This window comes from Pseudomonas khavaziana, from assembly GCF_019145205.1.
Classification (GTDB): Bacteria; Pseudomonadota; Gammaproteobacteria; order Pseudomonadales; family Pseudomonadaceae; genus Aquipseudomonas; species Aquipseudomonas khavaziana.
This window is the reverse complement of the sequence record NZ_JAHSTT010000002.1, coordinates 169,252-226,922: the sequence shown is the minus strand read 5'-3', so window position 1 is coordinate 226,922 and position 57,671 is coordinate 169,252. Positions and strand designations below refer to the sequence as shown.

The window sequence follows — 57,671 nt, the reverse complement described above, 5'->3', positions numbered from 1 at the left end:
CGTTGACTTGCTTCTCCACCAGCCCGCCCATCGCCAGGAGGTGGCTGCGCACTTCCTCAAGCTCGGCGTTGAACTGCGCGGAGATGTGATGGGTAAGGCCTTCTTTGCTAATCATGTTGGCGTCCTTGGAGCGTCCGGTAAGGTGCGGAGAACCGCAGCGTCAGTGCAATGAGAAGAACCACGGCATCCTAGCCGTAGCGACCGGTGATGTAGTCTTCGGTCTGTTTCTTCGCCGGATTGGTGAACAGGGTATCGGTATCGCCGAACTCCACCAGCTTGCCCATGTACATGAACGCGGTGTAGTCGGACACCCGCGCTGCCTGTTGCATGTTGTGGGTCACGATAACGATGGTGAACTTGGACTTGAGCTCGTAGATCAGCTCTTCGACTTTCAGGGTCGAGATCGGGTCGAGGGCCGAACACGGTTCGTCGAGCAGCAGCACTTCCGGCTCCACGGCGATGGTACGGGCGATCACCAGGCGTTGCTGCTGGCCACCGGACAGGCCGAGAGCCGATTCGTGCAGGCGGTCCTTGACCTCGTCCCACAGGGCTGCCCCCTTGAGGGCCCATTCAACCGCTTCGTCGAGGATGCGCTTCTTGTTGATGCCCTGGATGCGCAGGCCGTAGACCACGTTTTCGTAGATGGTCTTGGGGAACGGGTTGGGCTTCTGGAACACCATGCCCACGCGGCGCCGCAGCTCAGCCACGTCTTCGCCCTTGCGATAGATGTTGGTGCCGTAGAGGTTGATGGCGCCTTCTACGCGACAACCGTCGACCAGGTCATTCATGCGGTTGAAGGTGCGCAGCAGCGTGGACTTGCCGCAACCGGAGGGGCCGATAAAGGCGGTCACGCGCTGCTTGGGGATGTTCATGCTGACGTCGAACAGCGCCTGCTTGTCGCCGTAGTAGAGGCTCAGGCCCGGTACTTCGATGGCCACGGTTTCCTGGGCCAGGCTCAGGCTCTGCTTGTCGCGACCCAGGGCAGACATGTTGATGCCGTGAGAATGGTTTTCGTGTTGCATGGGATGCTCCCTGTGCTACCAATTTGTTGTGTGGGAGGGGGCTTGCCCCCGATAGCAGTGCATCAGGAACATGTGTGCTGGCTGGCACACCGCAATCGGGTGCAAGCCCCCTCCCACATTGAATGTGTTAGCTGTCCAGCGCCTTGTATTTTTCGCGCAGGTGGTTACGGATCCACACCGCCGACAGGTTGAGCGTGGCGATCACCAGCACCAGCAGCAACGCGGTGGCGTACACCAGCGGCCGTGCGGCTTCGACGTTGGGGCTCTGGAAGCCGACGTCATAGATATGGAAGCCCAGGTGCATGATCTTCTGATCCAGGTGCAAGTACGGGTAGTTGCCGTCCAATGGCAGCGACGGCGCCAGTTTCACCACCCCCACCAGCATCAGCGGCGCCACTTCACCGGCGGCGCGGGCCACGGCGAGGATCATGCCGGTCATCATCGCCGGGCTGGCCATCGGCAGCACGATCTTCCACAGCGTTTCCGCCTTGGTCGCGCCCAATGCCAGGGAGCCCTCGCGCACGGTGCGAGGAATGCGCGCCAGGCCCTCTTCGGTGGCCACGATCACCACCGGCACCGCCAGCAGCGCCAGGGTCAGCGAGGCCCACAGCAAGCCCGGGGTGCCGAAGGTCGGCGCCGGCAAGGCTTCGGCGAAGAACAGGCGGTCAACCGAACCACCCAATACATAGACGAAGAAGCCCAGGCCGAACACGCCGTAGACGATAGCCGGTACGCCAGCCAGGTTGTTCACGGCGATACGGATGATCCGCGTCAGGGTGTTCTGCTTGGCATATTCACGCAGGTACACGGCCGCCAGCACGCCGAACGGGGTCACGATCATCGCCATGATCAGGGTCATCATCACGGTGCCGAAGATGGCCGGAAAAATCCCGCCTTCGGTGTTGGCTTCCCGTGGGTCGTCGCTGAGGAATTCCCAGACTTTGCTGAAGTAGAAGCCGATCTTGGTCAGTGTGCCCATGGCGTTCGGCTGGTAGGCGTGCACCACTTTGCCGATGCCGATTTCCACTTCCTTGCCGTTACCGTCGCGGGCGGTCAGGGCATCGCGGTTGAACTGGGCGTGCAGGTCAGCCAGGCGCGCCTCGATGTCCTGGTAGCGGGCATTCAGTTCGGCGCGGTCGGCATCCATATCGGCCTGGGCGGCGGCGTCGAGCTTGCCTTCCAGTTCCAGTTTGCGACCGTGCAGGCGGATGCGCTCGAGCCCGGCGTTGATCGCGCCGATATCGGATTTTTCCAGGGTCTTGAGCTGGGCCGCCAGCTGATTGACGCGCGCGACCCGGGCTTGCAGCTCCGGCCACGCGGCTTCGCCTTCGGCGATGACCTTGCCATCCTGCTTGACGTTGACCAGGGTGCCGTAGAAGTTGCCCCACTCACGCCGCTCGATGGCCATGAGGTTGGTCGGCTTGGTCTGATCCTTCAACCACTCGCCGACAATCCAGGTGAAGTCGTTGCCGTTCAGGTCGCGGTTGCCGACCTTGATCAGCTCGCGGGTCATGAACTCAGGGCCTTCGTCCGGCACCGGCAGGCCAGCGCTTTTCAGGCGCTCACGCGGCACTTCTTCTTTCTGTACCACTTCGCCGATGACGATGTGGTTGGCCTGGCCCGGCACGTTGTAGTTGGCCTGGATCAGGTCGGCCGGCCAGAAGTGACCCAAGCCACGCACCGCAATCACAGCCAGCAGACCAATGGTCATGATGACCGCGATGGACACCGCGCCACCGCTGATCCAGACGCCGGGAGCGCCGCTCTTGAACCATCCATTCAGGGAGTTCTGTTTCACAGACTTCTACCTTTCTTAAAGCGACGAGTATTTCTTGCGCAGACGCTGACGAATCAGCTCCGCGAGGGTGTTCATGATGAAGGTGAACAACAGCAGCACCAGTGCCGAGAGGAACAACACGCGGTAGTGACTGCCGCCGACTTCCGACTCGGGCATTTCCACCGCGACGTTGGCCGCCAGCGTGCGCAGGCCCTCGAACAGGTTCATCTCCATCACCGGGGTGTTGCCGGTGGCCATCAGCACGATCATGGTCTCGCCGACAGCACGGCCCATGCCGATCATCAGTGCCGAGAAGATGCCCGGGCTGGCGGTGAGGATGACCACGCGGGTCATGGTCTGCCAGGGCGTGGCGCCCAGGGCCAGGGAGCCCAGGGTCAGGCCGCGTGGCACGCTGAACACGGCGTCTTCGGCGATGGAGTAGATGTTCGGGATCACCGCAAAGCCCATGGCGAGGCCGACCACCAGGGCGTTGCGCTGGTCGTAGGTGATGCCCAGGTCGTGGGAGATCCACATGCGCATGTCGCCGCCGAAGAACCAGGTTTCCAGGTACGGGCTCATGTACAGCGAGAGCCAGCCCACGAACAGGATCACCGGGATCAGGATCGCGCTTTCCCAGCCGTCCGGCACCCGCAGGCGGATCGACTCAGGCAGGCGGCTAAAGACGAAGCCAGCAACCAGGATGCCAATCGGCAGCAGCATCAGCAGGCTGAAAATCCCCGGCAGATGCCCTTCCACATACGGCGCCAGGAACAGGCCGGCGAAGAAGCCAAGGATCACCGTCGGCATCGCTTCCATCAGCTCGATCACCGGCTTGACCTTGCGGCGCAGGCTCGGGGCCATGAAGTACGCGGTGTAGATCGCGGCGGCAACCGCCAGTGGCGCCGCCAGCAGCATGGCGTAGAACGCAGCCTTCAAGGTCCCGAAAGTCAGCGGCGCCAGGCTCATCTTGGGTTCGAAGTCGGTGTTGGCGGCGGTGGACTGCCAGACGTATTTAGGCTCGTCGTAGTTTTCGTACCAGACCTTGCTCCACAACGCGCTCCACGAGACTTCCGGGTGCGGGTTGTCGAGCAGCAAGGGTTGCAGCTTGCCACCGGCCTCGACGATCACACGGTTGGCCCTAGGCGACATGCCGAACAGACCCTGGCCGTCGACCACCGGATCGACCAGCAGAGTGCGATGGGCGGTGCTGTGGAACACGCCAAACTGGCCAGACGCGTCGAGGGCGGTGAAGCCTTTGCGTCGCTCTTCGGCACTGATTTCGACGATGGGCGCAGTGCCCATCTGGAAGGTACGGATCTGCTTGAGGCGTTGCTCGCCATCCGGGTCGCGGGCCATGAACCACTGGGCCAGGCCACCTTTGGAATCGCCCATGATCAGAGAAATGCCGCCCACCAGCTGGGTGCTGGCGGTGATTTCAGCATCGCCGTTTTCCAATAACTTGTAGCGACCATTGAGGCTCTTGTCGCGCAGGCTGAACACGTCGGCCAGGGCGCGACCGTTGATCACATACAGCCACTGCTGGCGCGGGTCGATGAAAATCGCCTTCACCGGTTCAGTCATCTGTGGCAGCTCGACACGCTTCTGCTCACTGGTGACTTCACCGGTCATCATGTTTTCTTCACGGCTCAGGGTCAGCACGTTCAGGTGCGAACCGGCTGAACCTGCAACCACCAGCGAGGTGTCGGTGGCGTTGAGGGCGACGTGTTCCAGTGGGCGACCGGCGTCATCCAGCACGATCGGCGTCTCGCCGTAGGGGTATTCGATCGCCGGGCTGATGGTTTTCTTGCCGTCCGGGTACGACACTTTATAGGTGTGGCGAAACACCAGGGTCTGGCCATTGGATAAGCCGAGGATCACCAACGGGCTGCCTGGCTGGTCTTCACCAATGGAGGCCACGCTGGTACCGGCTGGAAGCGGCAGGTCGACACGCTTGAGTTCAGCGCCGCTGTCCACTTCAAAGAACAACGCCTGGCCCTTGTCGGAAACCCGCATGGCAACTTGGTTCTGCTCTTCTAGAGAGATCATCAACGGCTTGCCAGCGTCTTGCATCCAGGCGGGCGTCAGCGCGTCTTCCTTGGTCAGCGAAGCGCCCTGGAACAGCGGCGCGACGACGTAGGCGAGGAAGAAGAAGATCAGGGTAATGGCCGCCAGCACGGCAAGGCCGCCGATCAGCACATACCAGCGGGTAAAACGATCCTTGAGCGCGCGGATGCGGCGCTTGCGTTGCAGCTCAGGCGTATTGAAATCAATGCGCTTGGGGGGAGAAGTTGTCGTCATGGTGGAATTGGCCAGATCATTCATGCGCACACCCTAGCGATCCTGTATGACAGAAAGATGACAGTGCAGTGACGCAACAAATCCGCCGCGAAGCAAAGCTGGCAGCGGATTGAAATTAGGAGGTTCTGTAGGAGCGAGCTTGCTCGCGAAGATCGTCAGCGATAACGCGCCGTTTCTGAATAAACGCGGTGCCCTATCGCCTTTCGCGAGCAAGCTCGCTCCTACAGAAAGGCCGGTCTTACCCGGCCCAGCTACTTAGTTGCCTTCTTTCAGACCCAGGTCAGCCAGTGCCTTGGCGGCCACTTTGGCTGGCAGTGGGATGTAGCCGTCTTTCACCACAACTTCCTGGCCCTGCTTGGACAGCACCAGTTTCACGAACTCGGCTTCCAGCGGGGCCAGAGGCTTGTTCGGGGCTTTGTTGACGTAAACATAGAGGAAGCGCGACAGCGGGTACTTGCCGTTCAGGGCGTTTTCTTCGCTGTCTTCGATGAACTCAGTGGTGCCTTTCTTGGCCAGAGGCACGGTCTTCACGCTGGCGGTCTTGTAGCCGATGCCCGAGTAACCGATGCCGTTCAGCGAAGAGCTGATCGACTGCACGACCGAAGCCGAGCCAGGTTGTTCGTTCACGTTAGGCTTGTAGTCGCCTTTGCACAGGGCTTCTTCCTTGAAGTAGCCGTAGGTGCCGGATACCGAGTTACGACCGAACAGCTGCACTGGTTTGTTGGCCAGGTCGCCGGTCACACCCAGGTCGCCCCAGGTTTTAACGTCGGCTTTGGCACCGCACAGGCGAGTCGAAGAGAAGATCGCGTCGACTTGTTCCATGGTCAGGTGCTGGATCGGGTTGTCCTTGTGCACGAATACCGCCAGGGCGTCCACGGCAACCGGGATAGCGGTGGGCTTGTAGCCGTACTTCTGCTCGAAGGCCGCCAGCTCCGTGTCCTTCATCTTGCGGCTCATCGGGCCCAGGTTGGAGGTGCCTTCGGTCAGCGCAGGTGGCGCGGTGGCGGAGCCGGCAGCTTGAATCTGGATGTTGACGTTCGGGTATTCCTTCTTGTAACCCTCGGCCCACAGGGTCATCAGGTTGGCCAGGGTATCGGAACCGACGCTGGACAGGTTGCCCGACACACCAGTGGTCTTGACGTAAGCCGGAATTGCCGGATCAACACCAGCGGCCACCGCGTTGGCGGTCGCAACGCCAGCAGCGACAAAAGTCATTGCCGCCATCAAACGTTTCAGTTTCATGCCTTGCTCCTAGCAGATAGGGATAATTGGATCGGGGCCAAGTATCGGGAGGCCGTGTGAACACTCTATGTCTTAAATATGACAATTAGATGAAAGGCCACTATCGGAGCAATGACACAACCGGATCGTTCCCACGCGGAGCGTGGGAACGATCAATCTTAGCGGGAACGCCTCCACAGATACCCACCCACCAGCATCCCCATCAAACACAGAGCAGCAACGTAGTAAGCCGGCCCCATGGGGCTCTCCTTCATCAGCAGCGATACCGCCAATGGCGTCAGGCCACCGAACACGGCATAGGCGACGTTGTAGGAGAACGACAGGCCACTGAAACGCACCACTGGCGGGAACGCCTTGACCATCACGTAGGGCACCACACCGATGGTGCCGACAAACAGGCCGGTCAAGGCGTAGAGCGGGAACAGCCAGTCAGGGTGGGCCATCAGGCTGTGGTAGAGCGTCCAGGAGGTTGCCAGCAGCAGCGCGCAACCGGTGACCAATACGCGGCCGGCGCCAAAACGGTCGGCCAGGGCACCCGAGGCGATGCAACCCAGGCTCAGAGTGACGATGGCCAGGCTGTTGGCTTGCAGCGCAACCGTAGGGCTGAAGTGATACACGGTTTGCAACACGGTCGGGGTCATGAGGATGACCACTACGACGCCGGCCGACAACAGCCAGGTCAGCAGCATCGATAACACAATGGCACCGCGATGATCGCGCAGCACTGCACGCAACGGCAGCTCGGCAGCCAGGGTCTTGCGTTGCTGCATCTCGGCGAAAATAGGTGTTTCATGCAGCCAGCGGCGCAGGTACACCGACAGCAGGCCGAATACGCCGCCGAGCAGGAACGGGATCCGCCAGGCGTAATCGGAGACCTGCTCCGGGGTATAGGCCGTATTGATGGCGGTGGCCACCAGCGAGCCGAGCAAGATGCCGGCGGTGAGGCCGCTGGTCAGGGTGCCGCAGGCGTAGCCGATGTGGCGCGGCGGCACGTGCTCGGAGACGAACACCCAGGCGCCCGGTACCTCGCCACCAATCGCCGCGCCCTGGATGACGCGCATCAGCAGCAGCAGGAGCGGCGCCCACAGGCCAATCTGCGCGTAAGTCGGTAGCAGGCCCATGATCAGGGTCGGCACGGCCATCATGAAGATGCTCAGGGTGAACATCTTCTTGCGCCCCAGCAGGTCACCGAAGTGCGCCATGATGATGCCGCCCAAGGGACGCGCCAGGTAGCCGGCGGCGAAGATGCCGAAGGTCTGCATCATGCGCAGCCATTCGGGCATGTCGACGGGGAAGAACAGTTTTCCGACCACGGTGGCGAAAAACACGAAGATGATGAAGTCGTAGAACTCCAGCGCCCCGCCCAAGGCAGACAGCGACAGGGTTTTGTAGTCGTTGCGGGTCAGCGGGCGCGAGGGTTGCGCACTGCTTGCGGGCACGGAAGACATGGCAAGGTTTCTCTTATAGTAGTCAGGACGGCAAGCCCGGGACTTGCGGCAGGCTTGGCAAGATAGCAAATCGCTTCAAAAAGCACAGCGTCGAGCCTTTAACAGTTCAGTGGCAGGCAATCTTATCGACGCAGGCCAGCGCTCAACTCGGCCAGGAGCACAGTTGCCGGAAAAAGCCCCGATACAGCGTCTATTTACCGACCAAATGAGCCTTGGGAGGTCGTCGCGGCGCCAGCGTCTCGATATACTCGGCCCTTGCAAGCGCAGAACCGCGGTCTTGAGGGCTGCTGTGCCAAACGCCGTTGGGGCCGCCCAGCCGGTTTGGCAGAGTTTCCCTTTAGCACGCCTTACGAGAAACGCGTCGAACGCGTATGTTTGTGCTGAAACGTTTTTCCAATAGTCGGCTATCCACTTTGCACCACTTATAAGAAGCGTCACGGGTCAGAGGCACCCCCGGCATGATCGAACTCGAACAAGAAGATCCTATCCCGCAAGGCGATCTCGCCCTGCAAATCACTGCACTCCCGCGTGAAACCAACGGTTTTGGCGATATCTTCGGCGGCTGGCTGGTCGCGCAGATGGACCTGGCCGGCACAGCAATGGCCAGCAAGGTTGCCGGTGGGCGAGTGGCGACTGTGGCTATTGACCGCATGGCCTTCCTGGTACCGGTGGCGGTGGGCGCGCAGCTTTCCTTCTATACCCAGGCCCTGGAAATTGGCCGCAGCTCGATCCAGATGATGGTCGAGGTGTGGAGCGATGACCCGCTGTCCAGCGAATGGCGCAAGGTGACCGAGGCGGTATTTGTGTTCGTCGCCATCGATGGCAGCGGTCGCACGCGGTCGGTACCGTCACGGGCGCGTTAAACATCGCCGGGTTTTGACGGTCAATTGCCCCATTGCCTGCCATTGAGAGAGCTTTGTTATGCCTACGCCCCACGTTGAAACGGTGAAAGTCGACGAGCTGGACTGCTGGCGCATTCGCCACAACGGCGCCGAACTGATGGTGGCCCGGCAGGGTGCGCATATTTTCAGTTATCAGCGTCAGGGCGAGCAGCCGCTGATCTGGCCGAACCCAGAAGCGGTGTTCCAACCGGGCAAAGGCATTCGTACCGGCGTGCCGGTGTGCTGGCCGTGGTTTGGTGTGTTCGACCGTAACCCGCAAAGCGTCAAGGCCATGCGCAAGGGCGAGCAACCTGCCGGTGCCCACGGTTTTGTGCGCACCGCGCTTTGGGAATTGGCCGAGACTGCAATTGAAGGTGAAGCCCTGCGCATCGAGCTGGAGCTGCCGGTGCCTGCGGGCGGCTTTCCCGACTGGCCTCATCAGGTCAACTTGAAGTTAAGACTGCTGTTGGACGATCGACTGCATATTCAACTGACCAGCCACAATCTAGGCACCGACACCGTGACCCTAAGCCAGGCACTGCACACCTACTTCGCCGTGAGCGATGTGCGCAACGTGCAGGTCGAAGGCCTGGATGGCTTGGCGTATATCGATACCGCCGACGGCTGGACCGAGAAGCAGCAAGCCGGCCTGCTGCAGTTCACCGCCGAGACGGATCGCATCTACCTGAATACGCCGACGCAGTTGAGCATTGTCGATCAAGACTGGCAGCGCCGCGTCCAACTCACCAGCCAGGGCTCAAACTCAACGGTGGTCTGGAACCCGTGGACCGAACGAGCCAAGGCGCTTGATGACATGGCCGATGACGGCTGGCAGGGCATGTTGTGCATCGAAACGGCAAATGTGCTGGATGACGTGGTGAGCCTGGCGCCCGGTGAAAGCCACACTCTGGGTGTAAGCATCACCAGTATCACCTTGTAAACCCAATCAAATGTGGGAGGGGGCTTGCTCCCGATAGCTTTGGTTCAGTCAATATCTTAAGTGACTGAAGCACCGCTATCGGGAGCAAGCCCCCTCCCACATTGGTTATGTGTAGGGTTTTAGAGATCGGATTCCTTCACTACCCGCACTTTCCCCGCCTCCAACGCATAAGCTGCATCGGCCAAGTCATTGTTGACCTTCTCCACCTTCAACGTGCCCGTCACCCAGAGCGGCGTGTAGATATCATCCAACTTCAACCCCTTGGGATATCGAACCAGCACCAGTTGGTTAGGCGGCGGTGGCGGCACATGGATGCAGGCGCCCGGATACGGCACCAGGAAGAACAGCGTGCTGCGACCCTTGGCATCGGTTTCCAGCGGCACTGGATAGCCGCCAATGCGGATGTTCTTGCCGTTCATGGCCGCCACGGTCTTGGTGGAATACATCACCGCGGGCAAGCCTTTGCTCTGCTTCAACCCACCTTTGTCGGTGAACGTGCCTTGGGCTTCGGGGGAATTGTGGTCGATCTCGGGCATGGCCTCGAGGGCTTTCTGGTCCGAAAGCGGCATCAGCTCAAGCCAGTCAGTTTCCGGCAGTTCGCCAGCATGGGTCAGGCCAGGGGCCAGCAGCAGAAGGGTCAATAGAAGACGGCGCATGGAGAGGCTCGGCAAATACAAGTGCCGAGCATTCTAGCCCTCTGCGCCTGCGCAGCGCAGAGGACTTTGTCGGCTGATTACTTCTTTTTGATCAGGCCGTAGATCACCAGCAACACGATGGCACCCACCAGTGCGCCGATGAAGCCCGCACCCTGGCCTGCCTGGTAGATCCCCAGTGCCTGGCCGCCGTAGGTCGCGGCCAGGGAGCCGGCGATACCCAGCAGGATGGTCATGATCCAGCCCATGCTGTCGTCGCCAGGCTTGAGGAAACGCGCCAGCAGGCCAACGATCAAGCCGATAAAGATGGTTCCAATGATACCCATGGCATTTCCCTCTGATTGAATATGAGTCATGACAAAGCCTAGTCAGGCTTTGTCATCCTGCAATCAGAGAGACGACGGTGATCAATGGTTCCCGTCGTCTGCTGGGTTATTGCTCGGCGATCAACGCTTCGACCTTGAGGATCTGCGCTTGCAGGGTCGCACGGTCCTTGCAACGCAGGTTGGCATGACCGACCTTGCGTCCGGCCTTGAACGCCTTGCCGTAGTGGTGCAGGTGGCAGTCGTCGATGGCGATTACCCGTTCAACCGGCGGTACCACGCCAATGAAATTGAGCATGGCGCTTTCGCCGACCTTGGCCGTAGAGCCCAACGGCAAGCCCGCTACCGCCCGCAGGTGGTTTTCGAACTGGCTGCACTCGGCGCCTTCGGTGGTCCAATGCCCGGAGTTATGCACGCGGGGCGCGATCTCGTTGGCCTTGAGGCCGCCGTCGACCTCAAAGAACTCGAACGCCATCACACCGACGTAATCCAGCTGCTTGAGCACACGACTGGAATAGTCCTCGGCGAGGGCCTGCAACGGGTGATCGGTGCTGGCCACGGACACCTTGAGAATGCCGTTGACGTGGGTGTTGTGCACCAAGGGGTAGAAACGGATCTCGCCATCGCGGGCTCGCACGGCAATCAGCGAGACTTCGCCGGTGAACGGCACGAAGCCTTCCAGCAGGCAAGGAACGCTGCCCAGTTCGGCGAAAGTGCCGACCACGTCGGCTTCGCTGCGCAGGACTTTCTGGCCCTTGCCGTCGTAACCCAAAGTGCGGGTTTTCAACACGGCCGGCAGGCCGATGCTGGCGACAGCGGCGTCCAGGTCCGCCTGGGACTGGATGTCGGCGAAGGCCGGGGTCGGGATGCCCAGGTCCTTGAACATACTCTTCTCGAACCAGCGGTCGCGAGCGATGCGCAAGGCTTCGGCGCTCGGGTAAACCGGTACAAATTGCGACAGGAAGGCCACGGTTTCGGCCGGGACGCTTTCGAACTCGAAGGTCACCAGGTCGACTTCATCGGCCAGTTGTCGCAGATGGTCCGGGTCGCTGTAGTCAGCACGCAGGTGTTCACCCAGGGCGGCGGCGCAGGCGTCCGGCGCCGGATCCAGAAAAGCGAAATTCATTCCAAGCGGAGTGCCCGCCAGGGCCAGCATGCGGCCCAGTTGGCCGCCACCGATTACACCGATTTTCATCGTCATCAACCTCAGGCGATACGTGGGTCTGGATTGTCCAGCACGCTGTCTGTCTGCTCGGCACGGAATTTTTTCAGCACCGCGTGAAACTGCGGGTGCTTGGCGCCCAGGATGCTGGCGGACAGCAACGCGGCGTTGATCGCGCCGGCCTTGCCGATCGCCAGGGTCGCCACCGGGATACCGGCTGGCATCTGCACGATGGACAACAGGGAGTCCACGCCCGAGAGCATCGCCGACTGCACCGGCACGCCAAGCACCGGCAGGTGGGTCTTGGCTGCACACATGCCTGGCAGGTGTGCCGCGCCACCGGCACCGGCGATGATCACCTCGATGCCACGGGATTCTGCTTCATCGGCATACTGGAACAGCAGATCCGGTGTGCGGTGGGCAGAGACCACCTTCACTTCATACGGAATGCCGAGTTTTTCCAGCATATCGGCGGTGTGGCTAAGGGTGGACCAATCGGACTTGGAGCCCATGATCACGCCAACCAATGCACTCATCGTCGTGCCTCTTCTCTCTGGGCGCCTGCAGGCGCGTCAAAAAACAACAAGCCACGCGGGAGACCGGCGTGGCTTGTTGTACGAATTAGTTTCGGGCCAGAACTGCCTACGCTCAATCAGGCTGCGTTAAAAACAAACTCGGAATGCTCATTGGCTAAAGCCAACTCCGCTTTCTCGCTTGTTTTTGCCTTGCCTGATCTTCGCTCGGCGAGTTCTGACCTCGAAACGCGGCCGGTTGGACCGGCCGAAGGCCGCGCAGTATACCGTAATAATCCAGATAAACAGCCCCTGGAATGACCATCTGTCTAGCCGCCCAAACCGGCGGTTTTATTGACTCTTGAGTCAGTCCCCTACACCGCAAAACCCTGTGGGAGGGGGCTTGCTCCCGATAGCGGTGTTTCAGTGTCCTAATCAGCGCCTGACACACCGCTATCGGGAGCAAGCCCCCTCCCACATTGGATCTGTGTCAGGCTCAGGTACTTTGCGCCGCGCCTCCTTCCAGCTTGCGCCACAACAAACGCACATTCGCCTTGCGCACCAGCGCGCAGCGATACAGGCGGATTTCCAGCGGCACATGCCACTGCGGCCCGCCGCATACCACCAATTCGCCTCGGGCCAGTTCGGCACGCACGCTTAACTGCGGCACCCAGGCGATACCCAAGCCTTCAAGGGCCATGCTCTTGAGGCTGTCGGCCATGGCGGTTTCATAGATGGTAGTGAAGCGCAGGGCGCGCTGGCGCAGCAGCAAATTCACCGAGCGGCCAAGGAACGCCCCGGCGCTGTAGGCCAGCAACGGCACACTGCCCTCGCCTTCGAGGTCGAACAGCGGCTTGCCGTCGGCATCGGCGGCGCACACCGGGAGCATTTCGGTGTTGCCCAAGTGCAGCGACGGGAATATCTCGGCGTCCATCTGCATGGCGGCATCCGGGTCGTAAAACGCCAGCATCAGGTCGCAACCGCCTTCGCGCAGAGCATGCACGGCATCACCGACGTTGGTGGCGACCAGTCGCGTGGCGATGTTCAGGCCCTCGTTGCGCAGCTGTGCGATCCAACGTGGGAAGAACCCCAGTGCCAGCGAGTGCGCGGCCGCCACCTGCATGACTTCGCCCTGCCCGCCTTCCAGGTGATGCAAATGGCGTAATACTTCGCCCAGCTGTTCGACCACCGTGCGCGCAGTCACCAGAAACAGCTGCCCCGCCGCCGTCAATTCCACGGGCGTGCGTGAGCGGTTGACCAGGGTCAGGCCCAACGCGGCCTCAAGGCTACGGATACGGCGACTGAACGCCGGCTGGGTGACAAAGCGCCGTTCCGCAGCCTGGGAAAAACTGCGGGTGGCCGCCAGGGCGCTGAAGTCTTCCAGCCATTTGCTCTCAAGGTTCATCACTTCCTCCCAAGGGTATGCACCATTTTGGCACACACGCCCGCCATCATAGCTGGGTCACATCCACATTATGCCGTTTGTGCATAGGCCAGTGTTTAACAGCATTGGCCCAAAAAGTTCTACAAGCCTAGCATTCGCAGCGTTCCGGCCAGTTCCGGGTCCATATCGAGATGATTTCCGTCATGTCCTCTGCTGCATCTTTCCGTACAGAAAAAGACCTGCTTGGCGTACTCGAAGTACCGGCTCAAGCGTATTACGGCATCCAGACCCTGCGAGCGGTGAATAATTTCCGCCTCTCGGGCGTTCCGATTTCGCATTACCCGAAATTGGTGGTCGGCCTGGCGATGGTCAAGCAAGCAGCGGCGGACGCCAACCGCGAACTGGGTCAGCTCAGCGACGCCAAGCACGCTGCCATCAGCGAAGCCTGTGCCCGCCTGATCCGCGGCGACTTCCACGAAGAATTCGTGGTGGACATGATTCAAGGCGGCGCCGGCACTTCAACCAACATGAATGCCAACGAAGTCATCGCCAACATCGCGTTGGAGGCCATGGGTCACCAGAAGGGTGAATACCAGTACCTGCACCCCAACAACGACGTGAACATGGCGCAGTCGACCAACGACGCCTACCCGACTGCGATCCGCCTGGGTCTGCTGTTGGGCCATGACGCTCTGCTGGCCAGCCTCGATAGCCTGATCCAGGCGTTCGCCGCCAAAGGTGCCGAGTTCAGCCACGTGCTGAAAATGGGTCGCACCCAATTGCAAGACGCCGTGCCGATGACCCTCGGCCAGGAATTCCGCGCCTTCGCCACCACCCTGGGTGAAGACCTGGCGCGCCTGAAAACCCTGGCGCCGGAGCTGCTCACCGAAGTGAACCTGGGCGGCACCGCCATCGGTACCGGCATCAACGCCGACCCGCGCTACCAGGCCCTCGCCGTACAACGCCTGGCGACCATCAGCGGCCAGCCGCTGGTACCGGCGGCCGACTTGATCGAAGCCACCTCCGACATGGGCGCTTTCGTACTGTTCTCCGGCATGCTCAAGCGTACTGCCGTGAAGCTGTCGAAGATCTGCAACGACCTGCGCCTGCTGTCCAGTGGCCCACGTACCGGCATCAACGAGATCAACCTGCCGGCGCGCCAGCCAGGCAGCTCGATCATGCCCGGCAAGGTCAACCCGGTGATCCCGGAAGCGGTCAACCAAGTGGCGTTCCAAGTTATCGGCAACGACCTGGCCCTGACCATGGCAGCCGAAGGCGGACAACTGCAACTGAACGTGATGGAGCCGCTGATCGCCTTCAAGATCTTCGATTCGATCCGCCTGCTGCAACGCGCCATGGACATGCTGCGCGAGCATTGCATCGTCGGCATCACCGCCAACGAAGCCCGCTGCCGCGAACTGGTGGAGCACTCCATCGGCCTGGTCACCGCGCTGAACCCCTACATCGGCTATGAAAACGCCACCCGCATCGCGCGTATCGCCCTTGAAAGCGGCCGCGGCGTGCTGGAACTGGTGCGTGAAGAAGGCTTGCTCGACGACGCCATGCTCGACGACATCCTGCGCCCCGAAAACATGATTGCCCCACGCCTGGTCCCGTTGAAGGCCTAAGCGTTTGTTGCACCGCTCACCAGGTTGAGGGACTAGACACCTCTCACCTTTTGAGGGCCTGAAGGCTCGTTCTTCAGGCCCTTTTTTTTTGCTTGTAGGAGCGAGCTTGCTCGCGAAAAACGTAAGGAGACCGCAACCATCCAGACAGCCAACTTCATCGTTAACGACCTTCGCGAGCAAGCTCGCTCCTACAAACCTTTAATCAGCCCGTGCAGACGGATCAGTCTCGCCTAGGTATAGTGCCGCCCCTCTCGCGTCTGCGGCCATCGGTAACGAGGCCCGGGTACCACGCGAAACCGCATGAATAACAACACCCGCAAAAGGATGGGGATCGAAGCGTCGTGCACTGCCTGGTGCCGAGCGATGCATCGGACCGTCCTGCGTTTGCCATCAGAAAAATCAGCGAGGAACACTCCATGCTCGAAGTCATCAACGACTTCCTCTCAGGGAAAGTACTGATCGTGCTCATAGTCGGGCTCGGCGGTTATTTCACGATCCGCTCGCGTTTCGTTCAACTGCGTCACTTTTTCCATATGTTCTCGGTGTTTAAAGACAGCCTGAAGAGCAGTGCCGGCCAACTCAGCTCGTTCCAGGCGCTGATGCTCAGCCTGGCGGGCCGCGTGGGTGCCGGTAACATTGCAGGCGTCGGTATTGCCGTGACCCTGGGTGGCCCGGGCGCCGTGTTCTGGATGTGGGTCACCGCACTGGTGGGCATGTCCTCGAGCTTCATCGAGTGCTCCCTTGGCCAGCTGTACAAACGCACCGACGCCGAAGGCACCTACCGTGGCGGCCCGGCGTATTACATCCAGCATGGCCTGCACAAACGCTGGCTGGGCATGGTCATGGCGTTCCTGCTGCTGGTGACCTTCGGTTTTGCCTTCAACGGCCTGCAAGCCCACGCTGTGACCCACTCGCTGAACAACGCCTTCGGCCTGGATACCACTTACACCGGCCTCGCGCTGGCGGTGTTGCTGGGCCTGGTGTTCATTGGCGGGATCAAGCGTATCGCCTCGATCGCCGACCTGCTGGTGCCGGTCAAGACCCTGGTCTACATCGCCGTGACCCTGTACGTGATCGTGCTGCAATTCGACCACGTACCCGCCATGCTCGCGACCATCGTCAAGAGCGCCTTCGGCCTCGACCAAGCCTTCGGTGGCCTGGTCGGCAGCGCAATCATCATGGGTGTGAAACGCGGCGTATTCGCCAACGAAGCCGGCTTGGGCAGTGCGCCTAACGTAGCGGCAGTCGCTTCGGTAGAACACCCGATTGCCCAAGGTGTGGTGCAAGCGTTCAGCGTGTTCCTCGACACGTTCATCATCTGCACCTGCACCGCGTTGCTGATCCTGCTCTCCGGTTTCTACACCCCGGGCTTTGAAGGCGACGGCATTGCCCTGACCCAGAACTCCCTGGCGGCGGTGGTCGGCGACTGGGGCCGCATGTTTATCTCGGTGGCCCTGGCGTTGTTCGTGTTCACCTCGATCATGTACAACTACTACCTGGGCGAGAGCAACCTGCGCTTCCTGGTCGGCAATAACCGCAAGGTGCTGATGGGCTACCGCGCATTGGTATTGGTGCTGATCTTCTGGGGTTCCATCGAGAACCTGAGCACCGTGTTCGCCTTCGCCGACATCACCATGACCATGCTGGCGTTCGTCAACCTGTTCGCCCTGGCGTTCCTGTTCAAGATCGCCATGCGTATCCTGAACGACTACGACAACCAGCGTGCAGCAGGCATCAAGACCCCGGTGTTCGACTCCAGCCAGTTCCCTGACCTGGACCTGGACCGCAAGGCCTGGCCGGCCAACCCGGTAAAACCGGAGCCTGCCGTGCAAACCACTGCTGAATCAATCGCCCCTGCGCAACGCTAAGCGTAGATAGATGACACGCCGCCCGGCCTTGGGCATGCTCTGGGCCCGGCGGCGTTTTTCGTTCAGGAGATTCTTCAATGCATTCAGCTAACAACGTGATGGTGCTCTACACCGGTGGCACCATCGGCATGCAGGCCAGCGCCAACGGCCTGGCCCCGGCATCGGGTTTTGAAGCGCGCATGCGCGAGCAGCTTGCCAATCAATCGATACCCGCCTGGCGCTTTCGCGAGATGTCACCGCTGATCGATAGCGCCAACATGACCCCGGCCTATTGGCAGCGTCTGCGCAGCGCCGTGGTTGAAGCGGTGGACGAGGGCTGCGATGCCGTACTGATCCTGCACGGCACCGACACCCTGGCCTACAGCGCGGCAGCCATGAGTTTCCAACTGCTGGGCCTGCCCGCACCGGTGCTGTTTACCGGTTCGATGCTGCCCGCCGGCGTGCCGGACAGCGATGCCTGGGAAAACGTCAGCGGCGCCTTGACCGCGTTGGGCGAAGGCTTGGCATCCGGCGTGCAGCTGTATTTCCACGGCCAACTGCTACCGCCGACCCGTTGCGCCAAGGTGCGCAGCTTCGGCCGTCATCCATTTGCAGCCTTGCAGCGCATGGGCAACCAGCCCCGTGCCGAATCACTGCCGGCCACGCTGGATTATCGCCAGCCCAAGACCATGGCAGATATCGGCGTATTACCGCTGGTGCCTGGCATGCGCGCCGCGCTGGTGGACAGCCTGGTCGACAGCGGCATACAGGCGCTGATCCTGGAGTGCTATGGCAGCGGCACCGGGCCCAGCGACAACCCCGAGTTCCTCGCCAGCCTCAAGCGCGCACAGGCCCGGGATGTGGTGGTGGTCGCCATTACCCAGTGCCATGAAGGCGGTGTGGAACTGGATGTCTACGAAGCCGGTAGCCGCTTGCGCGATGCCGGAGTGCTGTCGGGTGCTGGCATGACCCGTGAAGCGGCGTTCGGCAAGCTCCACGCCCTGCTCGGTGCTGGCCTGGCCTGTGAAGAGATCCGCCGTCTGGTGGAGCTGGACCTGGGAACCGAGGCCCTCCCTAGATAACTACCCCCTGCCCTGTCTTGCGCCTTTCTAGCATGGAAACCCCGGGACTGACCCTCCGGTTGCTCCCATCCATCGGCAAGACAGGGATGTACCATGACCACTTCAAGCGCCACCGCGCAGGCTGCCAAACCCGAAGACCTACCTCTTAAACTGATCACCCAGCTGTGTGCCGGTCCCTCGATCACCGAGGTGGCCGGCCAACTGCTGCGCGAATCCCTGGAAGAACAATACCCCGACCTGCACATCAATCCGGACACCACCCTGCTGGGTACGCCGGTGTGGGAGCTGGTCGACGACAAGATCATCTCCAGCCCCCCGCACTATCAAACTCTCAGTACCCTGCTGGCCAGGCAGGCAGTGCTCAAGACACCGACCTTGTGCATCGAAGGCGAGCATTTTCTCACCCCCCTGCCACTCACCGAACCGGCGGTGCATTTGCCGGTGCGCATCGTCGAAATCGCTAACGTCATCAATGTCCTGGCGCCTGTGGTGTTCGAAGCGCTCAAGGAACAGCTGGTGAATTACTGGAACATCAGCAACGGCAATGGTCCGCACTGGCACGAGCTATCCAACACATTGCGCAACACCTGGAATGTACAGCAGGTGGACGGCTGGACCGACGATGACTGTGCGCTGGCCCGCCGTTTGTACCACTCGCCCGACCCGGCGAGCCGCAGCTCTGACGGCAAGTTCCAGGTCTGCCTGGTCGACGTCGATCTGGTCAGCGATGGCAAGCCCAGCCACACCCCGCAAGTATTTATTGCCGTACTGTTGGGGCAGTCCGAGGGACAAGACGTCATCCTTTGCCAGTCTTTCGACGGCTACAAAAAATTCACCACCCAGGACCAATTGGGCGAGTACCTGACGACGCTGGTGTATCAGCCAATTACCTATGAGCGCTTGCAGTGGCGCCTGTATGAACCCGTCGGCAACTTTTTCGAGCAGCTGGCCTTCTCCCTGATCACCCTGCAAATCGACGCCTTCACCACCGTCGGCATCGACACATCGGCCACATCGAAGAAACCACCCTTGAGTGTACTGACGGGAACAACCGGGCAGGTCAGCCCGAAGGGCCCGGAACTTGACTGGTATCGACAAGTGCTGCCGGGCTGGCTCGCCCAGGCCTCTGAATCAGATCGGGGCTTTTATTCGCGACACCTCAAGGACCTGGCCGCGCTGCACAGCCAGAACGAGGGCAAGACCTACCAGGACGACATTCCCGCCATCCAACAGTACGCCCGTGACACGCTCAAGGGGCAGATCATCAAGGAGCACCCCGAGGCTGCTCACATGGCACTCGACACCCTGACCATCCAGGTGCAAAGCCAGGTGGTGTGGGGCACATTTGCGGTACCTGGGCAGATCGAAACCAGCACCTTCAGCCTGGTTGAACTGGCCCTGCAAAACCTGATCGCGTTGCCGGTGGGTAATCAAAGCCTGCGCATGCAGACGCGCAAGGCCCTGCCTCAGTGGCTGACCGTCGACTATGTAAAATCCCTTATCACCAAAGTCGATATCGGCAGTGCCTACCCGGCGCTGATACGCAGCAAGTTGATCGATGACTCCGCAGAGTCGGCGCGGCGCAAAACCCTGTACACCCAGCACTTGCGCATCCAGCTGCCGCTACTGGCCCTGCAGCACAAGATACGCCAGGAAGGTGGAATCGATGAGCGTGGCTATCGCTATGTGGCGGCCGCCCTGCAGGCAGAAACCGCCGACCGTTATGTCGATGGGCAAGCCATCGTCATCCGCCCCCTGGCCTTGGTACCCAAGCGCCGGCAGAGCAACGAGCAGGATGTGGTGAGCAACATGTACATCATCGGCCCGCAAAATCCCGAAACCGGACCCTGCCTGTTATATCGCCCGCTGTTTGAAGCCGTGCTGTTGCAATACCCGTCACCGGCGAACCTGCTGTATGCCATCGCACAATCCCCGACTCTGCGCGACTCGGTGGTCGCCTGGCTGCCCGACGCCGTGCGTACCGACTACTCCAACTATGTATTTCCAGGTGACTTGCCGTCACCCTGGGCGGTGGCCGACTTCCTCGTGGAACCGGACAAGCTATGGACTTACAGCGGCCCCATGAGCCTGGGCCAGCAAACCCTCAACGGTGACCTGTTCACCAGCCTGTTTGATGCCAACGCCAAGGCACTGGTGGAGCTGGCGGACCGCCAATCGGTGTCCAACGCGGAAAACCGCTGGGCCACGCTCAAGCAGGCCGGTTGGTTGCTCTTCAATGCGGCGTTGCCCTTCATGGGCCGTGTTGCGAATACCGGTGCCTGGATCTGGCAGATCCTCGACCAGGTGCAAACCTTCGTCGAGGCCCGCAAACACGGTGAACAACAGGCACAATGGTCGGCGCTCACCGATGTACTGCTTAACCTGGGCATGGCTGTCACCTTGCATGTGGCCACCGGCGCCCGCCCTGGTTCCGGTGCTGCCAAGGTCGAGGCTGAAACACCCAGCGTCGGCGCTGAAACCTCGATCAGCGTGGAACAGCTCTCCACCCGCACCAAGGAGCAGCCGCCTGCCGATCATGACCTGCCACTCAACACCCAAGGCGCAATCACACGCACAACCAGCAGCCTGGCGACGGTACTGGACAGTTTCAAAATAGAAAAACCCACGGGCCTGGCAAGCGCCATCAGCGATGAAGGCCCATACCAACATCTTTACCGGCTTGAACAGCATTACTACGCGCCGGTGGGCACCCGCTGGTTCGAGGTCAAACTGGTCGGTGATGAAACCTTGGTCATTGTCGATCCCAAGCAGACCAGCCGCACGGGCCTGCCGCTTATTCACAACGCCCGGGGCGAGTGGTTTATCGACGCCCGTCTGCGCCTGGCTGGCGGCGGGCGCAAAGGCAAGCAGAAAAAGGCAGCAGACAAAGCAAAGGCCGAATCCGAGAAGCTGATTACCAGGCTGAAGACTTTCGAGCAAACCAAGAAAGCGGCACAACGGGACCTGCAACAGGCGTTCCAGGCGATGCAGGATGCCTCTGGCAGCTCAACCCAGTCCAAACGCCAGGCCTACATGAACAAACTCGACAGCCACAGCCTGGAATACGAAGAGGTACGCCAACACTTGATGACCTTGAACGTCTTCACCCAAGTTCCTGATTTCCAGCAAAAAGCCCTCGGTTATGTGAAGGCGCAACTGGACCTCAACGAGGCAGGCATCCGGGAGCTGCAAATCCGTTTCACCCCGCAACTCAAAACGGTGCTGGACCAGATCGAAACCCCCTCGACGTCGGCCCAGGCCAACCGCATCACTGACGCGCAGCTGATGACAGACCTGTGCGGTGACATGATCAAGCGCCTGGATTACACCCAGACGCGCTTCACCGAATTACGCGAACTGGCCCGGGCGGGCACACAGCTGATTCGAGCAGCCAAAGCCAAACTGCCGCTCTATACCAGCGATCATCTGCGGGCCCTGCAAGTGACGCTGGCGCGAAACCTGTGCCTGGAGCCGCAATCAATCACCACCGAGCCTGACGCCTGGAGCCTGATCGGCAAGATTGTCGACACAGCAGATATTGCGGTGGAGACCTTGCAGGACGCCCTGAAAGAGCGCAGCAAATCACGCCTGGACGAGCGCATTGAAACCCTGGCGAGCCTGGTGGAGCAGTTCCAGCTGATTGACGAACGCCTGCAGGATTTCTCCGATGACTACCCCGAACAAGCCCTCGATACGCCCATTGAAAACCTGCGGACGATGCTGAGCACATTTGCCAATCGAGCCAAGGCCGCACTGGCGCCCCTGCACTTTGAACAAGCGGATGCCCGCATCCGGCCGACACCGCCGCCGACACCGCCAAGGCCGATGAAAAAATTTATCCATACCCGCTTCAACGGCACGTTAATCGGCGAGCCACGCCTGACTGCGGTAGGGCTTGAGACTGACCTTGTCGACATCAAGTCGCCGTTGACCCATAAACTCATCGCCACTTTTCACGAAAAAACCCCGGGTGTCTGGGTCGAGCACCTATCGCCTGGCACTCCCCCGCCCGTATCTGCAGCCCCAACGATCGAAGCCAGCGTTGCCCATGGCCAGTCGCTGATCGACCAACTACCGGCGTTCCAGGCCCGAGCCACGGCGCAAATCGGCAAGCCGTCCCGCACCCCCATCGGCATCGAACATATGTTTCATCAACATGCGCAGCTGCTGGAACTGGCCGCAAAGGCTATCGAAGAAGCGCTGACCCAGGTCAACGCCACGGAAAGCGAGCAGCCCGCCGCCGCCGCATTGGGCAAAAAACTCAATGATGCCGCGCAAGCCCTTTACCAGCAGGCCAACGAGCAGGTGCAGACAATGATCAAGCAACGGACACCCACGTTCTCAAGGGTTGAATGGCTTACCAGCCGCAACTTGGTCACCATCAAGAAACCAGCCAAACGACGCCGTCTCAAAAGCGCTACCAAGGATTATCTGGACGAATACACCCTGACCGATGAGTCCACGCAAACCGTGCTTTGGTATGCCCACTTCCATTACTCGACCTCCGATGCCCCGCTCGACCGCTTTCTCTCCGCTCGCTTGAAGACCCCGCAAGAGCAAGCGCAAGGCAAGGCGGCCGATGACGTTCAAGGGCTCAACGCACAGCAACAAGTCGATTTCTATCGCAGCACCATTAACCTGGCCCAGGCCAAGCGCGTTTTCTTCCCACCCGAGCGCAATTGATCGACCACGGCACATAACTTGCTCCAGCCTGTTAAACCCAGGCTGGAACCCACCATGCTGCATTCACACCTGACTACCCTCAATGCGGTCTCGCGGGTGCTGGACACCTTCAAGGCCGAAGGCGTGAGCTATGACATTCTGCTGGCCGGCAGCGGTATTTGCGAAGCCGACCTGGCACGCGCCGACACTCATATCACCACCCACCAGGAAATGCGCGTGTGTGCCAATGCCGTTGCCTTGCGCCAGGACGTGGGCCTGGAATTGGGGCAGCGCATGCACGTGTCGTCCTACGGCTTGCTCGGTTATGCCTTGCTCACCAGTGCCACCTTCGGTGACGCCTTGCAACTGGCCCTGCGCTACCCGGCGCTATTGGGAACACTTTTTGAGCTGAGCCTGGAGCCGGACGGCCAACGCATCTGGTTGACCGCTGGCGGTTACCGCGAGGACCCAGCCCTGACCCAATTCAACGTGGAGTTTTGCCTGGTTTCGCTGAAGGTCATCTGCGCCGATCTACTCGGCCAGCCCCTGCCGTTGCTGGGCGCCCGCTTTGCCTACCCCAGCCCCGTTTACCAGGCACGATATGCCGAGCATTTCGCCTGCTCGTTGCAGTTTTCCGCTCAGGCCAACGCCTTTGCATTCGACCGGCGCTGGCTCGAACAACCCCTACCGCTGGCCGATGTCATTACCCATCGCGCCATGGCCGAGCGTTGCCGCAAACAGAATACCGAGTTCACCGGGCGCCAGGCCTGGCTGGGCCGGGTTCGCCATCTGCTCGGTGCACAGTTGGACGCCGCGCCTGGGGTTGATGGGTTGGCGGCGCAAATGAACTGTTCCTCGCGCACCTTGCGCCGCCACCTGCATGAGCTCGGTTGCAGCTATCAGGAGCTGTTGGACGAACTGCGCTTCGAACGCGCCAAGCAGCTGCTTGGCGCCGATGAACTGCCGATCCACCGGATTGCCGAGCAACTGGGCTTCAGTGAAACCGCGAGTTTCCGACATGCCTTCGTGCGCTGGAGCGGCGTGGCGCCCAGTCAATTCAGGCCGTAACCGGGGGCGAATAACGGACATAAACATTGGCCCTATTCATCCCCTTTTGGCCGCTCCTGCCGTTCTCCACCGCCCCGCTCGCCGCAACACTGCAAGCATTGCACCCAGCCTGCGGAGAACAACACAATGCTGACGATCTACTCGGACGATCACCATCTGCACCACGGCCGTTGTGAACTGATGGATGGGCAGCTGATGCCCTGTTTCGAAATGCCCTCGCGAGCCGACCACGTACTGCAACGGGTCAAGGACCGCGAACTGGGCCCGGTGCAGGCGCCGCAGGACTTCGGCCTGGCGCCGCTGCAACGCATTCACAGCCGCGAGTACCTGGATTTTTTCAAAGGCGCCTGGCAACGCTGGACCGAGTTCGGCCAGGACGGTGACCTGTTGCCCTACACCTGGCCTGCGCGCACCTTGCGCCGGGTATTACCCACCAGCCTGCACGGCCAGTTGGGTTATTACAGTTTCGACGGCGGCGCGCCGATTACTGCCGGCACCTGGCAAGCCGCGTACAGCGCCGCCCAGGTTGCGCTCACTGCACAAGAGGCGATCCAGCAAGGTGCGCGTTCGGCCTTTGCCCTGTGTCGGCCACCGGGCCATCACGCTGCCAGCGACTTGATGGGCGGCTATTGCTACCTCAACAATGCGGCCATTGCCACCCAGGCGTTTCTCGACCAGGGCCATACGAAGGTCGCGATCCTCGATGTGGATTACCACCACGGCAACGGCACCCAATCGATTTTCTACACCCGCAGCGACGTGCTGTTCGCCTCGATCCATGGGCACCCGGAGGCGGAATTCCCGTTCTTCCTCGGCTATGCCGACGAGCTGGGGGAAGGCGCCGGGGTTGGCTTGAACTTCAACTATCCGCTGCCGGCGGGTTCAGGCTGGGAGCGCTGGAGCCAGGCGCTGGAACAAGCCTGCCAGGAGATCGAACGCTACGGCGCCGATGTGATCGTGGTGTCCCTGGGCGTGGACACCTTCAAGGACGACCCCATTTCACAATTCAAGCTCGACAGCCCGGACTACCTGGCCATGGGCGCCCGCATTGCGCGCCTGGACAAACCCACGCTGTTCGTCATGGAAGGCGGCTACGCCGTAGAAGAGATCGGCATCAATGCCGTCAATGTGCTCGAAGGTTTTGAGGAGTGTGTGCAATGAACCTGTTCAAGGTATTCGCCCTTTGTATTGCCGTACTCGGCGGCGCGGTCCACGCCGAAGAAAAAACCCTGAAGGTCTACAACTGGTTCGACTACATCACCCCAAAGGCACTTGAAGACTTCAAGGCGCAGAACCCACAGATCAAGCTGGTGTACGACATCTTCGATACCAACGAGGCGCTGGAAGCCAAGCTGCTCACCGGCAACTCCGGATATGACGTGGTAGTGCCGTCCAATGTGTTTTTGGCCAAGCAGATTGAAGCCGGCGTGTTCCAGCCCCTGGACCGCAACCAACTGCCCAACTGGAAGCATTTGGACCCCAAGCTGATGAAGCTGATCGAGGCCAACGACCCTGGAAACAAGTTTGCCGTGCCCTACATGTACGGCACTATCCTTATCGGCTTCAATCCGGCCAAGGTCAAGGCAGCATTGGGTGACAGCGCGCCAGTGGACAGCTGGGACCTGATCTTCAACGAAGCCAACCTCAGCCAGCTCAAGCAGTGCGGCGTGGCCTTGCTGGACTCGCCCTCGGAGATCCTGCCCCTGGCGCTGCAACACCTGGGCCTGGACCCCAACAGCAACAATCCCAAGGACTACGCCAAGGCCGAAGCGCTGATGATGAAGATCCGCCCCTTCATCACTTACTTCCACTCATCCAAATACATGGCCGATATCGCCAACGGCGACATCTGTGTGGCCGTCGGTTATTCCGGCAGTTTTTCCCAGGCCGCCAACCGCGCCAAAGAAGCTAAAAACGGAGTGACCGTGGACATGCGCCTGCCCAAGGAAGGCGCACCGATCTGGTTCGACATGCTTGCCGTTCCCAAGGGCGCCCAGAACCCCGAGGACGCCTACACCTTCATCAACTACCTGCTGCAGCCGGACGTCATTGCGCCGATCAGTGATTTTGTCGGCTACCCCAACCCCAATAAGGACGCCACCGAACAGGTCGCCCCGGCAATCCGTAACAATCCCAATCTGTACCCTACCGAAGCAGCCATGGCCACGCTCTACACCCTCAAGCCCCTGGGCCGGGAGGCCGAGCGCGCCCGGACGCGGGCCTGGACCAAGATCAAGTCCGGTACCTGACCGCCTGTGGGGCGAGCGTGCTCGCCCCCTTTACTTATCTACCGTTCTCGTCGCGCCCTAAATGATTACCTTGCGCCTTCCAAGGTCCGTTGCAGCCCGCTCGGGCCAACGCTTGCCAAGGAGCTGCAGATGCCCGACAACACCCTCGCCACGGACACTTCGCAAACCAACCGACCGCCCACAGTCGATGAATTGCTCATCCAGCTGACCACCGGCCCCACCAGTCGAGAAGTCGCGGCCAGCACCTTGCGCACCGCCCTGCGCGAGCAGTATCCGAAGCTGGATATCGACCCGGACCTGGCCATGGTCTGCCATCCGCGTTGGCGAGTCATCGATGATCTGATCGTCTCGTCCAGAGGTACAGCCGAGTCCCTGACCTCCGTCTTGGCACATCAGGCCATATCGCCCAGGCCGGTGGCCTATATCGACGGCGAGCATTACCTCTCGCTGCAACCCGATGCCTGGGAGGCCGTGCACCTGCCGGTGAAGATCCATGCGGTCGGCCGCTTGATCAACGAGCTGGCGCCTTTGCTGTTTACCGCCTTTCAGGAACAACAGCTCGATTACTGGAACCAGTCCAGCAACAGTAACGGCCCGCGGTGGCAAGTGCTCGCCAACTCGCTGCGCAAAGTGTGGAACGTGGATGTGGATACTGTAGAAGGCTGGGACGCAGACGACTGCGCCATGGCCAGAACGCTGTACCACTTTGCGCAGAAAGAAACCCGCAGTGCCAAGGACCCGTACAAGAGCCGTGCTTGCCTGATCGATATAGACTTGCTGCACGATGGTCAGGTTCGTCATATCGGTGTGTTGGACAAGACGCTATTGATCGGCGAGCACGAGAAAAAAACCAAGATCCTCGCCTACTCCCTGGTCGACGGCTACGAGAAATTCGCCTCACTGGAGCAGTTCGGCGCAAGCCTTCCGTCCAAATTGAGCCAGGTGCCCCACGGCACGATATTGCAATGGCGCCTGATTGAGCCGGCCGACAACTTTTTCGATAGCCTGGCCTGCGCCTTGATCTCCATGCAAATCGAGGCCATCGGCATGCTCGATGAACCCGAGGGCCGGGCCGCCTTCGGCCAACCCGGCGTACCTTCGACCATAACCCGTGCCCTGCCCGCCCTCGAAGACCTGAGCGGACAGTCCTTGTCACGCGTTCACCAAATCCACCAGCAAATGCCCGACTGGCTGGCCAATGCCAGTGATGCTGATGCAGCCGCCTACGGCCGTTACCTCATTGACTTGGCCCAGGTGCATACCTCCAATCACGGTCGCTTGTTCCAAGACGGTATTGCGCCGATACGCGACTATGCCCGCGCGCAATTGCAAAGCCGGTTCAATGCCGACAAACAGAGCACCAGGCCGAACCCGGACAAGGTTGAAGTCATCATCCAGAGCCCGGTCATCTGGGGCACCTTTGCCGTGCCTGGACAGATCGACATCACCCGCCGCAACCTGATCGACCTGGCCCTGGAAAATCTCACCGGGCTGCCCACCGGCGAGACCAGCGTGGCGTATAACGGCGGTCCTGCACCTGAATGGCTGACGTACAGCTACCTCAAGGACATGATTACCCAACTGGATATCGGCGAGCACTATCCGGCGCTGATCAAGCGCACGCTGCTCGAAGACCCGGAGCAATCCCAGGCACGGCAACAGCTCTACGCCAGCCACCTGCGTGTGCAGTTGCCGATGCTGGCCCTGCAATGGAAAATCCAGGGGCGCTATGGCCTGGATGAGCTTGGTTACCGCTACGTTGCCGCCGTCATGCAACCTGACGCCCATGACCGCCAGTTCGACGGGCAGGAAATCGTCATCCGTCAGTTGGCCTTTATTCCCACCTTGCGCCCCGGGCACGAGCAGGACAGGGTGACCAACATGTTCGTGATCGAGCCCCGGTCCGCCGACAAGGGCCCGTGTGTACTGTACCGCCCGCTGCTTGAGCCGATGTTGCGCCAATTCCCCTCGCGGCAAAACCTGCTGTATGCGATCAAACATGACCGGCATCTGCGCGAATCGGTGCTGGCCTGGTTGCCCGAAGCATCGCGTTTCAACTACGCACAGTACGTGTTTCCCGGTGCCGTACCGTCGCCCTGGACACTTGCCCGCGTGCTGGTCGAGCCCGCCACCGTGGTCTACATGAGCGGCTCCATTACCCTGAGCGACGAAGTGCTGGGCAATGACGTAATGGGCTCGCTCTTCAAGGCCAACGCCAATGCCATGGTGGAACTGGCGACTCGTCAATCGGTGTCCAACGTACAGAAACGCTGGGCGACCTTTCGCAGTGCCGGCTGGCAGATCTTCAATGCGACCTTGCCGTTCCTTGGCCCTACGGTGGGAATCGCGGCATGGATGTGGCAGATCATGGATGACCTGGAAGAGGTCGAGCAGGCAGTCAATGCCGCAGACAAAGCCACGCCCTGGACCGCACTGGTGGACCTGTGGCTCAACCTGGGAATGGCCCTGGCGCTGCATGTGGCCCTGCGTCATCCGTCCGCCCCGGCGACAGACGAAACGCTCAAGCCCAAGGTGCCCGAGGAGCCGCTGTCGAACACCAACATAGAGCCACCGGCGCGGCCTGCGCCCTCTATCACCGCGGTGCAGCTGCCGGACTTGCCCAGCACTGAACTGTTCGCCTCGCACCAGGGCTCCCTGCACGTCAGCGGCGCACTCAGCCGCACCCCCACGAGCCTGCGCACGTGGCTGGAGAGTTTCAATGTCGAGCCGCCCGCCGAATTGGGCGAGCAGAACAAGCAAGCCGGTACCCACCACCATCTGTATCCCGCCGCCAACAAATGGTTCGTGCCAGTTGGCGAGCGCTGGTTCGAGGTCAAGGTAGACGCCAACGACAACGTGGTTGTCATCGACCCGGTCATCCCAGACCGTACCGGCCCATTGCTGATCAGTAACAGGGCTGGGCAGTGGTTTGTCGATCCCCGCCTGCGCCTGCGTGGCGGCGGGTTTCGCAACCGCCTGCGCACGGCCAGGCAGCAGAAACCGCCGCGCATTGAAGAACTGCGCAGAAGTATTGACCGTTTCCAAATCACCGACCGGGAACGACAACAACAGATGTCCGATACCCTCGCTGCCATCGGCACACAGCCTGGGCCCTCCACTGACTTACGCCGTGAAAACTTCATCAGGGATGTGAATCAACGCCTGCTGGAGTACGAAGAGCCCATTCGCCAACTCAGGTCCCTGGGCCATATCGACGATGTGCCTGAATACCAGAGCATGATGATTGGCTTCCTGAAAAACCAGTTGGCGCTGACGCGAGCCGCCATTAGTGAACAATTGCCCGCTTACCGCGATGCCTTGCTGGGCTCCCTCGATGCGCTCGAATTACCCGCCTCGCTGGAGAGGCGAACCGCCGAGACTATTGCGACCCAGACGCTGGAAATGATCATGCGCCTGGAATACGTGGCCGGCCGCTTCAAGGAACTGGAAAACCTAGGTCTCGATGGTGCAGAAGCCATCCAATCGACAATGCGCGCCTTACCCAATATCACGCTCCCCGACCTGAAGGCGCTGCACATCACCCTGATGCGCTATCTGTGTGTCAAAGCCGGTAACAGCGCGGTGTTGACCCGTGTCCGCGCACAGCTGAGCGATATCATCGACGCCGCCGACCTGCACGTGCAGAGCGTAATTGACATCCTCGGCGAGCTCGAAGGCAGCAGCCTGAATGAACGCATCGAAACGCTCTACAGCTTGGCCGAGCAATTCGACATCGTTGACCATCGCCTGCTGGACCTGCACGCCGATTATCCAGAGCAACTGCAACGCGACCCCGTGGAAGTGCTGCGCCAGCGCATCGAAGAATTTCATCAGCGCGCCTTGCACGAACTGGCGCAGCTGTTGCGTCAGCGTAAAGCCCTTGAGCCAAAGCCGGGGCCGTCGAAACCGCCCGAGCCGCCTCGACGCAAAATTATCAAGACCCGCTTCAAGGGCATCGTGGTAGGCGAGCCAAGGGAGAGCGAAGCCACGCTGGTGGATGTGAAGGCAACGCTGACTGGCAAGGTGATTGCCACCTTCCACGAAAAAACCCCAGGGGTCTGGGTCGAGCACAAACAGATTCCCTCTACCCCGTCAGAGCCACGGCCGGCCGACCTGGGGATAAGCCTCAACGCCGGGCAGCAATTGCTGGATGATGAACCGGCCACCACCCGCCGCCTGTTGGCTCACTCGCGTAAACCCGGGCGTATCCCGGTGGAGATCGAAGAGATGTTCCACCAGCAAGCGGCCCAGCTGGAGCGTGCCGTGCTGACAGTGGAATCCGCTCTGACTCGGCTCAACCTCACCGAAAGCGACCGGCCTTCGGCGGCCACCCTCAACCGCCAGCTCAATGACCGCGCCAAACATCTCTATGAACTGGGTACCCAGACGCGAGTCACTCTGACCAAGCAACAACCTCCCACGGCAGCCCGTGTAAAGTGGTTGCATGATCAAGGGCTGGTAAAGATCCTCAAGACGACCAATCGCCGTCCGTTGAAGGGCCCAGGCAAGAACTACCTGGATGAATACGAAATCCGCGATAGCCAAAGCAATGCCGCCCTGTGGTATGCACACTTTCACTACGCATCGCCCCAGGCCGAGGTCGAACATTTTACCGCCGGGCACCTCAAGACCAGCGACCAGCGCAGGCTCGGCGGCAGATTGCAGCGCACGGGCAGCAGCGACAAGGACCAGATCGAGATTTACCGCAGTGAAATCAGTCCGCAACTGGCCCAGTCACTGTTTTTTGAACATTGATCTCAGCCCTGCCATGCCACTCGCAATCGCGCCAGCGCTTGTGTGATCGCCGCCTCCGGCACAGCGGCGAATCCCAGTACCAACCCGGCGCGCTGGTCGAGGGGGGTGATCGAATCTGCCAGCCAATAGTTGCTCAGGCCATTGACCTCGACCCCAGCGGCCAACGCCTGGGCCAGCAATTGCTGCTCACGGGCCACGCTGTCCAGCCTCACGGTGAGGTGCAACCCTGCCGCCACGTTGGGCAGCGGGCCTAGGCCAGGCAGATCGCCCGGCCAGCCGGCGAGCAAGGTGTTGCGGCGGCTCAGGGCCGCCCGGCGCATGCGTCGGATATGCCGTTGGAAATGCCCGGCGGCCATGAACTCGGCCATCACCGCCTGGGTGCTGACCTCCGAATGACGCATGTCCACGGCGCGACGTTGGGCGAAGGCGTCCACCAACGCCGCAGGCAATACCAGGTAACCCAGGCGCAGGGCCGGGAACGCCACCTTGCCGAAGGTGCCGACGTACAGCACGCGCCCGCTACGATCCAGGGCTGCCAGTGGCGACAGCGGCGCACCGCTGTAGCGGTACTCACCGTCGTAATCATCCTCAACCACCCAACCACCCGTGCGCTGCGCCCAGGCCAGCAGTTCCAGGCGACGCGCCAGGCTCATCACCACACCCAGCGGGTACTGGTGGGAAGGCGTGACATACGCCACCCGGCAATCGCCCAGGGCATTGAGCGCCTGGCAGTCGATGCCCTCGCCGTCCACTGCCACGCCGTGCAGACGCCCACCGGCCAAGGCGAACGCGTGGCCCGCTGCGCGATAGCCCGGGTTTTCAACAGCAACGCTGTCCCCCGGCTCCACCAGCAGCTGTGCACAAAGGCTGATCGCCTGCTGAGCGCCACTGGTGATCACTATTTGTTCAGCGCTGCATTGCAAACCCCGCGAGCTGCGCAAGTACGCGGCGATCAACCCGCGCAGACGACCATCACCGGCCGGGTCGCCGTAGCACAGTTGTTGCAGGTCTGGTTTGCGCCAGAACCCCGCGTTCAGCTTGGCCCACACCTCGAACGGAAACAGATCGAAGGCCGGCACTCCCACACGAAATGCCCGGGGTGGGCCTGAGGGCGGCTGGGGCAGGTGGTGATTTTTTACCCGGTTCAAACCTGCGCTGTGGATAACTTCATCGTCCAAATGCCCGGGCAAATTCGTCCATTTTGTGGATAAGGCTGGGGATAAGCCTATTGGTAACCCTGTGGATACTTTTGTGGATAGTTTTTTGGACATAGGTAGCTGAGCGACGTAAGTACCATCTCCGACTCGACTCTCGATAAAGCCCTCGGCATACAGCTGGTCATAGGCACGTATTACGCTGTTGCGCGAAATCGACAACGCCGCGGCCAAGTCGCGGGTGGCGGGTAATCGTGTGCCGCTTACCAGTCGCTCATCCAGCACCCGCTGGCGCAAGGCTTCATAGAGTTGGCGTGTCAGGCCCAGGCGGCGATCCAGCTCGATGCCGGCGGGGTTGAATGACAGTGGCGGTGTGGTGAGCGACATATTGGACCTATGAAATGGGTGCTAGATGGCTCTTACAACGAACCATTAGCCTGCCTAGGATGCAGGCATTCGCCAAGGAAAATTTCCATGTACACACCTCGCGCCTTTGCCCTCGACGATTTGCCTGAAATCCACCAGTTGATCCAGCACACCCGCCTGGCGCAATTGGTGACCTTTGGTGAGCAAGGCCTGCAAGCCAGCCACCTACCGCTGCTGCTCAACCCCGATGAAGGCCCCCATGGCACCCTCTACGGGCACTTGGCCAAGGCCAATCCCCAGTGCAAAGACCTGCAGGACGGCAGCGAAGCGTTGGTGATCTTTGCCGGCGCCGACGCCTACATCAGCCCATCGTTCTATCCGGCCAAGGCCGAGCACGGCAAGGTGGTGCCAACCTGGAATTACATCGCCGTGCATGCCTACGGCAAACCCGAAGCGTTTACCGACGCCGAGCGCTTGTTGGCCGTGGTGACTGCGCTGACTGATCGCCATGAAGGCAAGCGTGCGCAGCCGTGGAAAGTCAGCGACGCCCCTGTCAACTACATCGACACCATGCTCAAGGCCATTGTTGGCTTTGCCCTGCCGATCGAACGTTTGGTAGGCAAGCGCAAACTCGGCCAGAACCGCAGCCAGGCTGACATCAACGGCATTCGCGAGGGCTTGGCCACCAGCCTAGACGTGCGCGACCAGACCCTCGCCCGCTTTATGCCCCAAGGAGTTTCAGAATGAGCCCGATCGACATCCGCCCGGTCACCGCCACTGATCAGTCCGCCTGGCTGGCGCTGTGGCAAGCGTATTTGCAGTTCTACAACACTGAACTGCCGGAAGCCGTCAGCCTCAGCACCTGGCAGCGCTTGATCGACGCCGGCGAGCCGACCCACTCGGCCCTGGCCTGGCAAGACGGCAAGGCCGTGGGCATGGTCAACTTCATCTACCATCGCTCGAACTGGAGCATCGAGAACTCCTGTTACCTGCAGGATTTGCTGGTAGTTCCGTCACAACGCGGCAGCGGCGTGGGCCGCAAGCTGATCGAATTCGTCTATGCCACCGCCAAGGCCGATGGTTGCTGCAAGGTGCATTGGCTGACCCACGAGACCAACAGCACCGCGATTCAACTCTACCAACGCATCGCCGAACGCCCAGGTTTCATTCAATTTCGCCAAGGTCTTTAAGGAGCACAGCATGTCCACTTCCCTCGCCGACTGGAAAGGCGTCCCGGCCCCCACGGTTGAACTGCTCGAAGGGCGCTTTATCCGCCTGGAAAAACTCGACCCGGCGCGCCACGGCGATGACCTGTTCAATGCCCTGCAAGGCCCCGGCGCCGACCCCAAGCTATGGGACTATTTGCCCTACGGCCCCTTCCCTGAGCGCAACGCGTTCGATGCCTGGCTGAATAATCACGCGGCCCATAACGACCCGTATTTTTTCAGCGTGATTGACCGCGCGACTGGCCAGGTCCAAGGCATCCTCAGCCTGATGTCGATTGTGCCCGAGCAGGGCCGCATCGAGATCGGCCATGTCACTTTCGGTGCTCCGATGCAACGCTCGCCCAAAAGCACCGAGGCGGTGTACCTGTTGGCCAAGTACGCCTTCGAGCAGGGCAATCGCCGCCTGGAATGGAAGTGCAACAACGCCAACGCCCGCTCCAAGTATGCGGCCGAGCGCTTGGGCTTCAGCTTTGAAGGCGTGTTCCGCCAGCACACGGTGGTCAAGGGCAGGAACCGGGATACCGCGTGGTATTCGATCATCGATTCGGAATGGCCGAAGGTAGGTGCAGGGTTTGAGGCATGGCTGTCGGAGGCGAACCAGAGCGGCTCGGGCCAGCTGAAAACCCTGGCCGAATGCCGGACCTAGGCCTCAAAACCAATACAAAACCTAATGTGAGAAGGGGCTTGCCCCCTCCCACACTTTGAAGTGGGTAAATCAGTTGGTCAGGCGCTGCGCCAGCACCGCAATATGCTCCGGCCCGATGCCGCAGCAACCGCCCAAATGGCTGGCGCCACGCGCCTTCCAGTCAGCCGCCCAGTGCAGGTAACCTGGCGGGTCGAGGTCATCGCGCAATGGGTCCAGACCGTCGTTGGCCGTGGCTTCCTTGGGTTGCGGCGGGAAGGCGTTGGCGTAGGCGCCGATCTGAATCGCTGCACCCGTTCGCTCGAAGGTTTCACGCGCCGCATCGATCGCTGCGCCGATCACTTCCGGCTGACTGCAATTGAACAGCAACACCTGCACGCCCAACTGCGCGGCGGCCTCGGCCGCCTCGGTCACTGGCTCGCCGGAGCGCAGGCGTGGTACGTCGTCGGTGTCTTCGTCTTTCAAGGTAAACGACAGCCAGAACGGCTTGCCATCCTGCGGCAAGCCGGCATGAATCGCGCGTGCCTCAACGATTGAGCTCTGGGTTTCCGCCAGCCACAGGTCGACGTGAGGCGCCAGGCCTTGCACCAGTGGTGTCAACAACTCACTGACCCGTTCGGCCTGGAACAAGTCGGGGCGATAAGAGCCAAACAGCGGTGGCAATGAACCGGCGACCTGTACCGCTTTGCCGGATGCCTGCACCGCCCGTCGTGCCAACTCACCGGCCAGTGCGGCCAGCGCCTGGCCTTCTTGCGCGAACCGCTCTTGGCCGATATGAAAAGGCACCACCGCATAGCTATTGCTGGTAATCACGTTGGCGCCGCTGTCGATATAGGCCGCATGCACGGCCTCCACCGCTTGCGGCGCTTCGCTCAAGGCCAGGGCCGACCATTCCGGCTGGCGGAACGGCGCGCCACGGCGTTGCAGTTCACGGCCCATGCCGCCATCGAGAATTACTGTGTTAGCTGCGCCCATATGCTTTTTACTCATATGCTTATGAAAATAACTCACTATGAGAGTCGTTCTTATAACTATTTAATGCGTACCATTCGGTTAATAACAACCACTTTTTTATTCAGGTGCGCGATTTTGAAATTCAGACTGCTGCAGGCCCTGGGCCTGACGATGTTGGCCGCTTCCACCCAAGCCTTTGGCGGCGTCACCCTGGACCGTATCGAGCAGAAAAAAGAGTTGGTCGGCGTGCTGATGGAAAGTTACCCGCCGTTTTCATTTCTCAATGAGCAGAACCAGCTCGACGGTTTTGACGTGGACGTGGCCAAGGCCGTGGCGCAAAAACTGGGGGTGAAGCTGCGCCTGGAAACGCCGTCGTGGGACGTGATCGCCGCCGGCCGCTGGAGCGGGCGCTATGACATTTGCATCTGCTCCATGACCCCGAGCAAGGCGCGTGCCGAGGTGTTCGACTTCCCGGTGCAATACTATGCCTCGCCCGCCGTGATCGTGGTCAACGCCAAGGATGATCGTATTCACGAAGCCAAAGACCTGAGTGGCAAGAAAGTCGGCCTCACCAGTGCCTCCAGCTACGAAAGTTATCTGAACAAGAATCTGGTGATCGAGGGCGCCGAAGATACCCAGGTGCAGTACCCATTCGAGGATGTGCAGATCGCCCCGTACGACACCGACAACGTGGCGTTCCAGGACCTCGGCCTGGGTGCTGGCGTACGCCTGGATGCGATCCTTACCAACCTGGTGACCGCGCAGCCGCGCCTGACGCAAGATAAACGCTTCAAGCTCGCCGGCACGCCGTTGTATTCGGAGCCCAACTCGGTAGCCATCGAGAAAGGCGACGCGCAATGGGACAGCAAAGTGCGTGAGGTCTTCGCCGAGCTTAAACAGGACGGCACCTTGAGCAAGTTGTCGCAAAAATGGATCGGCGCCGATATCAGCCAATGAGCTTTCGTATACGGCTTTACCTGACCTGGGCGGTACTGTTTGCACTGTTTGCCAGTTTCTTCCTGAGCTTTGACCTGAAGTTCTCGATCATCCTCGACAAGCTGCCCAACCTTGTCGGCCTGCACCTGGCGCCCAACGGCTTTCTGCAAGGTGCGGCGCTGACACTGTTCCTGTGCCTGTGTGCCATAGTTGCGTCATCGATGCTGGGCTTTATTACGGCGCTGGGGCGTCTGTCGAAAAGCGCAGTAGCGTTTGGCATTGCCAGTTTTTACGCCTCGTTCTTTCGTGGTACGCCGCTGCTGATCCAGATCCTGCTGATTTATTTGGGCCTGCCGCAGCTGGGCCTGGTGCCAGGCGCCATCGCCGCCGGAATCATCGCGTTGTCGCTGAACTATGGCGCCTACCTGAGTGAAATTTTCCGCGCCGGCATCCTCGGCGTTCCCCACGGTCAACGCGAAGCCGCGCTGGCCTTGGGCATGCGCGACAGGGCGATCTTCTGGCACGTCACCTTGCCCCAGGCGATGCGAACCATCATCCCGCCAGCCACCAACCAGTTCATCTCGATGCTCAAGGATTCGTCGTTGATTTCGGTGATGGGGGTATGGGAGGTGATGTTCCTGGCGCAGTCCTATGGTCGCTCCAGCTACCGCTACATCGAGATGCTCACCACGGCGGCGATCATTTACTGGGTAATGTCACTGGCCCTGGAGCTGATCCAGTCGCGCATGGAGCGGCATTTCGGCAAGGGCTATGTGCGCCGCGGTTGAAGCTCAGGACCTGTGGCGCCGCGCCTGGCCACGCTCAGTGATTTCACCGCCTGCTAATGCTCTCGAGCCCATGAGTTTTTAATCGCATCTCACCGAAGACAACTCCCGCAAGCCAGCGGTCACTGGCCTGACATTTATCGTCCCGCGCCCCCGCTAAATTCCCGGCCTCATTCATCAGAGGTTGGGAATTCATGCCCTTTACACTCCAAAGAATCGCGATAGTCATCAGCCTTGCGGCAGCCGCCAGTTTTCAACCGGTGCACGCGCGCGGCGATATCGAATACCGGTCGCCCTACGACGCCGCTCCCGCTCAGTGGGAGTTCATGTCCGGGTTCGGGGCGCCGCCCATTCCTCCGCCTTTCGACGGTTTCCTTACGCAGCAGGCCACCTCGCACAATGGTCTACAGGTCGCCAAGGTGCTGGAACCGGCCTTGATTGGTCTGGTTGAATCCGGCCAAATGAGCGCCGAAGAGCTCAAGGACATGCAGCAAAAACTCGACCAACTGAGCAAGCAGCCCGGAGGCATCGGCGCGGCTCTTGAGCAATTGGCCGGTAGCCAAAACGCTAACCTGGCCGCCGCGACCCAGCGCAGCACACAACACCTGAGCAGCCAATTGCTCTCCACCTTGCGTACACTGCCTACTGACGACGCAGGCCACTTCTGGGTACAGGGCCTGGGTAATGGCGGCAGCCTTGATTCACAACACGGCAGTGCTGGCTTGAAACACGATACCCAAGGCCTGTTGCTGGGCGCCGACTGGGCAATCGACCCTGCCTGGCGGGTGGGTGTCATGGGCGCTAAGACCTCCAGTCGCTTCGATGCCAAGCGTTTTGCCTCCGATTTGGACAGCTGGCACCTGGGCGGCTATGCCGTGCGCCAGGATGGCCCATTGGCCCTGCGCCTTGGCGCGATCTACAGCAACCATGCCGGGCAGAACAAACGCAGCGTCAGCCTCTTGAATGCCACGGAGTCGCTCAAAGGTAGCTACAACGCCAGCAGTCAAACGCTGTTCTCTGAATTGGGCTATCAACTGGGCAGTGACGACTCCAGTGTCGAACCTTTCGTTGGCCTCGGTTACCAGCGCTACCAACGCGAACGCTTCAAAGAAAGCGGCGGCCTGACCGCGTTGAATGTCGGCCCACAGACCCAGCGAAACCTGAACAGCACCCTCGGCCTGCGCGTGGCGACGGTGTATCGGTTCGACAACAAGATGAGCCTCACGCCCCACCTGAGCACCAGCTGGAAACACCTCTATGGCGACGTCGACAGCCAGGTCCGCCAATCCTCGCGCCATGCGCCAACCATGATCGATGCATTCACTATCACGGGCACCGCCCTGGACCGCGACAGCCTGGACCTGCAAGCAGGCCTGGATCTCGCCTTCTCGACCCAACAGAGTGTCGGCCTGACCTATACCAGCCAAAGCGGCAACCACGGTCGCGACCAGGGTCTGATGGGTCAGTGGAAGATGAGCTTCTAGCGCTGCCGAACGCTCAATAGCGGGCAAAAAAAAGGGGAGCACCTGCCCCCCCGAGGATTAAACGTTAGTCTCGAAGGCTGTACTCAGCCTTCGATCTCGATCAGGATTTCGCCAGGGTTGACCCGGTCGCCCTTGGCCACATGAACGGCGGTCACCTTGCCGGCAATCGCTGCCTGCACTTCGGTTTCCATCTTCATGGCTTCGGTAATCAGCACGGCCTGGCCGGCCTTGACCACATCGCCTTGCTTGACCAGCACGTCGACGATATTGCCCGGCATCGCCGTGCTCACATGGCCCGGTTCGGTGGCGTGCTTGCGTTTGCTGCCGCCGCTGCTGACAAACTCGTTGAGCGGTTCGAACACCACTTCTTCCGGCATGCCGTCGATGGACAGGTAGAAGTGACGCTTGCCTTCGGCCTTCACCCCCACGCCGGTGATGTCGACGCGGTAGCTTTCGCCATGCACGTCGATGACGAATTCGGTCGGCACGCCTTCGCCACCGGCACGGGCCACACCGCCGGCTTCCGGAATCGGCAGCAGCACTTCCGGTGCCAGGGTGCCCGCGTCGCGCTCTTCAAGGAATTTACGCCCAATGTCCGGGAACATGGCATAGGTCAGCACGTCTTCTTCGGACTTGGCCAACGCACCGATTTCGCCGCGCAGCTTGGTCATTTCCGGCTTGAGCAAATCGGCCGGACGCACGTCGATCACTTCTTCGCTGCCGATGGCCTGGCGACGCAGTTTCTCGTTCACGGTGCCAGGCGCCTTGCCATAGCCGCCTTGCAAATAGAGCTTCACTTCGTTGGTGATGGTCTTGTAGCGCTCGCCGGCCAGCACGTTGAAGAACGCTTGGGTGCCGACGATCTGCGAGGTCGGGGTGACCAGTGGGGGGAAGCCCAGGTCTTCACGCACACGGGGGATTTCGGCCAGCACTTCACTCATGCGATTGAGGGCGCCCTGCTCTTTCAACTGATTGGCCAGGTTGGAAATCATCCCGCCCGGCACCTGGTTGACTTGCACGCGAGTGTCGACCGCGGTGAATTCGCTTTCGAACTGATGGTACTTCTTGCGCACGGCGTAGAAATACAGGCCGATCTCCTGCAGCAGCTCCAGATCCAGACCGGTGTCGAATTCGCTGCCTTTAAGCGCGGCGACCATCGACTCGGTACCCGGGTGGCTGGTGCCCCAGGCGAAGCTGGAGATGGCGGTGTCGATATGATCGGCACCGTTTTCGATGGCCTTGAGCTGGCACATCGCGGCCAAACCGGCGGTGTCGTGGGAATGGATAAAAATCGGCAGGTTCTGCTCGGCTTTCAGCGCCTTGACCAGCTCGCCGGTGGCATACGGGGTCAGCAGGCCGGCCATGTCCTTGATCGCGATCGAGTCGCAACCCATGGATTCCAACTGCTTGGCCTGGGCCACAAAGGCCTCGACGGTGTGCACCGGGCTGGTGGTGTAGGCGATGGTGCCCTGGGCATGTTTGCCAGCGGCCTTGACGGCTTCGATAGCCACACGCAGGTTACGCACGTCGTTCATGGCGTCGAAGATACGGAACACGTCGATACCATTAACCGCCGCCTTGGCCACGAACGCCCTCACCACGTCATCGCTGTAGTGACGGTAGCCCAGCAGGTTCTGGCCGCGCAGCAGCATTTGCAGGCGCGTGTTGGGCAACGCGGCGCGCAGTTTGCGCAAGCGCTCCCACGGGTCTTCCTTGAGAAAGCGCACGCAGGCGTCGAAGGTCGCACCGCCCCAGACTTCCAGGGACCAGTAGCCGACTTTGTCGAGCTTGTCGCAGATCGGCAGCATGTCGTCAGTGCGCATGCGGGTTGCGAGCAACGATTGATGGGCGTCGCGCAGGATAGTGTCGGTTACGAAAATCTTCTTGCTCATTGTTATATTCCTCACAGGCCTGCGTGGGCGGCGATGGCGGCGGCGATGGCCAGGGCCAGCTCTTCGGGTTTGCGCTTGATCGAGTAGTTGGTCAGCTCAGGGTGGCTTTCCACGAAACTGGTATTGAACTGGCCGCTGCGGAATTCCGGGTTGCGCAGGATTTCCTGGTAGTAGGCGGCGGTGGTCTTCACGCCTTGCAGGCGCATGTCATCCAGGGCACGCAGGCCGCGGTCCATGGCTTCTTCCCAGGTCAACGCCCACACCACCAGTTTCAGGCACATGGAGTCGTAGAACGGCGGGATGGTGTAGCCGGTGTAGATCGCCGTGTCGGTGCGTACGCCGGGGCCGCCGGGTGCGTAGTAACGGGTGATCTTGCCGAAGCTTGGGAGGAAGTTGTTCTTCGGGTCTTCGGCGTTGATACGGAACTGCAACGCGAAACCACGGTGCTGGATATCTTCCTGTTTCACCGACAGCGGCAGTCCCGAGGCTATACGGATTTGCTCACGCACGATGTCGATCCCGGTGATTTCTTCGGTGATGGTGTGTTCCACCTGCACCCGGGTGTTCATCTCCATGAAGTACACCTCGCCCTCGGCGAGCAGGAACTCCACGGTGCCGGCGTTCTCGTAGCCAACGGCCTTGGCGGCACGCACCGACAGGTCGCCGATATAGGCGCGCTGTTCGGGGGTCAGCTGGGGGCTTGGAGCAATTTCGATGAGTTTCTGGTTGCGACGCTGGATCGAGCAATCACGCTCGAACAAATGCACCACGTTGCCAAAGCTGTCACCGAGGATCTGCGCCTCGATGTGCTTGGGATTGACGATGCATTTTTCCAAAAACACTTCCGCCGAACCGAACGCCTTGGTGGCTTCGGAAATAACGCGGGGGAAGGCTTGTTCAAGTTCTTCGCGACTGTTGCAACGACGAATACCGCGCCCGCCACCACCGGAGGTGGCCTTGAGCATCACCGGGTAACCAATGCGATCGCCCTCGGTAAGCGCTTCGTGGATATCCGCAACGTTGCCTTCAGTACCGGGAGTGACCGGCACACCGGCCTTGATCATGCTGCGGCGCGCTTCTGTCTTGTCGCCCATGCGGCGGATGACTTCGGCCGATGGACCGATGAACTTAATCCCGCGTTCGGCGCAGATGTCCGCCAGTTCAGCATTTTCTGACAGAAAGCCGTAGCCGGGGTGCAGGGCGTCGCAACCGGTTTCCACCGCCAGGTTCACCAGCTTGCGCGGGTTCAGGTAGCCGGCCAGGGGCTCGGCGCCAATGCTGTGGGCTTCGTCGGCACGTTTGACGTGCAACGCGTGGCGGTCGGCGTCCGAGTAGACCGCGACCGAGCGAATGCCCATCTCGGCGCAGGCACGTACGATTCGTACGGCAATTTCACCACGGTTGGCGATCAGGATCTTTTTTATCACTTGGAAATTCCCTTGAGCCGATTGCTGCGTCTGCGACCCGATGGAGCTGGGTCGGCGCGTGACCAAATGTTTCATGACAGTCGCGAGACACACACTAAGCCTGCCAAGGGATTAACAAAAATCAATAATTATTGGGTCAAGCATAAGCAAAGACTTATAGTTGGCCGCATAGCCAGGAGTGAGGGGATGTAAATAATGCGTAAGTCACTGATGAGACTGACATTACGTCAATTGCAGATCTTTCATGAGGTCTGCGATCTGCGCTCCTACAGCCGCGCAGCCGAGGAAATGTCCCTGACGCAGCCCGCGGTCAGCCTGCAGATTCGTCAATTGGAAGAGCTGATCGGCCAACCGCTGTTCGATTACGTCGGCAAAAAACTCTACATGACCGAGGCGGCCGAAGCCCTGCAGCGCGCCAGCCGCGATATTTTCGGGCGCCTGGAAAACCTCGACATGCAACTATCGGACATGCAGGGCTCGCTGCAGGGCCAGCTGAAACTGGCGGTGGAATCGAGCGCCAAGTATTTCGTGCCGCACCTGTTTGCCGCCTTCAAGCGCCAGCATCCAGAGGTGCAATTGCATTTGACTGTGGTCAACCGCGCCCAGGTCATTCGCCGGCTTTCGGATAACCGCGACGATCTGGTGATCATGTCCATGGTGCCCCAGGACATGGGCCTGGAATTCCTGCCGTTTCTCAACAACCCGATTGTCGCCGTGGCGCCCCTCGACCACCCCCTGAGCCTGCAAGGGCCGTTGCGCCTGCAAGACCTGGAGCCTTACACATTGCTGCTGCGCGAACCGGGCTCCGGTACGCGGCTGGCCTGCGAAGAATACTTCAAGGAAAAACGCGTGCATTTCACCCAGACGGTGGAAGTGGCCTCGGCCGAGGCGCAGCGTGAATGCGTGAGCGCAGGGTTGGGCGTGGCCCTGCTGACGCGTCATGCGGTCAACATGGAGCTGGCCACCGGCGGGCTCAAGGAGCTGCCGGTGGAAGAACTGCCGCTGTACCGCAGCTGGTGCCTGGTGCAGGCCAAGGCTAAACGCCTGTCACCGGTGGCCCATGCGTTCCTGGGCTTTATCCGCAGCGAACGGGCGCAGATCAGCGCGTTGGCTGAGCGTTTCGCTGGGCTGCCACGGGTGCCTGCCAATGGAGTTCCGGGTAGTCCGTGATGCTCTGGAGCAACTGGCGCTCTTCGCAACGGTCTTCGATGGCGCGACGGAACGCCATGCGGCGCTGGTCTTCCTGCTGACGACGGGTCTTGACGGTGCTGTTGCTGTCTTCGTAGTGCCGGGTCATTTGGAGTCTCCCAATGCGAGTACGGGGGAGTACAGGGTGGACGCGGGGGATGACGGGGCGATGACAGCCTGATGAAGATTCTGGATGCATGGAGAATCTAATGTGGGAGGGGGCTTGCTCCCGATAGCGGAGTTTCAGTCACAGATTCCATTGACTGACCTACTGCTATCGGGAGCAAGCCCCCTCCCACATTGAGTTCTGTGTGCAGGTATTTAGTCGTCGAGGGCTTTGACGGATTTGGGCGACAGCCGCAGGCTGCGCAAGCTGCGCTTCACGCTCTTGAGGTGGTTGACCAGGCTAGGACCACGGGCCATGGCCACACCCATCGCCAGCACATCGATCACCACCAGATGAGCGATGCGCGAGGTCAGCGGCGTATAAATTTCGGTGTCTTCATGCACATCGATCGCCAGGTTCACCGTGGACAGTTCCGCCAATGGCGTCTGACTCGGGCACAGGGTAATCAGCGAAGCGCCGCTCTCACGCACCAGGTTGGCGGTGATCAGCAAATCTTTGGAACGACCGGACTGGGATATACAGATCGCCACGTCAGTGGGCTTCAAGGTCACTGCCGACATTGCCTGCATGTGCGGGTCGCTGTAGGCGGCAGCCGTCAGCAGCAGGCGAAAGAACTTGTGCTGGGCATCGGCCGCCACCGCGCCCGAGGCACCAAAGCCATAGAATTCGACACGCTGGGCCTGGGACATGGCGGTCACAGCCTTTTGCAGCTCCACCGGGTCGAGCTTCTCGCGCACTTCCATCAGGGTATGCAAGGTGGTGTCGAAGATTTTCAGGCTGTAGTCGGCGACGGAGTCGTCTTCATGGATCGCAAACTGGCCGAAGCTCGCGCCGGCCGCCAGGCTCTGTGCCAGCTTGAGTTTCAAATCCTGGAACCCGGAGCAGCCAATGGCGCGGCAGAAGCGCACGATGGTCGGCTCACTGATGCCCACGCTGTGGGCCAGGTCGGCCATGGAACTGTGCATCACGGCCGCAGGATCAAGCAGCACATGATCGGCAACCTTGAGTTCCGATTTGCGTAACAGGTGGCGCGACTGGGCGATATGTTGCAACAGGTTCAAAGGGCAGGACTCTTGTTATTGGCAGGCGCCAGGGATGTAGCAAGCTTGTAGTTATACTACAAGAATTCTCGTTTTGCCCGTTCGATGCATTACTAAATCGCCCTGCTCCCCCTCTGGTTTCAGCGGGCAGGCGCTATGTAGCCATAAATTCGGCCTACGCTGCGTTAAGAAAAATCTGCATTTTTGCGTAACAAATCCGCCAACCCTCCGGCCGGCATCGGCTGGCTGATCAAATAACCTTGCACTTCGTCGCACTGCTCACCGCGCAGAAACTCCAGCTGCTGCTGATCTTCCACGCCTTCGGCCACGACCTTGAGCGCCAACCCATGGGCCATGGCGATGATTGCACGGGTGATCGCCGCATCCTCACGTCCCTGGCCAAGGCCGCGGATAAAGGTCTGGTCGATCTTCACGTAGTCCACCGGAATGCGCTTGAGGTAGCTCAGGGAGGAATAACCTGTGCCAAAGTCATCGATGGCCAGTTTCACCCCCAGGTCGCGCAACTGCTGGAAGGTGGCGATGATGTGTTCAACGCTGTCGAGCAACTGGCTTTCAGTCAATTCCAGCTCCAGGTATTGCGGGTCCAGGCCGGTTTCTTCCAGGACCTGACGCACCAGGCTGACCAGCTTGCCCTGGCGCAACTGATGCACCGACAAGTTGACTGATACCCGAATCGGCGCGAGCCCCTGCCGCTGCCACTCGCAAGCCTGCCAACACGCCTGGCGCAGCACGAACTCGCCCAACGGCACGATCAAGCCGGTTTCTTCGGCCAGGCCGATAAAGTCCCCGGGCGGCACCATGCCCCATTGCGGATGCTCCCAGCGGATCAGCGCCTCGGCGGCATTCAGCTTGCCGGTGGCCAGGCACAGTTTAGGCTGGTAGAACACACTCAGATGACGCTCCTCGATGGCTTTACGCAGGTGGTTTTCCAGCTGCAAACGCTCCAGGGTGCTGGCTTGCAGACTGTCGGTGTAAAACTGGAAATTATTCCCGCCCAAGTGCTTGGCATGCTGCATGGCCATATTCGATTGGCTGACCAGCGCAGAAATTTCCCGCGCATTATCCGGCAGCAGACTAACCCCCATTGAGGCGCTGACCACCAGCTCATGCCCTTCCACTGTGACCGGTACACGCAGTTTTGCCAGCAGCCGCGTCGCCACCCGTGCCAGGCTCGACAGGTTGCCGTAGGCGTCGAAGAGCACGGCAAACTCGTCACCGGACAGGCGCGCAATGGTGTCGGCTTCAGGCAACGCGTTGATCAAACGCCGGGCCATTTTCTGCAATAACTGGTCGGCCACTTCATGGCCCAAGCTGTCATTGAGCAACTTGAAGCGGTCCAGGTTGATATGCAGCAGCGCCAGGCTGCGCCCGCCCTGACGCACACGCTGATGGGCCTCGCGCAGACGTTCGCGAAACAGCGAGCGGTTGGCCAGGCCGGTCAGTTCATCGTAGTGAGTGAGGTAGCGCATACGCTCCTCGGATTCGCGCCGCGCCGACAGATCGGCGAAAAAACCCACGATATGACTGACGTTTCCTCGAACATCGCGCACTACGTTCAATTGCAGCCACTGCGGGTAGAGCTCACCGTTCTTGCGCGTTTCCACCAACTCGCCCTGCCAGGTACCGTGGCTGAGCAGCGCCTGGCGGATCACCGGGAAGTGGCGTCGCGCATCGCGGCTGCTGGGCAGTTCCACCACATTGCGGCCAAGCATGTCGTCGATGTCAAAACCGGTGACACGGCTGAATGCCTGGTTCACCGCGATCAGCGCGTACTCGGGATCGAGGATCACGATGCCTTCGCTGGCCGCCTCGAACACCGTCGAGGCGAGCCGTTGCTGTTCTTCCAGCGCCTTACTGGCGCTGATGTCGCGGCGCGTGCCGAGCATGCGGGTCACGCGGCCGTTGGGCGCACGCTCTACCGCACGGCCACGGTCCTGGATCCACACCCAATGCCCGTCACCATGGCGCACCCGGTACTCCACCTGATAGTCCTCGCTACGGCCTTTGAGATGCTCCACCAGCGCACGCTTGAGCAGCGGCAGGTCGTCGGGGTGCAGGCGCGGCTTGAGGTGGCTGAGCATCGCCGTGACGTACTCGGGCTCCAGGCCGAACAGCTCCTTGAGTTGGGTGTGGTGGACTTCGTCGGTTTGCAGGTTCCAATCCCACAGGCCCAGTTCGCTGGCTTGCAGGGCCATGGCCAGGCGCGCTTCGCTTTTATTCAGGGCAAGGCTGGCGGCATCCAGCTCCTGGCTGCGTCGCGCCATACCGTCTTGGAGGCCGATCTGGGCGTCGCGCAAGTCCTGTTCAACCTGGCGGCGCTGCTCGACTTCACGCACCAGCTCCAGGTTCAACTGCTCGCTGCGCTGCTGAGACTGTTGCAAATGCTCGATCAGGGCCTGGTTCTGGAAACGTCGCAACAGCCCGCGCTGGATCAGCCGGTTGACCTGCCAGGCCACCAGGCTCAGGGACGCCAGCAGGATCAGGCCGAGCACACCCCAGCCCTGCTGCTGGGCCGTGCCATTCCAGAACAGATAGACGATGGCCGGCACCAGGCACGGCAAGACAAACGACAGGAAGGCCCACAGGCTCACGGCATAGGCCACGCTGGCCGACAATGAAGCGGCGCCGATCAGGCCAAACACCCAGGCCTGATGCATGAAGCTGTCGGCAGGTACCAGGGCGATGGCCGCGACGGACAGGGTCAAGCCACTGACCGCCGAACCGAGCATGAACATACGCCGCCACACCGGCTGGGCCTGGCGGCTGGGCATCGCCGAATCAAAGGCCGCCACCTGAATCACACGCATCGCCACCAGGGCCAGTAGCCAGAGCAGCCAAATGCTGTCGAACAGGTATTGCTCGGGGTTCCAAAGCAACCAGGCGCAGACCAAGCCATTGACCAGCATCAGCAGCGTCGGCAGCAATGAGCCCTGATATAACAGGCGCGTACGCTCGACCGCCATTTGGGTTGCATAGTGTTTACGGATGACCTGCGCTGGCGCCGCCGAGGGGCCGAACAGGTCGGTGCTAAGGGTCATAGGCGGTGTTCTTATAATGGTGAGCCCGAAACGTCGACGGAGCATACACAAGCAGGCGCCTGCACCAAACTGCTCCAGGTCATAAAAACCCCGCCAGGATCGGCCGCAAACCTTTGGCCCAGACGGCTTGAGCGAGACGCGGCGCGGGCTGCGGCCGATGACCAACCGGTCATCCCTCACGGCGCAATGTTTGCCCGCGCGGTAGTGTGCGGGATGTTTTGCGTCGACCATCTGGCATTGGGATTTGCCCGAGCCCCCTTAGGCCCATAGAATGCGTCGATGCGCGATGATCTCTCTCTTTTGCTGAACTCCCTCAACGATGCCCAACGCCAGGCCGTAGCGGCCCCCGTTGGCCGTCAGTTGGTCCTGGCCGGTGCTGGCTCCGGTAAAACCCGAGTGCTGGTGCACCGTATCGCCTGGTTGATCCAGGTCGAAAACGCGTCCCCGCATTCCATCCTGTCGGTGACCTTCACCAACAAGGCCGCTGCCGAGATGCGCCATCGCATCGAGCAGTTGATGGGCATCAGCCCGGCCGGCATGTGGGTGGGCACCTTCCACGGCCTGGCACACCGCCTGTTGCGGGCGCATTGGCAGGAAGCGGGGCTGAGCCAGACCTTCCAGATTCTCGACAGCGACGACCAGCAACGCCTGGTCAAGCGCGTGATCCGCGAACTGGGCCTCGACGAACAACGTTGGCCGGCGCGCCAGGCCCAATGGTTTATCAATGGCCAGAAGGACGAGGGCCTGCGCCCGCAGCATATCCAGGCCAGCGGCGATTTGTTCCTGGCCACCATGCGCAGCATTTATGAAGCCTACGAGGCGGCGTGCCTGCGCGCCGGCGTGATCGACTTCTCCGAACTGTTACTGCGCGCCCTCGACCTGTGGCGCGACAACCCCGGTTTGCTGGCCCATTACCAGAAACGCTTTCGCCACATCCTGGTGGATGAGTTCCAAGACACCAACGCCGTGCAGTACGCCTGGTTGCGCCTGCTGGCCAAGGGCGGCGACAGCCTGATGGTGGTGGGCGATGACGACCAGTCGATCTACGGCTGGCGCGGCGCGAAAATCGAGAACATCTACCAGTATTCCGAAGATTTCCCGGACGCGGTGACCATTCGCCTGGAGCAGAACTACCGCTCCACTGCCGGGATCCTCAAGGCTGCCAATGCCTTGATCGCCAACAACACCGGGCGCCTGGGCAAAGAGCTGTGGACCGACGGCGGCGAAGGCGAGGCGATCAACCTGTACGCGGCGTTCAACGAGCACGATGAAGCGCGCTACGTGGTGGAAACCATCGAAAGCGCGCTGAAAACCGGCCTGGCGCGCAGCGATATCGCGATTCTGTACCGCTCCAACGCCCAGTCACGGGTACTGGAAGAAGCCTTGCTGCGCGAACGCATCCCCTACCGTATCTATGGCGGCCAGCGCTTCTTTGAACGGGCGGAAATCAAGAACGCCATGGCCTACCTGCGCTTGCTGGAAGGCCGTGGCAACGATGCAGCCCTGGAACGTGTGATCAACATCCCGGCCCGTGGCATCGGCGAGAAAACCGTCGAAGCGATCCGCGACCATGCGCGCCATGCCGATGTGTCGATGTGGGAAGCCATGCGTTTGCTGATCGCCAACAAAGGCCTGACCGGCCGCGCCGCCGGGGCGCTGGGTGTGTTTGTCGAGCTGATCGAGAACCTGGCCGCCAAGTGCGCAGAAATGCCCCTGCACCTGATGACCCAGACCGTGATCGAGCAGTCCGGGCTGATCGCCTATCACGAAGCGGAAAAAGGCGAGAAAGGCCAGGCCCGGGTGGAAAACCTTGAGGAACTGGTCAGTGCCGCCCGCGCCTTCGAAAATACCGAGGACGACGAAGAGCTGACGCCGCTCGCCGCTTTCCTGGGCCACGCGTCGCTGGAAGCCGGCGACACCCAGGCCGATGAGCACGAAGACAGCATCCAGCTGATGACCTTGCACAGCGCCAAGGGCCTGGAATTCCCCTACGTATTCCTGGTGGGCATGGAAGAAGGCCTGTTCCCCCACAAGATGAGCCTGGAAGAACCCGGCCGCCTCGAGGAAGAACGCCGCCTGGCCTATGTGGGCATTACCCGGGCGATGCAGAACCTGGTGATGACCTATGCCGAGACCCGACGCCTGTACGGCAGCGAAACCTACAATAAGGTGTCGCGCTTTGTACGTGAAGTGCCGAAAGGGCTGATCCAGGAAGTGCGCCTTTCCAACAGCGTCAGCCGCCCGTTCGGCGGTGGACAGCAGCAAAATTCCAGCACCATGTTCGCCGGTTCCGAAATTCCGGAAACCCCGTTCAGCCTGGGCCAGCAGGTCAGGCATGCGATCTTCGGCGAGGGCGTGATCCTCAACTTCGAAGGCGCCGGTGCCCAGGCGCGGGTGCAGGTGAACTTCGCCGAAGGCAGCAAGTGGCTGATGATGGGCTACGCGAAGCTCGAAGCGGTCTGACACCCTCCCCTGTAGGAGCGAGCTTGCTCGCGAAGAACGTCCAGACAACGCGTTCATCCAGAATGCCCGCGTTATCGTTGACGTTTTCGCGAGCAAGCTCGCTCCTACTGAGAGCTGCTCAACATGAAGGTTACGGGCCCGCTCTTGTTTTTAACAAGCGCGGGCCAATATCTGTAATACGTCCTACAGACCATTCGGATTCGGTTTACGCAAAAGCCCGAAACATTATGCCGCTAGCCACTGTCACGACACCTGTGCAACATGGCGCGCGTGCAATCCACAAATGGGAATTCCCTATATGAAACGTTTTCTTAGCATCGCCATGGCGTTGTGCATCGGCTTGACGATGAGTCTCGACGCCAACGCCAAACGCTTCGGTGGCGGCAAAAGCTCAGGCGCGGCGCCGACTCACCAAACCAGCCAGATGGCTCCAACCGCCGGTGCCGGCGGTGCAGCCGCCACTGCGGGCGCAGCCGGTGCCGCTGGCGCTGCTGCCAAGGCCGGCGGTGCTTCGCGCTGGCTGGGCCCCTTGGCCGGTATCGCTGCCGGTGGCCTGCTCGCCTCCATGTTCATGGGCGGCGGCTTTGAAGGCATGCAGATCTTCGACATTCTGATCCTGGCCGTCATTGCCTTCGTGATCTTCCGCTTTATCGCCGCCCGTCGTCGCAAGCAGCAGGAGCACCTGGCTCCAGCCGGCGCACCCATGCAGCGTGAAGTATTCGAGCAGAAGCCTGCCATGGGTTCGATCTTCGGTGGTTCGGCAGCACCTGCCGCTGCCCGTCCGGTGATCAACGCACCGGCCTGGTTCAACGAAGAGCGTTTCGTCGAAGCGGCCCGCAGCCACTTCCAGTCCCTGCAACAACACTGGGACGCTAACGAAATGGACAAGATCTCCGAGTTCGTGACCCCGCAATTGCTGGAGTTCCTCAAGCGCGAACGCGCCGAAATCGGCGACGCATTCCAGTCGACCTACATCGACGACCTGCGCGTACAACTGGACGGTGTGGATGATCGCGCCGACAAGACCATCGCCACCCTGACCTTCAGCGGCGTGTCGAAGACTTCGCGTTTCGACCAGGGCGAAGTGTTCAGCGAAAGCTGGAACATGGAACGTGCCCAGGGCGAGGACCAGCCATGGCTGGTAGCGGGTATCCGCCAGAACGGCTGAAACCTGCACGTTTGAGCAAGCGGTAACAAAAACCCCGGACATGTCCGGGGTTTTCTATTTCACGGTTGCACTTATAGCGAGCTACTGTATAAAACGCCCCTATAAACCGCGCCATCTAGCAAGAGGATCCCGGCCGTGGAAGAAATCATCGAACAATTGCGTGAAGCCAACGAACCGGTCCCGGTTCCCTTGGAGCTGCCTGACGAAGACCAACTGGTTGAGATCGAAGAACAACTGTTCATCGACATCCCGTTTGTCTTTCGCGAATTCCTGCTGACCGTCAGTGACGTGGTGTACGGCAGCCTGGAGCCGGTGACCGTCACCGACCCACAATCCCATACCTACCTGCCGGACGTTGCCGCCAACGCCTGGGATGCCGGCGTCGACCGCAGCATGATCCCGATCTGCCAGGACGGCGATGACTACTATCTCGTCGAAGAAGACGGCACCGTGGTGCTGTGGTCCGGCGAAGAAGAACTCGTTACCGAAGAAACCTGGGAATCGGTGTGGCACTGGGCGCGGGACGTCTGGCTGGAAAGCTGAGGCCTTTGCAGGAGTCGAACTTGCTCGCGAGAAACCTGAGGGCGCCTATGGGTGTCAGGTTTCCCGCATTATCGTTAACGATCTTCGCGAGCAAGCTCGGTCCTAATGCTTATCCTTGTGGTTATCCAACGTTTCCAACAAAGCCACCTGCATCCGCGTATGCACACGGATAAACCAGCGCCAGAGCACCGCCGCCACCGCCGCCGTGACCACGGCGATCAACACCAGCAACTTGTTGGTCGGCAGAATGCTGGCCGACAAGGCTGCCAATAGCAGGAAGATCACCAGCAGCGACAAGATGGGGATCAGCTCTGCAATCACCCGCCGCACGCGCTGGGTATGCCGCCCGGCCATCTCCGGCTTCACACTCATCTCTGCCAACAACATCGACAGCGCCTTGAGCTTGCGATACGCCGCAATCAGGAAAGGCAGCGATAACAGCAGTGCCCCACCCCAGATCAATGCCTTCTGCCAGCTCGGATCACTGATCCATCCCTCCAGGTACCCGCCGATGCGTGCGGCGAAATAACTACCGGCGAAGAAGATCGCGATCACCAGTGCCAGGTTGACCCCGACTTGCAGGATGATCTTGCGAATCATCGAGGCCAGCATCGCGCCCTCGCCCTGAGGCTGAATGCTGCGCAGCCACTCCCCATACATGCCGAAGACCCGGCTCATACGCTTGGGCATCACCGCTGCAATCTTCAATGACAACGGGTCGGCACCGCGAATCAGGTAGGGGGTCAGCAGCGTGGTAATCGCCGAAACAGCCACCGCCACCGGATACAGGAAGTCGCTGGTGACCTGCAGGGTCATCCCCAATGCGGCAATGATGAAAGAAAACTCGCCAATCTGTGACAGCCCCATGCCGACCCGCAGCGAAGTACGGCCATCATTGCCGGCGATAAACGCTCCCAGGCCGCAAGACAGCATCTTGCCCAGCACCACCGCCACGGTGATCACCGCAATCGGCCAGGCATATTGCAGCAGGATGTGCGGGTCGATCATCAAGCCAATGGCGACAAAGAAGATTGCACTGAACATGTCGCGAACCGGTTCGATCAGGCGCTCGATCTTAATCAATTGACGGGATTCAGCCATGATCGCGCCAATCAGAAAGGCCCCGAGCACCATGCTGTATTCCAACTTCACCACCAACAGGCAAAAACCGAAGCACAGGCCCAATACGGTGATCAGCAGCATCTCGTTGCTTTCAAACTTGGCTACGTAAGCCAGCAGGCGTGGCACCAGCAAAATGCCGATCACCAGCGCGACGATCATGAACAAGGACAGCTTGCCGACCGTGGAAAACACCTCGCCGGAGCTGACCGTGCCACTGACGGCGATGCTCGACAGCAAGGCAATGATGCCGATACCCAGGATGTCCTCGACGATCAGCACGCCAAAAATCAGCTGGGCGAAACGCTGGTCTTTCATCTTCAGGTCATTGAGGGCCTTGACGATGATGGTGGTCGAGGAGATCGCCAGGATCGCGCCGAGAAACAGCGAGTCCATGGTGCTCCAATCGAACCAGCGGCCGATCTCGTAGCCGATCCAGATCATCAGAACGATCTCAAGGAACGCCGCGATAAACGCCGTGGCCCCCACCTTGAACAGCTTGCGCAGGCTGAACTCCAGGCCCAGGCAGAACATCAGGAAGATCACCCCCAGCTCGGCCAGGGTCTTGATGGTGTCTTCGTCGTGGATCAGGCCAAACGGCGGGGTATGGGGGCCGATAATGAAGCCGGCGACGATGTAGCCCAGCACCACCGGCTGCTTGAGGCGATGAAACAGGATGGTAACGACCCCTGCTACCAGCATGATCACGGCCAGGTCCTGGATAAAGCTGATGGCGTGCATGGCGAGGGGCTCCTTGAGGGTACCGGCGCTTTTCCCACTTCCGGCCGCGTCTTTGTAGGGTCGCAAAGAGCGGAAGGAAAAGTCTGCCTTGAACGTAAGAAAAGCCCTGAGATGGGCTTTTGAAGGTTAACACCGCGACTTCTGCTGAAAAGCCGGTGCAATATATGGAAACAGATCGCCGCGCGCGTGACGGCAAGCCGCCCACTGGCGTCCCGTTAGGGATGGCGCAGCAAAGACTCCAGCACCCGCAGAGGTGCCCGCCCCCCAACCAATGCCTACAACCCGTGAGTGTGCTATGGAACCCGGAAACGCCCAGCTGTCGATGACGGTATTGATGACCCCTGACATGGCCAACTTCTCAGGCAATGTCCACGGCGGCACCCTGCTCAAGTATCTCGACGAAGTGGCCTACGCCTGCGCCAGCCGTTATGCCGGCCGTTACGTGGTGACGCTGTCGGTGGACCAGGTGATTTTTCGCGAACCGATCCATGTCGGTGAACTGGTGACTTTCCTGGCGTCGGTCAACTACACCGGCAATACCTCGATGGAAGTGGGCATCAAGGTAGTGACCGAAAATATCCGTGAGCGCTCGGTGCGCCATACCAACAGCTGCTTCTTCACCATGGTGGCCGTGGACGACCAGCGCAAACCCGCCGCCGTGCCGCCCCTGCAGCCGCAGAACAGCGAGGACAAGCGCCGCTTTGTGCAGGCCCAGCAGCGCCGGCAGATTCGCCAGGAGCTGGAAAAGCGTTACCAGGAAATCAAAGACGAAACGCCTTGATTCAAAACCTGTAAACCCTCCCACACTGGTTTTTGTGTACTTAGAGGCTAATGGGTGTGGCTTCAAAGCGTACACGAGGGTGAGCAATGCGATCCTGGGCGCGCACCAGTTCCAGTTCATAACTGGCGCAGGCCTGGGTTTCCAGCAGCACTTCATGCACTGCCGCGGCGGTGAATTCAAAGGCCGCGACCAGGCTGTCGCCCAGCAGCACCCGCGCCAGGAACAGGCCCGACGTCAAGTCGCCCACGCCCACCGGCTGACGCGGGAACGCCAGCAGCGGCCGACGCAAGTGCCAGCTGCCGTCTTCGGTCACCAACAGCATTTCGAAGCCGTCAGGGAGTTTGCCCGGGTAATCCAGGTGCTTGACCAGCACCGCCTTGGGCCCGCGCGCCAGCAACGCCTTGGCCATTGCGAGGCAATCGAACAGCGACTGAGGCTTGCGCCCGGCAAAACTGTCCAGCTCCAGCTGATTGGGGCAGAGCAAATCCGCCATGGCCGCAGCCTCGTCCAGCAGGAAATCGCTGACCTCCTGTGGCACGATGCAGCCCTTTTCCGGGTGACCCATCACCGGGTCACACAGGTACAGCGCCTTGGGGTTGATCGCCTTGATACGGGCTACACCGCTAAGGATCGCGCGGCCTTGGGCTGCACTGCCGAGGTAGCCTGACAGCACCGCATCGCAGTTGCCCAACTCACCAATCGCGGCAATGCCTTCCACCAGCGCCGGAATTTGCTGCGGCGCCAACACTTCTCCCGCCCACTGTCCATACTGTGTGTGGTTGGAGAATTGCACCGTGTTGAGCGGCCATACGTTCACCCCGACCCGCTGCATGGGGAATACGGCGGCGCTGTTTCCGGCGTGGCCAAAGACCACATGAGACTGGATCGCAAGCAGATGAGGTGTGCGTTTCATGCGGGAGATTTCCGTCAAGCCGTTGAAATTCTGGCCGCGCAGTATGCGACTAAACGCAGCCTGTACGACAGACCGGCGACACAGTTAAGCTGCTCTCACTTTGTTGGAGTTCATGGAATGCTGACCCTGGGAAACATCTTCGTGCTGATGCTGCTGGCGACCGGCGCCGCCTGGGTCTGGCACAACCACGGCCTGCGTGAGCGCGCGCTGGAGCGGGTCAAGCAGCATTGCGCCAAGCTTGATATCGAACTGCTCGATGGTGCGGTGGCACTCAAACGCATCGGGTTCGTCAAGGATGCCAATGGCCGGCGGCGCCTGGCACGTGTCTACACCTTCGAATTCACCGTGACCGGGGAAACCCGGCATGCCGGGGTTATCACCCAGTTCGGCGCCCACAGTGCGCAGATTGAACTGGCGCCCTACCCGTTCGAGGCCAAGGAGCCGTTGCCCAGCGCCGAGGTGATCGAATTGAGCCAATGGCGTCAGGACCACGCCACCAAGAATCGTCAATAACGACAGGCTGCCAACGCGGCCTGTAATACCGCTACATCCTGTGGCTCGCTGAAGATCAATTCAAGCCGCGAATCCCGCCGCCATTCGCTGGGTCGCCAGGCTAGAGGGCTGTTATCCACAGCGTTGGCCGAGACCCAGCCGTCGACACTGTGGATAACCAGTTTGGCACGCCTCCATTCGAGGCCTGATAGCCAGTGATGCAGGCGGCTGATCTCAAATTGCTGGCTTGGGTGCCAACGCCAACCGATACTCCAGCCGCCCTCCTCGCCCTGGCTCAGACAGATCGGCAGCGCAGGATCACTCCAGATGGCCGGCATTTGCGCCAGTCCCTCAGGGACATCGAAGTTATCCACAGCGCCTTGGGCCTGCGCATCCAAGCCTGGCATCCGCTCAAGTGGCAATCGCGCCTGCCGTGTCCAATAGAGCGTGCATTTGGGTAATTGCGCTTCAATCACCTGACGCTGTGCAGCATCCAGCGCTTCGTCCTTGTTCAACACCAACAGGCCGGCGCCGGCCAATGCCTCTTGCTGTGCCGGTGGCAAAGGCTTGCCCGCCGCCAAGGCCTGGGCATCCAGCACCAGCACAAAGGGCTGCACCGCCAGTACGCCTTGCCACGGCGCCTCTCGCAGCTGTTTGAGCAACTGCACCGGATGACCCAGACCTGAAGGTTCGATAAACAATCGATTCGGCTTGGCCTTACGGAGCAAGCGGCCCAGCCCGACCTGGAACGGTGCACCATTCACACAGCACACGCAGCCCCCGGCCACTTCACCGAGGGCGATGCCATCATCGTCTTGGGTGAGCAAGGCCGCGTCCAGGCCGATCTGGCCGAACTCATTGATCAGCACCGCCCAGCGCTCGTTGGCCGGGCGCTGGGCGAGCAGGTGCTGGATCAGGCTGGTCTTGCCGGCGCCCAACGGGCCGGCAATCACGTGGGTGGGAATATTCTGCAGCATGGGAAGCATCATTCAGACCGTGTGGAGAGCTTGATCCTACCCGGTTATGCCAGCCAATCCAGCGTCAGGATCAACCGTCGCTCATCGGCCTGGAGCGCTGGCGAACGGTGGATCAAGCCATGCCCTTCGTTACCATGCCATTTCGTCCCCTTGAGCAACGCCACTTCGCCGCAGTGAAGCTGCTCGATGCGCTCGGTGGGCTCAGCGTCTGCCTGGCTCAATTGGCGCCGGTCCATGACACCTTCGCGCAACCATTGGCTGCCGATGCCGGCATAGGTGGTGATCAGCCGGACCGGCACATGGTCGACGTGAAAGCGCGGGCACATAGCCTTGTCCAACAGCCGCAGGCGCACGCCGATACGCTTGGCGCCGAGCAGGCAGGCGAATGCACTGACCAGCCACGACACATCGGCAATAAACCCGTTGTAACCTTCAAGGTCACGACAACTGGACGCCAAACCCTGCAGGTCAGGTACGGCGTCTTCGTTGTCGAGCTCAATCACCAAGGACTCGGCCAACGGCTCATTGAGCGCCACCAGTAAGGCGCCGAATTCGGCTATATGCAGGGGCAGTTGGCGCTGCCAGACTGCCAGGTTGACGCCATCTTCGAGAATATCTGACAGCGCCAGCGGGGTTTCCCCACGAGTCTGGCGGATCACGGGGCGCAGGGGAATAACCGGGGCCAGCATCAGGCTACCTGCTCATACCAAGGGCCAAAAGGATCAGGCAGCAGGCGCCAGTTATCGACGCCCAGAGCCATTTCTTCATCATTGAGCAAGCAGGCATCCAGCTCGGCACGCATCTGGTTGAAGTCGATGTTTTGCCCGATAAACACCAGTTCCTGCCGGCAGTCACCGGTGTTCAATTGCCAGTTACCCATGATCGCCGCGACGCTTTCTTCGTCCTGGGGCCATTGGCTTTTTGGCACAAAGCGCCACCAACGCCCGGCAAACCCATGGCGCATCAACCCACCGGCCTGGGACCAACTGCCGGCATCCTGATGTTTGCTGGCCAACCAGAAGAAGCCCTTGGAACGCAGCAGCTTGCCGTTCACCCACGGGCGATCGATAAAGTCGAAAAAACGCTGTGGGTGGAAAGGCCGACGCGCACGGTAAGCGGTGGAGGCGATCCCATACTCTTCGGTTTCCGGCACATGTTCACCGCGCAACTCCTGCAACCAGCCCGGGGCCTGGGCGGCGCGTTCGAAGTCGAAACGGCCCGTGTTGAGGATCTTGTGCAGCGGCACCTCGCCCATGACCA

At 60.7% G+C, this 57,671-nt stretch carries 45 protein-coding genes (2 of these 45 only partly in view); 22 read left to right on the top strand and 23 right to left on the bottom strand.

What is annotated here, in order from left to right; all coding sequences use genetic code 11:
• The 6 genes from phoU to KVH01_RS05505 all read right to left on the bottom strand — a co-directional run.
• Positions 1-115, bottom strand: partial view of a phosphate signaling complex protein PhoU gene (gene phoU / locus KVH01_RS05530; protein WP_043048127.1) — the start only. The gene continues 647 nt to the left of window position 1, outside the view; only the first 115 of its 762 coding nucleotides appear in the window; it begins with the start codon at positions 113-115; the stop codon falls past the left edge of the window.
• A gap of 73 nt (positions 116-188) precedes the next feature.
• A complete protein-coding gene (gene pstB / locus KVH01_RS05525) occupies positions 189-1,022 on the bottom strand; it encodes a phosphate ABC transporter ATP-binding protein PstB (protein WP_034116465.1) in 834 nt (277 codons plus the stop codon).
• Positions 1,023-1,149: 127 nt separating this feature from the next.
• On the bottom strand, positions 1,150-2,820 hold the full coding sequence (gene pstA / locus KVH01_RS05520) for a phosphate ABC transporter permease PstA (protein WP_043048129.1): 1,671 nt from the start codon (positions 2,818-2,820) through the stop codon (positions 1,150-1,152).
• 15 nt (positions 2,821-2,835) lie between these two features.
• Positions 2,836-4,869, bottom strand: a complete 2,034-nt coding sequence (locus tag KVH01_RS05515) for an ABC transporter permease subunit (protein ID WP_200893566.1) — start codon at positions 4,867-4,869, stop codon at positions 2,836-2,838.
• Positions 4,870-5,352: 483 nt separating this feature from the next.
• A complete protein-coding gene (locus KVH01_RS05510; protein ID WP_043048135.1) occupies positions 5,353-6,339 on the bottom strand; it encodes a phosphate ABC transporter substrate-binding protein PstS in 987 nt (328 codons plus the stop codon).
• A gap of 158 nt (positions 6,340-6,497) precedes the next feature.
• Positions 6,498-7,787 carry an MFS transporter gene (locus KVH01_RS05505; protein WP_057011472.1) on the bottom strand — a complete coding sequence of 430 codons (1,290 nt, stop codon included), beginning with the start codon at positions 7,785-7,787 and terminating at the stop codon, positions 6,498-6,500.
• Between the two features lie 458 nt (positions 7,788-8,245).
• Here KVH01_RS05505 and KVH01_RS05500 point away from each other — a divergent pair, with 458 nt between their 5' ends.
• Together KVH01_RS05500 and KVH01_RS05495 are read left to right on the top strand one after the other, a co-directional pair.
• Positions 8,246-8,650 (top strand): acyl-CoA thioesterase, encoded by a 405-nt coding sequence (locus tag KVH01_RS05500; RefSeq protein ID WP_003176975.1) that lies wholly within the window; start codon positions 8,246-8,248, stop codon positions 8,648-8,650.
• 58 nt (positions 8,651-8,708) lie between these two features.
• The gene (locus KVH01_RS05495) at positions 8,709-9,608 is read left to right on the top strand and encodes a D-hexose-6-phosphate mutarotase (RefSeq protein ID WP_217880718.1); all 900 of its coding nucleotides are present in this window, start codon (positions 8,709-8,711) and stop codon (positions 9,606-9,608) included.
• A gap of 119 nt (positions 9,609-9,727) precedes the next feature.
• On the opposite strand, the gene KVH01_RS05490 is transcribed toward KVH01_RS05495, so the two are convergent.
• The 5 genes from KVH01_RS05490 to KVH01_RS05470 all read right to left on the bottom strand — a co-directional run bounded on the left by KVH01_RS05490 (position 9,728) and on the right by KVH01_RS05470 (position 13,663).
• Complete coding sequence (locus tag KVH01_RS05490) at positions 9,728-10,264, bottom strand: DUF3299 domain-containing protein (RefSeq protein WP_043048138.1); 537 nt, start codon at positions 10,262-10,264, stop codon at positions 9,728-9,730.
• Positions 10,265-10,341: 77 nt separating this feature from the next.
• Positions 10,342-10,587 carry a GlsB/YeaQ/YmgE family stress response membrane protein gene (locus KVH01_RS05485; protein ID WP_005792540.1) on the bottom strand — a complete coding sequence of 82 codons (246 nt, stop codon included), beginning with the start codon at positions 10,585-10,587 and terminating at the stop codon, positions 10,342-10,344.
• Positions 10,588-10,693: 106 nt separating this feature from the next.
• A complete protein-coding gene (locus KVH01_RS05480; RefSeq protein WP_043048140.1) occupies positions 10,694-11,779 on the bottom strand; it encodes a 5-(carboxyamino)imidazole ribonucleotide synthase in 1,086 nt (361 codons plus the stop codon).
• Between the two features lie 11 nt (positions 11,780-11,790).
• Positions 11,791-12,282 carry a 5-(carboxyamino)imidazole ribonucleotide mutase gene (gene purE, locus KVH01_RS05475; RefSeq protein ID WP_003176980.1) on the bottom strand — a complete coding sequence of 164 codons (492 nt, stop codon included), beginning with the start codon at positions 12,280-12,282 and terminating at the stop codon, positions 11,791-11,793.
• Positions 12,283-12,754: 472 nt separating this feature from the next.
• Positions 12,755-13,663, bottom strand: a complete 909-nt coding sequence (locus KVH01_RS05470) for a LysR substrate-binding domain-containing protein (protein ID WP_043048142.1) — start codon at positions 13,661-13,663, stop codon at positions 12,755-12,757.
• A 182-nt stretch (positions 13,664-13,845) separates the two neighbouring features.
• Between KVH01_RS05470 and aspA the strand changes: the two genes are divergently transcribed.
• The 8 genes from aspA (at position 13,846) to KVH01_RS05430 (ending at position 30,933) form a co-directional block, all read left to right on the top strand.
• Positions 13,846-15,270, top strand: coding sequence for an aspartate ammonia-lyase (aspA, locus tag KVH01_RS05465; RefSeq protein WP_043048143.1), 1,425 nt, complete (start codon positions 13,846-13,848; stop codon positions 15,268-15,270).
• A gap of 416 nt (positions 15,271-15,686) precedes the next feature.
• The gene (locus KVH01_RS05460) at positions 15,687-17,138 is read left to right on the top strand and encodes an alanine/glycine:cation symporter family protein (RefSeq protein WP_217880717.1); all 1,452 of its coding nucleotides are present in this window, start codon (positions 15,687-15,689) and stop codon (positions 17,136-17,138) included.
• Between the two features lie 77 nt (positions 17,139-17,215).
• Positions 17,216-18,199, top strand: coding sequence for an asparaginase (locus KVH01_RS05455; RefSeq protein ID WP_217880716.1), 984 nt, complete (start codon positions 17,216-17,218; stop codon positions 18,197-18,199).
• Positions 18,200-18,292: 93 nt separating this feature from the next.
• Positions 18,293-22,882 (top strand): hypothetical protein, encoded by a 4,590-nt coding sequence (locus KVH01_RS05450; RefSeq protein ID WP_217880715.1) that lies wholly within the window; start codon positions 18,293-18,295, stop codon positions 22,880-22,882.
• Between the two features lie 54 nt (positions 22,883-22,936).
• A complete protein-coding gene (locus KVH01_RS05445; protein WP_217880714.1) occupies positions 22,937-23,929 on the top strand; it encodes an AraC family transcriptional regulator in 993 nt (330 codons plus the stop codon).
• Between the two features lie 126 nt (positions 23,930-24,055).
• Positions 24,056-25,090 carry a histone deacetylase family protein gene (locus KVH01_RS05440; protein WP_217880713.1) on the top strand — a complete coding sequence of 345 codons (1,035 nt, stop codon included), beginning with the start codon at positions 24,056-24,058 and terminating at the stop codon, positions 25,088-25,090.
• Entirely contained in the window at positions 25,087-26,178 is a 1,092-nt protein-coding gene (locus KVH01_RS05435) for a polyamine ABC transporter substrate-binding protein (protein WP_217880712.1), read from the top strand. The genes KVH01_RS05440 and KVH01_RS05435 overlap by 4 nt, the downstream gene beginning before the upstream one ends.
• A gap of 129 nt (positions 26,179-26,307) precedes the next feature.
• Positions 26,308-30,933, top strand: a complete 4,626-nt coding sequence (locus KVH01_RS05430) for a dermonecrotic toxin domain-containing protein (RefSeq protein ID WP_217880711.1) — start codon at positions 26,308-26,310, stop codon at positions 30,931-30,933.
• Between the two features lie 2 nt (positions 30,934-30,935).
• Here the strand turns inward: KVH01_RS05430 and pdxR are convergent, their stop codons facing one another.
• Positions 30,936-32,474, bottom strand: a complete 1,539-nt coding sequence (gene pdxR / locus KVH01_RS05425; protein WP_217880710.1) for a MocR-like pyridoxine biosynthesis transcription factor PdxR — start codon at positions 32,472-32,474, stop codon at positions 30,936-30,938.
• 87 nt (positions 32,475-32,561) lie between these two features.
• On the opposite strand from pdxR, the gene KVH01_RS05420 reads away from it, so the two are divergent.
• Genes KVH01_RS05420 through KVH01_RS05410 form a run of 3 tightly spaced genes read left to right on the top strand, consistent with a single transcriptional unit; the run spans position 32,562 to position 34,325 of the window.
• On the top strand, positions 32,562-33,200 hold the full coding sequence (locus KVH01_RS05420; protein WP_217880709.1) for an FMN-binding negative transcriptional regulator: 639 nt from the start codon (positions 32,562-32,564) through the stop codon (positions 33,198-33,200).
• Positions 33,197-33,643, top strand: a complete 447-nt coding sequence (locus KVH01_RS05415; RefSeq protein ID WP_217880708.1) for a GNAT family N-acetyltransferase — start codon at positions 33,197-33,199, stop codon at positions 33,641-33,643. The genes KVH01_RS05420 and KVH01_RS05415 overlap by 4 nt, the downstream gene beginning before the upstream one ends.
• Positions 33,644-33,653: 10 nt before the next feature.
• On the top strand, positions 33,654-34,325 hold the full coding sequence (locus tag KVH01_RS05410; protein ID WP_217880707.1) for a GNAT family N-acetyltransferase: 672 nt from the start codon (positions 33,654-33,656) through the stop codon (positions 34,323-34,325).
• Positions 34,326-34,394: 69 nt separating this feature from the next.
• On the opposite strand, the gene KVH01_RS05405 is transcribed toward KVH01_RS05410, so the two are convergent.
• On the bottom strand, positions 34,395-35,297 hold the full coding sequence (locus KVH01_RS05405) for a homocysteine S-methyltransferase family protein (RefSeq protein ID WP_217880706.1): 903 nt from the start codon (positions 35,295-35,297) through the stop codon (positions 34,395-34,397).
• A gap of 114 nt (positions 35,298-35,411) precedes the next feature.
• Here KVH01_RS05405 and KVH01_RS05400 point away from each other — a divergent pair, with 114 nt between their 5' ends.
• The 3 genes from KVH01_RS05400 to KVH01_RS05390 all read left to right on the top strand — a co-directional run bounded on the left by KVH01_RS05400 (position 35,412) and on the right by KVH01_RS05390 (position 38,481).
• A complete protein-coding gene (locus tag KVH01_RS05400; protein ID WP_217880705.1) occupies positions 35,412-36,233 on the top strand; it encodes an ABC transporter substrate-binding protein in 822 nt (273 codons plus the stop codon).
• The gene (locus KVH01_RS05395) at positions 36,230-37,000 is read left to right on the top strand and encodes an amino acid ABC transporter permease (protein WP_217880704.1); all 771 of its coding nucleotides are present in this window, start codon (positions 36,230-36,232) and stop codon (positions 36,998-37,000) included. The genes KVH01_RS05400 and KVH01_RS05395 overlap by 4 nt, the downstream gene beginning before the upstream one ends.
• Before the next feature lie 191 nt (positions 37,001-37,191).
• Entirely contained in the window at positions 37,192-38,481 is a 1,290-nt protein-coding gene (locus KVH01_RS05390; protein WP_217880703.1) for an autotransporter outer membrane beta-barrel domain-containing protein, read from the top strand.
• A gap of 83 nt (positions 38,482-38,564) precedes the next feature.
• Here KVH01_RS05390 and oadA read toward each other — a convergent pair whose 3' ends face one another.
• Entirely contained in the window at positions 38,565-40,373 is a 1,809-nt protein-coding gene (gene oadA, locus KVH01_RS05385) for a sodium-extruding oxaloacetate decarboxylase subunit alpha (protein WP_043048164.1), read from the bottom strand.
• An 11-nt stretch (positions 40,374-40,384) separates the two neighbouring features.
• The gene (locus tag KVH01_RS05380; protein ID WP_003195732.1) at positions 40,385-41,800 is read right to left on the bottom strand and encodes an acetyl-CoA carboxylase biotin carboxylase subunit; all 1,416 of its coding nucleotides are present in this window, start codon (positions 41,798-41,800) and stop codon (positions 40,385-40,387) included.
• Positions 41,801-41,995: 195 nt separating this feature from the next.
• Between KVH01_RS05380 and KVH01_RS05375 the strand changes: the two genes are divergently transcribed.
• Complete coding sequence (locus KVH01_RS05375; protein ID WP_217880702.1) at positions 41,996-42,970, top strand: LysR family transcriptional regulator; 975 nt, start codon at positions 41,996-41,998, stop codon at positions 42,968-42,970.
• Here KVH01_RS05375 and KVH01_RS05370 read toward each other — a convergent pair.
• From KVH01_RS05370 to KVH01_RS05360, 3 genes are all read right to left on the bottom strand, one after another.
• Positions 42,900-43,097 carry a PA3496 family putative envelope integrity protein gene (locus KVH01_RS05370; protein ID WP_080889045.1) on the bottom strand — a complete coding sequence of 66 codons (198 nt, stop codon included), beginning with the start codon at positions 43,095-43,097 and terminating at the stop codon, positions 42,900-42,902. The two genes, KVH01_RS05375 and KVH01_RS05370, sit on opposite strands and share 71 nt — an antisense overlap.
• A 212-nt stretch (positions 43,098-43,309) precedes the next feature.
• Positions 43,310-44,176 carry a transcriptional regulator HexR gene (hexR, locus tag KVH01_RS05365; RefSeq protein ID WP_003177007.1) on the bottom strand — a complete coding sequence of 289 codons (867 nt, stop codon included), beginning with the start codon at positions 44,174-44,176 and terminating at the stop codon, positions 43,310-43,312.
• A gap of 164 nt (positions 44,177-44,340) precedes the next feature.
• Entirely contained in the window at positions 44,341-47,214 is a 2,874-nt protein-coding gene (locus KVH01_RS05360) for a putative bifunctional diguanylate cyclase/phosphodiesterase (RefSeq protein WP_217880701.1), read from the bottom strand.
• A 279-nt stretch (positions 47,215-47,493) separates the two neighbouring features.
• Here KVH01_RS05360 and uvrD point away from each other — a divergent pair, with 279 nt between their 5' ends.
• The 3 genes from uvrD to KVH01_RS05345 all read left to right on the top strand — a co-directional run bounded on the left by uvrD (position 47,494) and on the right by KVH01_RS05345 (position 51,388).
• Complete coding sequence (gene uvrD / locus KVH01_RS05355) at positions 47,494-49,677, top strand: DNA helicase II (protein WP_124380010.1); 2,184 nt, start codon at positions 47,494-47,496, stop codon at positions 49,675-49,677.
• Between the two features lie 298 nt (positions 49,678-49,975).
• A complete protein-coding gene (locus tag KVH01_RS05350) occupies positions 49,976-50,845 on the top strand; it encodes a Tim44 domain-containing protein (protein WP_217880700.1) in 870 nt (289 codons plus the stop codon).
• Positions 50,846-50,980: 135 nt separating this feature from the next.
• Positions 50,981-51,388 carry an SMI1/KNR4 family protein gene (locus KVH01_RS05345; RefSeq protein ID WP_124413332.1) on the top strand — a complete coding sequence of 136 codons (408 nt, stop codon included), beginning with the start codon at positions 50,981-50,983 and terminating at the stop codon, positions 51,386-51,388.
• 102 nt (positions 51,389-51,490) lie between these two features.
• Here KVH01_RS05345 and KVH01_RS05340 read toward each other — a convergent pair whose 3' ends face one another.
• Positions 51,491-53,248, bottom strand: coding sequence for a cation:proton antiporter (locus tag KVH01_RS05340; RefSeq protein WP_217880699.1), 1,758 nt, complete (start codon positions 53,246-53,248; stop codon positions 51,491-51,493).
• Between the two features lie 295 nt (positions 53,249-53,543).
• On the opposite strand from KVH01_RS05340, the gene KVH01_RS05335 reads away from it, so the two are divergent.
• Positions 53,544-54,029 (top strand): acyl-CoA thioesterase, encoded by a 486-nt coding sequence (locus KVH01_RS05335; protein ID WP_217880698.1) that lies wholly within the window; start codon positions 53,544-53,546, stop codon positions 54,027-54,029.
• Between the two features lie 40 nt (positions 54,030-54,069).
• On the opposite strand, the gene pdxY is transcribed toward KVH01_RS05335, so the two are convergent.
• Positions 54,070-54,942: a pyridoxal kinase PdxY gene (pdxY, locus tag KVH01_RS05330; RefSeq protein WP_043048174.1), complete on the bottom strand. Its 873-nt coding sequence runs from the start codon at positions 54,940-54,942 to the stop codon at positions 54,070-54,072.
• A 117-nt stretch (positions 54,943-55,059) separates the two neighbouring features.
• Here pdxY and KVH01_RS05325 point away from each other — a divergent pair, with 117 nt between their 5' ends.
• Positions 55,060-55,455 carry a DUF3301 domain-containing protein gene (locus KVH01_RS05325; RefSeq protein WP_043048175.1) on the top strand — a complete coding sequence of 132 codons (396 nt, stop codon included), beginning with the start codon at positions 55,060-55,062 and terminating at the stop codon, positions 55,453-55,455.
• On the opposite strand, the gene KVH01_RS05320 is transcribed toward KVH01_RS05325, so the two are convergent.
• The 3 genes in view from KVH01_RS05320 to zigA are tightly spaced (at most 44 nt apart) and all read right to left on the bottom strand, a layout consistent with a single transcriptional unit that may run on beyond the window.
• Positions 55,449-56,411, bottom strand: a complete 963-nt coding sequence (locus KVH01_RS05320; protein ID WP_217880697.1) for a CobW family GTP-binding protein — start codon at positions 56,409-56,411, stop codon at positions 55,449-55,451. The genes KVH01_RS05325 and KVH01_RS05320 overlap by 7 nt on opposite strands.
• A 44-nt stretch (positions 56,412-56,455) precedes the next feature.
• Positions 56,456-57,100, bottom strand: a complete 645-nt coding sequence (locus tag KVH01_RS05315; RefSeq protein WP_217880696.1) for a DUF1826 domain-containing protein — start codon at positions 57,098-57,100, stop codon at positions 56,456-56,458.
• A protein-coding gene (gene zigA / locus KVH01_RS05310) for a zinc metallochaperone GTPase ZigA (RefSeq protein ID WP_217880695.1) crosses the window boundary here: on the bottom strand, positions 57,100-57,671 show its 3' portion. It continues 634 nt past the right edge of the window; only the last 572 of its 1,206 coding nucleotides appear in the window; the start codon falls outside the window, past its right edge; its stop codon occupies positions 57,100-57,102. Before zigA ends, KVH01_RS05315 begins: the two co-directional genes overlap by 1 nt.

What these genes read in the sequence shown, in the direction of transcription:
- pstB (WP_034116465.1), bottom strand. Translation starts at nt 1,022, where the DNA reads ATGCAACACGAAAACCATTCTCACGGCATCAACATGTCTGCCCTGGGT.
- KVH01_RS05515 (WP_200893566.1), bottom strand. Translation starts at nt 4,869, where the DNA reads ATGCAAGACGCTGGCAAGCCGTTGATGATCTCTCTAGAAGAGCAGAAC.
- KVH01_RS05510 (WP_043048135.1), bottom strand. Translation starts at nt 6,339, where the DNA reads ATGAAACTGAAACGTTTGATGGCGGCAATGACTTTTGTCGCTGCTGGC.
- KVH01_RS05505 (WP_057011472.1), bottom strand. Translation starts at nt 7,787, where the DNA reads ATGTCTTCCGTGCCCGCAAGCAGTGCGCAACCCTCGCGCCCGCTGACC.
- KVH01_RS05500 (WP_003176975.1), top strand. Translation starts at nt 8,246, where the DNA reads ATGATCGAACTCGAACAAGAAGATCCTATCCCGCAAGGCGATCTCGCC.
- KVH01_RS05495 (WP_217880718.1), top strand. Translation starts at nt 8,709, where the DNA reads ATGCCTACGCCCCACGTTGAAACGGTGAAAGTCGACGAGCTGGACTGC.
- KVH01_RS05490 (WP_043048138.1), bottom strand. Translation starts at nt 10,264, where the DNA reads ATGCGCCGTCTTCTATTGACCCTTCTGCTGCTGGCCCCTGGCCTGACC.
- KVH01_RS05485 (WP_005792540.1), bottom strand. Translation starts at nt 10,587, where the DNA reads ATGGGTATCATTGGAACCATCTTTATCGGCTTGATCGTTGGCCTGCTG.
- KVH01_RS05480 (WP_043048140.1), bottom strand. Translation starts at nt 11,779, where the DNA reads ATGAAAATCGGTGTAATCGGTGGCGGCCAACTGGGCCGCATGCTGGCC.
- purE (WP_003176980.1), bottom strand. Translation starts at nt 12,282, where the DNA reads ATGAGTGCATTGGTTGGCGTGATCATGGGCTCCAAGTCCGATTGGTCC.
- KVH01_RS05470 (WP_043048142.1), bottom strand. Translation starts at nt 13,663, where the DNA reads ATGAACCTTGAGAGCAAATGGCTGGAAGACTTCAGCGCCCTGGCGGCC.
- aspA (WP_043048143.1), top strand. Translation starts at nt 13,846, where the DNA reads ATGTCCTCTGCTGCATCTTTCCGTACAGAAAAAGACCTGCTTGGCGTA.
- KVH01_RS05460 (WP_217880717.1), top strand. Translation starts at nt 15,687, where the DNA reads ATGCTCGAAGTCATCAACGACTTCCTCTCAGGGAAAGTACTGATCGTG.
- KVH01_RS05455 (WP_217880716.1), top strand. Translation starts at nt 17,216, where the DNA reads ATGCATTCAGCTAACAACGTGATGGTGCTCTACACCGGTGGCACCATC.
- KVH01_RS05450 (WP_217880715.1), top strand. Translation starts at nt 18,293, where the DNA reads ATGACCACTTCAAGCGCCACCGCGCAGGCTGCCAAACCCGAAGACCTA.
- KVH01_RS05445 (WP_217880714.1), top strand. Translation starts at nt 22,937, where the DNA reads ATGCTGCATTCACACCTGACTACCCTCAATGCGGTCTCGCGGGTGCTG.
- KVH01_RS05440 (WP_217880713.1), top strand. Translation starts at nt 24,056, where the DNA reads ATGCTGACGATCTACTCGGACGATCACCATCTGCACCACGGCCGTTGT.
- KVH01_RS05435 (WP_217880712.1), top strand. Translation starts at nt 25,087, where the DNA reads ATGAACCTGTTCAAGGTATTCGCCCTTTGTATTGCCGTACTCGGCGGC.
- KVH01_RS05430 (WP_217880711.1), top strand. Translation starts at nt 26,308, where the DNA reads ATGCCCGACAACACCCTCGCCACGGACACTTCGCAAACCAACCGACCG.
- pdxR (WP_217880710.1), bottom strand. Translation starts at nt 32,474, where the DNA reads ATGTCGCTCACCACACCGCCACTGTCATTCAACCCCGCCGGCATCGAG.
- KVH01_RS05420 (WP_217880709.1), top strand. Translation starts at nt 32,562, where the DNA reads ATGTACACACCTCGCGCCTTTGCCCTCGACGATTTGCCTGAAATCCAC.
- KVH01_RS05415 (WP_217880708.1), top strand. Translation starts at nt 33,197, where the DNA reads ATGAGCCCGATCGACATCCGCCCGGTCACCGCCACTGATCAGTCCGCC.
- KVH01_RS05410 (WP_217880707.1), top strand. Translation starts at nt 33,654, where the DNA reads ATGTCCACTTCCCTCGCCGACTGGAAAGGCGTCCCGGCCCCCACGGTT.
- KVH01_RS05405 (WP_217880706.1), bottom strand. Translation starts at nt 35,297, where the DNA reads ATGGGCGCAGCTAACACAGTAATTCTCGATGGCGGCATGGGCCGTGAA.
- KVH01_RS05395 (WP_217880704.1), top strand. Translation starts at nt 36,230, where the DNA reads ATGAGCTTTCGTATACGGCTTTACCTGACCTGGGCGGTACTGTTTGCA.
- KVH01_RS05390 (WP_217880703.1), top strand. Translation starts at nt 37,192, where the DNA reads ATGCCCTTTACACTCCAAAGAATCGCGATAGTCATCAGCCTTGCGGCA.
- oadA (WP_043048164.1), bottom strand. Translation starts at nt 40,373, where the DNA reads ATGAGCAAGAAGATTTTCGTAACCGACACTATCCTGCGCGACGCCCAT.
- KVH01_RS05375 (WP_217880702.1), top strand. Translation starts at nt 41,996, where the DNA reads ATGCGTAAGTCACTGATGAGACTGACATTACGTCAATTGCAGATCTTT.
- KVH01_RS05370 (WP_080889045.1), bottom strand. Translation starts at nt 43,097, where the DNA reads ATGACCCGGCACTACGAAGACAGCAACAGCACCGTCAAGACCCGTCGT.
- KVH01_RS05360 (WP_217880701.1), bottom strand. Translation starts at nt 47,214, where the DNA reads ATGACCCTTAGCACCGACCTGTTCGGCCCCTCGGCGGCGCCAGCGCAG.
- uvrD (WP_124380010.1), top strand. Translation starts at nt 47,494, where the DNA reads ATGCGCGATGATCTCTCTCTTTTGCTGAACTCCCTCAACGATGCCCAA.
- KVH01_RS05350 (WP_217880700.1), top strand. Translation starts at nt 49,976, where the DNA reads ATGAAACGTTTTCTTAGCATCGCCATGGCGTTGTGCATCGGCTTGACG.
- KVH01_RS05340 (WP_217880699.1), bottom strand. Translation starts at nt 53,248, where the DNA reads ATGCACGCCATCAGCTTTATCCAGGACCTGGCCGTGATCATGCTGGTA.
- KVH01_RS05335 (WP_217880698.1), top strand. Translation starts at nt 53,544, where the DNA reads ATGGAACCCGGAAACGCCCAGCTGTCGATGACGGTATTGATGACCCCT.
- pdxY (WP_043048174.1), bottom strand. Translation starts at nt 54,942, where the DNA reads ATGAAACGCACACCTCATCTGCTTGCGATCCAGTCTCATGTGGTCTTT.
- KVH01_RS05325 (WP_043048175.1), top strand. Translation starts at nt 55,060, where the DNA reads ATGCTGACCCTGGGAAACATCTTCGTGCTGATGCTGCTGGCGACCGGC.
- KVH01_RS05320 (WP_217880697.1), bottom strand. Translation starts at nt 56,411, where the DNA reads ATGCTGCAGAATATTCCCACCCACGTGATTGCCGGCCCGTTGGGCGCC.
- KVH01_RS05315 (WP_217880696.1), bottom strand. Translation starts at nt 57,100, where the DNA reads ATGCTGGCCCCGGTTATTCCCCTGCGCCCCGTGATCCGCCAGACTCGT.